Raw genomic sequence first — 45751 nt, 5'->3', positions numbered from 1 at the left:
ACGAGGAGGTGGCGATCCCGGAACTGACCGCGGCATAATCAACTCAGCTAGATCTCGCACGGTGTCCAGAAACTCCACCACTCAGCGGGACGTCACCGCACAAGGCGGAGATCTCCGAGCGACGTCTCGCACGCGAGGATCCTCAGAAGGTCGCTGAAGCTCGGGCGCGCTACCGCGAGAACTATGTACGCAAGGCTCCGTCAGAGTGGAAGGCCTCGCCTGAACAGCGGGAGGCGTACCGCCGCGCGAGCCGGGACCAGCGCCGGCTGGATCGTCGGCTCGCGGCGGCGGGCCTTCCCTCCCGGCAGCTGCACAGAGTGCCGGTGGCCGAGGTGCGTGCGAATGTTCGCGCGGCCGATGCGTTCTTCTCAGAACCGCGGCCCCTTCTTGTTCGGAAGGCGATCGCACGCGAGGAGTTCGGCACGCCCGCCGCCTGGTTGCGATCGCTCGCAGTGGAGCTCGCGACCATTCGGAACCGTCCCGAGATCCTCGAGGCAGGTCGTCGGTACCTGGCGAGGCACGGTGAGCGGCTTCGATCGGAGGTCAGGATGGACTCGGTGGCGCGGCACGTACGGGGGCTCCCTCCGCTCGACGAGGACCGCGAGGTGCTAGCTCGCCTGACGGCCGCGCTGCAGGTCGCCAGTCCTGGTCTCGGCCGTGGCGGCCGGCCGTATACGTTCGTCCCGCCTCGTGCGCGTGTCCGGGACGCGCACGAGCACGGCGAGGCACACAGCGATCTCGGTCGCTAGTCGCGTCGACGCGGCGACGTCTCCGTTACGTAGGTGAGGTACCGGTTCCAGAGTTCGGTTGCGGCCTCGTCGCCGGTGGCGAACTCGCCCATCGGCTCCTCGACGTCCTTCGTGAAGGTGGCGTAGTAGACGGTTGTCCAGAGCATGTTGCGCATGACGTCCCGCGCTTCAATGCGACCGTAGATGTCGCCCCAGCGCCCGTTCCGGCAAACCCAGCGATCAGGGAACGCGTTGAGGCGTGCGTGGAACGCGCTCGGCGTCGTCGGCCTGGCAGCTGGAGTGTTCATCGCGCGACGTCGTTCGACGTCCCGGTCGATGTGATCGGCATATCGGCTGTTGCTGCCCACGGCTACTCCCCTACGGGTGTTGCAGCCGGCCCTGCGCGAAGATCCCGCTCTCTGCGGTCGTCGTAGATTCTACGGATCACCGACTGACGTCGGTTGGTTCAGCCTCCGTGCTGAGCCAGCTCTCGTCACCCTCGAGCTGAACGCTGATCTGCTGCCAGCGGCGAGCGGCGAGCTCCCGTGCGGCAGTTCGCGCGGGCTCAGGCCCAGTCTCAGTCATGCGCCGAGGGTACAGCCCGCTGCGCCTAGAAGGGCCGGAGCATCCACAGTACGGCCATCGCTGCCGCCAGGTACACAGCGCCTGCGATCGCGATCGCGAGTCGGGGCGGCCGCTGCGGCAACAGCCGCCTATGCGCGGCGACAGCGAGGGCCGTGAGCATCCCAGCCACGACGATGCCCCCAGCGATCCCAACGATCATCACTACTCCCCCAGACGAAAGGTGGGCCGGAGTCTCCTCCGGCCCACCTCAGTGTCGATCACTCAGGACGGTCGCCAGGCGCGTCGTCGCTCGAGGAGCTCGAGCGGGTCAGCGTGGCAGTGGCGTACTTGAGGCTCGCGCCGAGTTCGTCGATCTCCAGCTCGATGCTGGTGCGCTTCTCGCCTTCCTTGGTCTCGTAGCTGCTCTGCTGCAGTCTGCCGTAGGCCACGACGCGCGCACCCTTAGTGAGGCTCGCGGCCGCGTGCTCCGCGTCCGCCCGCCAGATGGTCGCCCTCATGAACGTTGTTTCGCCGTCCTCCCACTGCTTCGTCGAGGCGTCGAACACCCGCGGCGTCGACGCAATGGTGAGGTTGGCGACCGCTACGCCGCTCTGCGTGTAGCGCAGCTCGGGGTCTGCGGTGAGGTTGCCGCGGACGGTGATGAAGATCTCTCCGGCCATTTCGTATTCTCCTTCAGTTTCGATGGTGATGGTTGTCGCTCGAGGTTTCGAGGACCGGGGACCTGTCCCGCATTTCGGTTTGGTGGGACATTTCCGATACGCAGCGCTGATGGCGCGAACGGCGGAGACCATAAGTGGGTCCCCGACCGGAGGCGAAAGTTTGGGAGGAAGTGAGCGAAGCGCCGAGCGAAGTTTCGACGCAGGTCGGGCACGACGTGCCACGTTGGTCGCAGCCGAGAGCGCCGTAGCCTCGGGGATCGGCAATGTCCCAGTGGTTGACTATGGCTCGAATCGTGCCCACGGTGAGAGAATACGCTATTGATCGTTGCTGTAAAGCATCCAATTGGGGGGGAACGCTTGGACCAGGATGGGGAGACCTGGCGCACCGGACTGGAGCCCGGTGCGCGGCTGCAGGCCCTTCGGCTGCAGCTCGTCGAGGCCGCACTCTGCGGCTCGAGCGCGGCCGCAGAAGAGGACCCAGGCCGCGGCCGTGCAGTCTGGGCGGAGCTCGCCTCCATCGCCGGGAGCCGGCGAGCGTTCGCCGGCGCAGCCAGCGAGTCCCTCGTGAGGGCGTGGGAGCTGATCAATCAGGCACCACGGATGGTGATGGAGGACGCGATGCACACGGACGTGCACGACTTCGCGGTGCAGCTGCGCCGCCGCCTGGTGCTCGAGCATGGTGTAGACCCGCACAACCCGAGCGAGCTTGCCCCTCTGGGTTGGCAACTCACCGACGACTACGACGGACCGATCTCGCTCGCGGGCGGAAAGCGGGTCCCGCTCGACGTGTACGCACCGATCACTCCCCCACCAGCGCTGGGCTCGGTCGAGCTGGGCAGACTGGGCTTCGCCGTCGCGCCCTCAGGTACCGCCGCAAGCACCGCCAGCGTGCCACCGCGGCATCGTGCCGAGCCCTCCGAGCGGCGGTCGGAGCCGGAGCTGGGCCGCTAGCGGTCCAGTTCTCTTGGCGGCTCAGGAGCGTCGCGGGGCCCCGCCCGCCGCTGCGGTTGCTGCCGTGCGGTGACCGCCGCTCTCGGGGACAGAGGATTGCCGGCACGCGCAACGCTGGCGGCGTGAGACGCAGGTCCTCCCGGCGCCGTCACGTCACGCTCAACGACGATGCGATCGAAGACCTGCCACATAGACCGCATGACGAGCGGCCCGCCGGGGTGTGGGCCGCGGCCGGGCTTGATTGAGTCTCGCGAAGCCTCGTTCCACTCGCGCTGTTCTACGGCGTCGAAGTCGAGCTGGAACTTGCTCTTTTCTGCGACATGCTCAAGGAAGATCCTGCTGGCTCTCCCATTGCCTTCACGGCTCGGGTGCAGGAAGTTCAACCAGGTCGCCGTATCCGCGATCGCCTCTACGAATCCCTCTCGGTCAAGTTCCGCCCACGCGATCCCCTGAATGTGTTCGGTCAGTCCGGCGGCGCCGGCCTCGATCTGTTTCGGGCCGATGAACCATCGTGCCTGCTCGCGCTCGTCAACCTTCTTGGCGGTCGTGACAGTCCTGATCTCTCCAGCCCAGTCCCACACGTCTTGGAAGAGGGCCTTGTGAATCGCGAGGTAGTGGGACAGGTCGTAGGTGCGCGGGATCTCGATGAGGCCTGCCCGCACCTGGTCGGCTCGCCTTCGCGCGAGGAACCGCTCGGCCTCGAGCGCACGCTCGTCCCGCAAGTCGAGCTTGTTGCGGAGGATGTCGGTACCCGGGTACAGGTACGCCGCCCATTCCTCTTCCTCGGGCATGCTACGTCGACGCCGTGACGTGCAGTCGATCCAGCACGGCTGCGAGGTACTGCTCGTCGCTCATGTTCTCGGTGGCGTTGCGCACGAGCAGCTCGACGTCGGCTCGGTGGATGTCGCCATGCTCAAGGCGATCATCCGTGAGCGCCGCAGCAACGCTCGCGCGCCGATTCGCCGGCAGCGCTGCGAACAGGTCGGGGTACTCCCGCTCGAAGCGTGTGGGCGTTGGCATACACCCATTGTGCCGCCTGATCGACCGAAACGGGCCGGATTGCCTCCGGCCCGTTCGAGCGTGCCCTACTGGCAGCTGTCGCATTGGAGAAGATCCATCGGGTCCACAGGGACGTCATAGCCGCCGATGGTGTCGCTTTCGTTATCCACTTTGTCCTCCCGGTTGTGGTCTTGGATGACCGGCGATCGGCGCACGGCGGGTCGCGGCCCTGGGGACGTGGAATAGCGGAGCGTAGCGAGCATATGCCGCGAAAGCCCCTGAGGGCCGCGACCCGGTGTGGGCCAGCCTGGGAGATCCGAGAGCACACCCGGCGAGGCGCCGGATGACATGCCACCACGGTGGCCTGAACGTACTGGGGGCCTGCGGCCCGCTCTCTGGTTCGCGGGGCACGCCCCGCTCGGCAACTTCGTTGCCATTCGGCCTGGCGAGTGTGCGCACCATTCCCCTCTCCGCAACCGCTGTCGCGAACTTCTGCTCGGCGCTGCGCTTATTTCCTCGCACAAGTGCCCGCCCGCGGCCGCCGCACGCGGCTCTGCGGATTCACTCCTGGCGCTGCAGTTCGGCGTGTGCCGAAAGGCAATTAGTTGAAGGAGGAGCAATGGAACGCGACGACACAGTGAGGGTTGGCGAGTACGCCGTGCCCGTGGACCCGATGGAGGATCTGCAGTGCGACAGCTGCCAGTAGCCGCGCCGGGTACGCAGACGGAAGAACCACTCTTCCTCACGCCGGCTGAGGCGGCGGCCGCGCTCGAGGTGAGCGAGGATGTGCTGCGGATGCAGCGTGAGTCAGGGCAGGGACCTAGGTACGTGGCGATCACGGCCCGCTCGGTGCTGTACTTCCGCGTCGAGGTTGAGGGGTTCCGGGCCCGCCGCTCGTTCGCGTAGCGGGGGCCCCACGGGTAGCGGCGGCCAGTCGGGAGAGACGGCTGGCGCGCCGCTACCCGCCGTTCAGCGGGTCAGCCACAGGCGGTAGGCGGTGGCGACCAGTGCGCTTCTGGAGGGAGCTCCGACGTCCTGTGCGAGGGCGTCGAGGCTTGCTCGCTGGGCGTCGTCGAGCCGCAGTTGGACCTGGATGCCGGCGGTCCCTCGCGGGCGCCGGCGCCGGGCTGGCATGAGTTCGCCCTTCGGCTGGTCGTTGTCGACCGCGAAAGCGTCGCGCAGTCGCTCCCGTCCGACCTGGTCGAGCGCCGTGACGAGCAGGTCGTCGTAGTTGGGCGCCGCACCGGCGGTGCTCTGTCGGAGCTTCTCGGCCCGGATCAGCTCGAGCAGGTCTCCTTCGATGTAGACGCCGGTGTTGCGCACGTTCACGCCTGCAGCCGACGTCGTCGCTTGGGCGCGCACAACCGTGCGCTGCGAGGTTGGCGCGTCGACCGAGGGCGACACGCGCTGTGGTGCGGCAGGCTCGGCTCTGCGCCGTTCTGTCGTCTTCGGCGCGATCTTTGTGACCTCCGGTGCCGGCGCGTCCCCTTGGGGCCGCGTGGAAGGCTGGAGAAGGCCGCTGAGGCCCGTCGCACGCTCGCTGCCGGCGCCTTTGAAGGCATCGGAGAGATTCGGTCGGTCGATGGTCATGCGGCCTCCCCCGCTTCGAGTTCTTGGATTCGAACGAGCAGTTCGCGAGTAAGAGCCTCGTAGTCCTCGGCGAGCCCGGCGCTGTTGGTCGAGTACAGGCCGCCAGCGGTCTGCTTGGCGACCATCTCGCGCCGTTCGGCCTCGCCGGGGATCCCGCGCGCAAGCTGGAGCACCTTCAGGCGCGCCGCCTTGTCGTCGACGGCGGCCGCTTCAAGCTCGTGGACGAGCAGACCGCGTCGACGGGAGTCGGCAGCTGCGCTGTCGAGGTGACGGATGCGGGTCTCGAAGACGGGTGCAGCATCGCCAAGGATCTGCTGCAGCGCGTCGCGCACGTCGCGCTCGAGGCGGGTTGTACGCGAGGCGATGGCGAAGAGGATGATGCCAGCCAGGCGCAGACGGGGGTTGCGCTCGCGCACGGCGATGAAGCGCTCGGCGATGCGGCTCACACCGTCGATCGAGGCTTCGTCCATGCGGGTCGGGATTGCCACGGCGCTGGAGATTCCCAGCGCCCCCTCGACGATGATGCGGTCGCCGGGCGGGGTGTCGATAAGGATGAGGTCGTAGTCGCCCGCGATCGGCGCGAGCTTCTCCTCGAGCTTGTCCGCGAGGTCTCCTCGTGTGGCGTTGCCGGAGAACAGCCGAGAGACGTCTCCGAGGTCTGGGCCGCCCGGCACCACGTCGAGCCGCTCGCGCACTCCACGACGCACCGGCAGTGCGTCGTCGAAGGCCAGTGCCTTGAGCAGTTCGGTGCCGGGGTCAGGCTCGAATCCGAGATCTCGCGCCGTGTTGCCTTGCTGGTCGAGATCAACGATGAGCACGCGGTACCCTGCGGCGGCGGCGAGGCCGCCGACGTTGCTGGTGATCGATGTCTTGCCCACTCCGCCCTTGCCCTGCGCGAATGCGACGGATCGTCTGATGGTCATGGTTGCTCCCTAGCGTGACGGCTGGGCCGTCGTCGTGTTTGGCATCGTATGTTCGCTGTGGCGCGCTGTCCGGTTGGATGGATCGCGTGTTGATAAGTAGCGGCCTCAGCGGGACGCACAACGGGTGATCTAGCGCTATCGCCCGGTGACGTTCCAATAGGAAGTATGGCGTGAGTTATGGCATTACGCAAGGCAGGAGCACGGGCGTGTTCTCCTGTGGTAGGAGCTGGTGGTGCTCCTACCGCACGCCGCGTATGACAGCGTGCGGTAGGGCGCGTGGTGGTGCTGGCGGCGAGTCGTGTTGGATGGACTGCAAGGGGCCCGGCTTGCTAGCGCGTTGCCGGGCCCCTTGTTCGGGCTAGTCGTCCGCGGACTCGCCGTCCAGCTCGTCCACGTCGTTCACCTCGAGCGCGGTGCCCTCGTCGTCGCCGACGTCGTAGCCCGCGCCGATACGTTCGACGGGCGAGAGGGCGTAGCCCCATGTCTCCAGCTGCAGCAGGTAGCTCTTCCCCTCAGCGTCCGGCGATCGCCACGTGTTGCGGCTCGTGCCGCTCTCGTACGCGCCGAGCACGATGGCGAGGGTGACGAGACCCGCCTTCTGCGGCTGGTCGGCCACCAGGTCGGCCAGGACGGACTTGCCGTAGCCGCGGTAGCTCGTGTCGAGTCCGAGCAACTCCGCTGCGGTGGTCGTTCCACGCTCGAGGAGCGCGCGGCCGTGCTGGGCGAGGCTGGTCGCGATGAAGGGTCCACAGTCCTTCGGGAGTGACTTCCGGGCCAAGAATTGGGTCAGCCAGCGAACTCGCACCACCGTGCCTGCATCCCACTCGCGGTTTCGGCGGATCAGCAGCTTCCGCGCGGCCTTCTGTTCTTCGGTCATCGGTCCGCTACCAGGGTTGCGGCCCTCGTACCGGTCGCGGTACCCGTAGGCGGCCGCGTCGACCATGTACTCGCTCTCAACGATGCCGTTCCAGCTGATACTGACCGCGACCCTGACGTCCGGTTCGCCGGTCGCGGTCACCGGCAGGGACTCGTCTCGCACGAGGTTCCGCAGCAGCTGCACGCTCGTGTCAGGCGCAAGCTCGTCACGCCGGAGGATGGCTCGCCCTTCCGCCTCCAGTTCCTTCTCCCGCCCGCGGATCGTCTCACGTCGTTCCCGTGCCGACCGCGCATTCTCGAGGTAGTGATCGAAGCGCTCGGGGTCGTCCACCGCGGCCTCCAGGAGCTCGGCGTGAACGTCGGGCTCGTCGGCGAACTCGAGGCTCGCCGCCAGGTGGAGAAGGTCAATGTTCGTGCCGAACTCGTCCGCGACCTTAAGGGCGGTCTCGTTCGTGCCTACCTCGACGGCAGCCTTGACCTCGTCCTTGCTGCGACCGAGTTGCTTGGCAACCTTCGGGATCGTCAGCCCTTCGAGCGTCAGCTGAGTCCAGGCGCGGATTCGCTCGCTGTTGGTGAGCGCGGTGCGTTCGTCGTTCTCGATCAGCTGCTCGATGATCCTGGTGGCCTCGGCGGTGTCGAGTTTGGTGAGGAATACCGGCAGCGGCTGGCCTGTGGCGCGCGCGGCAAGGGTGCGGCGTCGACCGGCACGAACGTGCACGGCCCCAGAGTCGTCCGTGTAGCCGAGCACGGGGGTCAGGATCCCGTGTTCGCGGACGGAGTTGACGAACGTGGGATCGAGGTCGCCACCCTCGCGGATGTTCGGGTCGAGGATCGCCTGGTTCGCGTCGACGTAGGTCAGTGTTGCGGTTGCGGTGGTGTCTGTCATGGTTCTCTCCTTCGGGATGCCCCGGCCCGTTGAGGGCCGGGGCGGGCTGGTCAGTGGATGAGGGTCGAGGTCTGGATGCTGGCGATCACGAGGTCGACGCGCTGGGCATCGGTGATGCAGCTCATGCCGCCGGCCTCATCGCTGCGCGCGGTGAACACTCCGCAGCCGTAGATGGGGGCGTCGTAGCCGAATCGTGCGGCGATCGCCGTCAGTGGGGCGTTCACGCGGTCGGTGTCTGCACCTGCGGCGTCGAGCCAGAGCACGAGACCGGCGTCAAGGTTGACCGCCAGCAGGGTGCTGCAGCCGATGTGATCTTCAATGGAGGCCGATCCCGGGTCGGTGTCGATCGTGATCAGCGTCAAGTTCCCTGCGTGGTCGGTGAGGATCCCGTGTGGCATAAGTTCTCTCCTTCTCTGCCAACTGTTCTTTTTGCCTGTCTGGCAGGAGCGAACCGGCGCAGCGGTGGGGGAGGGGGCAACTGACCGTGGAATACCGGACTGAGCGCAGCGAGGGAGGATATGCCGCGAAAGCGGTTGCCACCGGAGGAGCCGATGTGCAGGCTCGTGGAGCCAGACAGGCAAAACGCAGTTCAAACACTCCGCCGCCAACGCCGGGCCGTGCAGCGGTGTTCTACGCTGCTGCGCGCTTCCAGCGCGACTCAGGTTGGAGGATGCCCGCGGCGACGTGCACGGCGCAGCCGTGTGAGCGCCCGCCTGGCTGCTGAGGCGATGGTGCAGGCTGACGCGATCGCGCCGAGTACGGCACCGAGGATCTCGATGGTTTCCATGTCGAGGGTGGATAGGTGCCCCCGGTGCCTCGGATCGGACAGCGCCGCTCGAGATTGTTATGCGGCGTCGACGTCGGCTGCGATCGGTGCGGGTCTGAGGATGCCTTCGCGCACGAGCGCCGCTGCTGTGGGGTGATCGAATCGACCAGGGCCGCGGCTGGGGTATCTGGGGTAGTCGGGGCGGTCGTTCTGATCGAAGAGGACGACGCCTGTTGGCGCTCGGCGGCCGCGTCGACGTTTGTGCGGTCGACGCATCCACGTCAGCTCCGCTTGCCACCATGCCCACGTGGCTCTCTCGACGTCGTATCGAGCTGCCCTCTGCTCGAGGTAGCCGTCGACCTCAAGCAGCTGCGCCACCTGGTCGCGGCGGTCGTCGTCGGGGCGGTTCCATCCGGTCGACGACGTTCTCGAGCTGAGCGTGTACCAGGCCAGCCGGCGCAGTGCTCGTCGAGTCTCACGGGGGGAGATCCCGCTGAGGGCGGTGAGCTCGGCGGGGGAGCGGGAGACGTCAGGGGAGAGCGCTGCGTAGGTTCGTCCAGCTGTGCGACCTAGAGAGCGCGGGGCAGCGAACGTGTCGTGCGCGAGGGTGTGCAGAGATCCCGCGAGCTGATTAATCCACCAGGTGCGTGCGTCGCTGCCGGCGCTCGGGGAGGGGCGCGTGGCCGCTTGTGACCACTTAGAGTCCTCTGCTCCTGTGGAGAACCGATGCGAGAGGCGATAGGTCGCGCCGTGCACGCCTTCGGCGGCGTCGACGCGCACCAGCCAGCCGCTCTCGACGTCGTGGGGATCTTCGGGAGCACTCAGGGCGATCAGGGCCAGGCGGCACGCCTCGCGGCCGTAGCCGGTGTCCTGGGCCAGGCGGCGCACGTCGACCTCGACGACGCTGCGGGCGGCTTGCACGAGGTACAGGCACACGGCGCGCAGTACGGCGCGGTGGCTGTAGCGGCCGCGGGCGGCGCGAGCGCTACGGGAGAGGCCGTCCATGCCCCAGAGGCCGGGCATGGCTTCTGCGCGGCTCTCAGCGGCGCGTACAGCCTGTGTGACGGCGATCGCGCGTGCTTGGAAGTCGGCGTCTTGGTTGTCGCCGGCGATCGGGTTGGCGGCGACGTAGTAGACGGTGCGCTCCCAGTCGGCCGCGAGGCGGCGCAGGGCGACGTTGTGCGGCACGGCGGCACGTCCGCCGGCGGTGGGGCGGCTGCGGGCGTGCTCGAGGGCGGGGGAGTGCTCGAGTAGCGCGGCGACGTCGGCGTAGCGCCACCGGGCGCGCGCGAGGCCGGCGAGGACAGCGGCCTGCGTGGTGGAGCTGTCGGCCGCGGTGGCCTCGTTCATGAGTGCGCGGATGCGGGCGCTGGGATCTCGGCGCCGACCGATCAGGTGCGGGTGGCCGTGCTCGTCGCGGCTCATGCCGCGGACGATGCTCACGGGCGCTGCGGGCATGGCCGCTCCCGCGTCGACCAGGAAGGCGCGTAGGAGGGCCAGCTGGTCGACGGTGGTGGCGGCGCGCTGCAGCGTCTCGATCGACCCGTGGGTGATCGTGGATGAGCCGCCGTCGCGGTGCGGGGCGCCTGGTGGGCGCACGCATCCGGTGTCGGGGTTGCTGAGGGGGCTCTTGTCGAGCGAGGCGAGCAGGCTGCCGGCGAGATCCGCGAGCTCGCGGATCAGCTGCGGGTCGGTGGCCTCGTCGAGGGCGATCCAGACGTGGCGGCCGCCGCTGGGGCCCGACACGGCGACCACGTGGGCGATGTTGAGCTCATCGAGCCAGAGGCTCAGCCTGCCGGCGTCGTGGGCGGCGTTGCCGGCCTTGGCGTCGAGGTCGAAGCAGAGGAACAGGTAGCCGTCGCGGCTGGCGAGGTACATCGCCCACGGCCCGCCGGGGCGATCGCCGTCGATCGGTGCTGTGCTCGAGTAGGTGTTGCTGTAGCCGGTGCTGTCCTGCTCGAGCACGGCCACGCGCACGCGATCGCGGGGGCTGAGCTGGCGCGTCAGCGTCCAGCTGGCCGCCGCGCGCTCGGATTCTGTTGCAGGAGAATCGCCCAATAAAGGGACCTCTATCCCGCGGGTATGCGTTACTATCGCTACATCACCTCCTCAGAGGACGTAGAAGGACCCCCGGTCCTTCCGGGCTTCTGGTTGTGTTACCTAGCTCGAACCTCGCGACGCCAATCACAGAGGGTTTGAGCTGAGACTTGGGAAGGCCGCCGAGAGGCGGCCTTCATCTCTTAAGCGGCTGTCGTGGTGGCCTCCTCGATGCCGTCGAGTGTGGGGGAGAGCACAGGCAGACTGCCGTGCTCGGCTTCGAGGGCGGCTACAAGCCGCTCGACGTAGAGGGACAGCGATAGCTGGCCGGAGGCGGCGCGGGCCGCGTCAAGCTTGGCGTCCGTCTCCGGCGATAGCCGAATCTCAGTCCGCACGATCGGGAGGCCCACGCGCGGGCGCCGGTTTCTCTTGATCCCTGCGTTGCTCGTCATGCAGGAATCCTCGTGACTTAACGCCAGCGTTAACGGTAGGCGCGCGGTGTGTCGTGGGATGAGGATCAGTTCCATGTCACACCTACGTTGCGGAGGAACGGGATCGGGTCAACCCGCACCCCGTCGACGCTGATCTCGAGGTGCAGGTGCGGCCCCGTGCACACACCGGAGCAGCCGACTTCACCAATGTTCTGGCCAGCAGTGACGCGCTGGCCAGCGGCGACGAACACCCCGTCGCCGTACATGTGTGCGTAGGTGCTGACGATGCCGCCGCCGTGGTCGATGACGATCCAGTTACCGTAGCTGCCGTTGGGCCCTGCAGCGGAGACGATGCCGCCGCGAAGGGCGTAGATCGGCGTGCCGGTGGAGGCCTCGACGTCGGCGCCGCTGTGGAAGGGCTTGCTGCAGTATCCGTTCGTGCAGATCGACTCACGAGGCCCGTAGCCATCGCCGAGCCTTCCGTCGACGGGCTTGGCCCACCCCTGCGTGTTGACCTCGCCCGCAGGCCCGCCCGTGCAGGAGGGCTGGGTGCCGCCGAACGCGGTGATCAAGGTCACCGCGTGCTGGTAGGCGCCCTCAAATGCGTAGGGGTCTGCGGTGCGAAGCACGCTGTTGACAGCGAGGGTGGGAAGCATGTCCTCCCATCCGTCGGTCGAGGCCAGCTCGCGGTAGAAGGTCAGGCTTGCGATGGTGACGTTGCGACGGTTCTCGGCCGAGCCCCAGGGCGCGGCATCAGGCGCCTTGAACACGCCGAGACCCGCAGGGTCACCATCGAGGTTGATGAGGTCCGATTGTCCGATCGCGGCGGCGAGAGCAAGGGTCTGAGCCTGGATCGTGACGCCGAGGTTGGCGCCAGCGTTGACGACGGCGGCGGCGTTCTGCAGCTGCTCGCCTTGGAACTGGCCTACTTGATCTGGGAGGGCACCGGCGTTGACGCTGATCCCGGTTGCGCCGCAGGGTGGCGACGATAGGAGCACAACGAAGGCGATGATGCCGGCGATGAAGACGGCCGGAATTGCGAGGATCCCCGCGAGGTACTTCACCGTGGGTCCTTGGGCGTGATGCGTTCCGCGCGCCACGGCTCGTCGGCGCCGAGCTGCTGCAGGAGCACGGTGTAGCCGCCTGCCTCCGTGGGGATCTCCACGGTGGCCAGGAAGGCGGCCGAGGTGTCTGTGACAACGGCCGGGCCGATGATGTGGTCCGCGGGGATGTTCTCGGGCGCCACGCTTCGATAGGCGATCGCCGCGGCGGGGGTGAGCAGCGGGCTGAGTGCCGCCCACCAGGCGACAGGGTCACCGCCGTCGAGGAAGGCCTCGAGCGCGTGGGCGGCGGCGACGGCTGCTGCCGCTTCGGATGTGGGACCAGGCTCGCTCGGCAGGGGCATCAAGGGCTCTTCCCCGAGATGTTCCTCGTGAGCTCCGTTGGTGGGTGCGACCTGCCCGGTCAGGCCGCACCCGCCGAGCGTGAGCACCAGCAAGATACCCCCAGTTATGGGCAGCGTGCCCATCGTTCCCCCAGTCCGTCGCATACGCTATTGAGGATTTGTCTCGTGTGGGGGCTGGTTGGAGGTGGATTCGAGGAGCCTGACGAGCTCGTGCTTGTAGAGAATCCAGCTACCCTCCAGCTGCGTGCCCACCCCCGGCAAGTAGCCTGCGCCAAGCCATCGCCAAGCGGTCTGCTTGGTCTTGCCGAGGATCGTTGCCAGTTCCGGCACCGTGAGTTCTTCCGGGAAACGCTGGAGAAATTCGAGCGGCACGGTGTAGCGCTCGTCGGGGTTCTCAACGCGATGCTGCAGCACCTCGCGGAACACGATCCACGAACCTGCGACGCGATGTGCGGGGATCTTCCCCTCCTGAAGCCAGCGCCAGATGGTGGGCTCCTTGCGCCGCAGGATACGCGCGAGGTCGCGCACGGAGAGCACATCGGGCTGTGCAGCCCAATATTCCTCGTCAACCACGAGGAGCTCCGCGACGGTCATGGCGAGAGAATACAACACTCATAGTGAGGACAAGACAGGAAACGATAGAAAACCGTATTAGAGTGGGCATTGTCACTGCTTTCGGGGATGGCGGCTGGTAACTGCATTATCCCGAGCGACAGGGGGGGAGTCGCGGAAGACGGTGACGAATGACCGGGGAGGGGCCCGCGCCCCTCCCCGGTCGCCAAGACCCGAACTGGGTACAAAGCCCGGCGTCACGATCTCGGAATCTCCGACGTGGTTCCAGGTGTACATGTCATCGAGAGGACTAGCGAATGCTGATTAATCGAGTGCGCCGCGGGGGGCGGCGCGATGCGACCCGCCCGCACGGCGCGGCCCCGGAGTCCAGTAGTGGAGGCGTACGCACGCGCTGGCAGCGCGTGATCGGCGTCCTGGCCGCGCTGGTCCTTGGGCTTGGCGGGGCCGTTGTCGTGGCTGGACCGGCACAGGCCGCGGAGTACGGCTATGGGCAGTGGCTTGGTGGCTACTGGCACGGGAGCTACTACGAGCCCGGCTCGGGCTTCATCTACTGCCTCGACATGGACCGGGAAGACCCGGGAGGCGTGACAACGACCTTCACGGGACAGCAGACGTTCATCCCCGCCGCCGGCGGGGTGACCAACCTGTCCGGCAACTTGCTTGCCGGCATCAACTGGTTGATCTCCACCCACGGCCAGACGGCGGACAATGCGACCGCTCGCGCCGTCCATGACGCCATCTGGGCGGTGACCTCGGGCTACAACCCGAACACGGCTCTCGGGCAGCAGTTCAGGAGCCAGGTGCTGGCCTATGTGGCCCCACCAGCAACCGCGACCGGCTCGATTCAGATGACGTTCCAGGTGGATGGCAACAACAACTACTTGGGCACGCTGAGGATCTCGGCGATGAGCCACAGCCCAGCGTCAGGGATCATCACGCTCACGAACGGCGTGTTCACCGACACCGGCACGACCACCGCGCCGGCTCGTTCTCTGTCGGTCAGACGTTCCCGATCCGCGGCGTACCACCGACGCAGGATGGTGCGACCTACAAGATCGGTGCGAGCGCTGACCTGACCGCGAGCACCGGGGGAGGCTACGCCGCACAGTTGGGGGTCTGGGCGCGCGGGAACTACCAACGCCTCGGCGGCGCTGGTGGCCAGGTGTCGGGCACGGTGCGCATCCAGGGCACCGCCCTCGACCCGATGGATCGGTCCACGGCGTTCTTCCCGACCGTCGCGACCACGGTGGTCACTGAGGCCCTCGCCCCCGGCGACACGTTCAAGGACCAGCTGACGTTCGGGCTCGGCGACAACGGTGAGGGCGTGGTCAACGAGTGGCCGCAGGGCGCGACGGGCTTGTACTACCCAGTCGTCGCGAACTGCACCGTGTACGGGCCGTTCACCGATCGACCTGTGCAGTCCACCACGGTGCCGGCAGGCGCGCCCGTGGCTGGAACCTTCTCGGCGACCACCACGACGGCGGACGGCCCCACGGTGCCGTATGCCGTGGAGACCAGCGAGACGATGGACGAAGCAGGGTTCTACACCGCAGTCTGCTCGATCGACTACGCAGAGCAGGCCCTGTTCACTCAGAACTTCCTCGTCGAGGACTACTACTTCCAGGATGACTTCGGCCAGCTGGTTGAGACCTCGATCGTGCCGTTCTCCGTCGAGGTCTCGACCCAGCTCTCGACGGCGGAGGCGACGGTTGGCGCGGCGGGCCTGACCGATGCGATCACGCCGCGCCTGACGGGCGGCGCGTGGTTGCGCGACGGCGGCACTCGCGTGCCTGTCGAGGTCACAGGAACCTGGTACTGGTCCGCGACGGAGCCGGTTCAGTCTGCATCCGCCCCCTCCGGCGCTGAGGTCCTTCAGGTGACGTCGACGACGTTGGCCGGGCCGAGCGTCCCGGTGGTGGCGCCTGCGCCACAGATGCCCTATCGCAGCGGGTGGGTGACCGTCCAGTGGTGCGTACAGCCCAGCGTGTATGTGCAGGCAGCTTGTGACGACTACGGCGTCCCGGCCGAGACCGTGCGGCTGTTCGGTCCGGAGTTCTCCACGAGCGCGCCAGAGGAAGCCGCACCCAGCGACGACATCAGCGACACGGCGATCGTCACCGGGCCGGTGCCGACGGCGGGCGTGAACCTCGCCTATGCGGCTTACCACCAGGCGGATGCCGACGCGGTCGCGGTCTGCGACGCGGCGAACCTGGTGTTCGAGACCAGCCCCGTGGTGATCACGGATCCTGGCAGTTACGACAGCGAGCCGCTGCGTATCGGTCTCGAGCACGTGGGTGCGATCGCGTGGGTACTCACGGTGACCGCGGTCGACACCGGTGATGTGCTGTTCGTGGGGGAGTGCGGTGACCCAGCCGAGGTCACGCGTGTCGCGCTCCCGACCGTCGTGACGGAGGCGATCAAGGGCGGGAGCGTTGGCGGCACGATCGCGGATGTCGCGATCGTGGAGGGCCCGATCCCCACGAATGGCGTGGAGCTGAGCTTCGCCGGGTACCTCCAGCCGGATGTTGACTCGGAGATCTGCGACGCGAGCACCCTGGTGTTCGAGTCGGAGGAGCTTCTGCTGATCAGCCAGCCGGGCGAGTACGAAAGCGAACAGTTCGACGTGCTCGAGGAGCACGTCGGCACGGTCCTGTGGAGCGAGACTGCCACGATCCGTGACGATGAGGGGGCGATCGTCTGGCAGCACGTGGGCGAGTGCGGATTGGCGAACGAGACGACATTCGTGCTCGACGTGAGCACGGAAGCGACTGTTCGCATCACCGCCGGCGAGGCCGCGCAGGATGTCGCCCACGTAGCTGGGCCGATCCCCGACGTGCAGGAGACTGGTCTGCGGACGGAGCTGGTCTTCGAGGCATTCGCGCAGGGCGGTTCCACGACCTGCGCGGCCGAGGACCTGGTGTTCACCACTGCGGCCGACCCGATCGTGGTCACCGACGAGGGTTCCTTCGAGTCACCGTGGAGCACGTTCGACCAGTCGGGCGAGGTCTATTGGGTGGCGAGCGTTCGGTTCATCGACGAGGACACCGATGAACCTGCGCTCGCGCATGTGGGTGAGTGTGGCGATCCGAGCGAGATCACCGTCGTGGAGCTGGCGTTCACAGGCGTGGCCGTGACGGCGGGCCTCTGGGTGGGCCTGTTCATCCTGCTCACCGGTGGCGTGCTGTTCGCCGTCAGCCGTCGACGGAAGGTCGATACGGCGGCCTGATGCACCACGAGAAAGCCCCCGCAGCTGTTGGCTGCGGGGGCTTTCTCGTGCGCGGGGAGCTAGCAGAGGTAGAACTGGATGTACGTGCCCATGTTCTCGTACGTCCAGGGCTGGTCGATGCTCGAGACGCTGGTGCCGCCGGGGCCGGGATCGTGGGTGTAGTACGGCGCCCACATCACGCACGAGCCTGGATCGACGTACGCACCATTGGTCTGCACGTACCGGGTCTGATCGACGACGGGCTCCGGCTCCGGCTCTGGCGCCGGCGCCGGCGGGGCCGGGGCCGGGGGAGCGGCTTCGCCGCCTCCGCCGCCTCCGCCCGTTTCGCCGCCCCCATCGCCACCTTCCGGGACGGGCGCTGGGTCAGCTGGACCCGACGTCGGGGACGGGGTGGACGTGGGCGTCCGGGTGGGTGTTGCTGTCGGCGTGGCGCGCAACGTGGGGCTGCTCGCGGCGTCCGGCGGGCCGCTCGGGCTTTGGCCAGCGATGGCCGCCGCGGTGATGCCCCCGAGGAGCAGAACTCCGCCGAGTCCTGCCGCGATCACAAGCTGTCGCCGCGAGACACGCCGCGGTGCTGGTGCTGGTTCGTTCTGCGTCATAAATCCCCCTTGGGTCAATGTTACTGATGACTGTTCCTCACTCGAATGATAGATTACGATACTGATGAATGCGAAACAGAACCGTCTAGGGCTGCAAGGATAGTTGCGGCGAACGAACGTCCAGGGGGATCGAGTGACGCACGCACAAGAGGTCGGGGAAGGCACCGTGGCGGAGTTTCGGTGCCCGCACTGCTCGACCGCGCAGCTCCCGCGTCGTTTCTGTGTCAGCTGCGGCCGCGAGCTCGGCGCGGTCGGTGCACGAGCGGTGCAGCTGCCGGCACTCGAGCACGCGGCGGAGGTTGCCGCGGTCGCACCGCCGACCGGTGTCGCCGCACCGCGGCGCCGCCTCTCGCGCGTCGGCCCGAGTGGTGGCGCCTCGACTCTGCACTGGGTTGGCGTGCACGGCGGCGCCGGCGAGACGACCCTCGCTGCTGTCGTTCCTGGCTCGGTCGCAGCCGGACACGGGTGGCCCCTGCGGACCCTGTCGCCGGTGGAGGCGCTTCTGCCGATCCCGGTGATTCTCGTGGCACGTTCCCACTGGACAGGCTTGGTCGCCGCTCAGAATGCCCTGCGCGAGTGGGCTGCCGGCGAGATCGCCCCACTACGGATGCTCGGCCTCGCGATCGTCGCCGATTCGCCGGTCAAGCAGCCGAAGCCGCTGCGCGATCTTGAGAGGCTCGTCGCTGGTGGCTCCCCGGCCACATGGCGCATCCCGTACGTAGCGGAGCTCCGGATTGGCCAACGGATCAGCCACGACAACCTGGATCCCGCACTCGAGCGATTTCGGCGCACGATCTCGTCCATCACCAACAACCTGTAAGGAAGCCACTATGCGTTACCTCTTCGCCCTTGTCCCGAGCATCGACGTCCCGCCGCCCGCCGCGCCACCCGGGGCGGAGAACATCCTGCTCATCGTGAGTTGGATCTTCTGGGCCGCGGCAATCGCCGGCATCATCGGCCTCATCGTGCTGGGTGGCACTATGGCGCTGGCCAACCAGCAGGGCCGCGGCGCTCCGGAGTTCGCCGGCCGTCTCGGCATGGTGGCAGTCGGTATCGTGCTCATTGGCGCTGCAGGCGGCATCGTCACCCTCCTGCTGGGTGTCTGAGCATGTCTGAGACAGCACCCGGGGCAGGACGCAGCATTTGGACGCGCCCGCTGACGATCGCGTCGGTCGTGCTGCTCATCCTGGTAGTTGCAGCAGGGATAGGGGTTGCGATCACTGCCGGTGCCGGCGGAGAGCCCGTATCCACCGCCACGCCCGGAACCCCGGCTTCGTCGTCGAGCGATAGTGCCTGCGATCTTCCTGCTGGCGATCAGTCGGTGCCTACGACCGAGGCGCCCGAAGCCGAGTGGGAGCTCGTCGACCGTATCGCGGCGCCCACAGCAGCCGGAATCGGACCGGGAGTGATCGCAGATGACGGCCTGCGGAGCTGTTTTGCACATTCACCTCTCGGCGCGCTCTTTGCTGCGACGAACTACTACGCGCAGGGTTCATCCCCGGAGCTCGCCCTCCGCAATGCGGAGGAGCATGTCGCGCCGGGAGCCGGAAGAGACGCCGTAGTTGCGGCCATCCGCAGCTCGGCCGCCAACGGCACGATCGGCGGGAACCCGGACGTGAGTGTTCAGTTCGCGGGCTTCCAATTCCTCGAGTATGAACCTGGCCGTGCTGTCATCGACATTGCTGGCCGGAATTCAAACGGGGGCGTTGCGTCGTTCGTGACCGAGCTGGTTTGGGTTGACGGTGACTGGAAGCTGGTCGTCCAGGACAACGGCCAGCCCGCGGTCCCCTCGCGACAGATTCCGAATCTCGCGGGGTACGTGAGCTGGAGCGGGGCATGAGCCCCGACAGCGGTTGCGACCCATTCGACTTCGGATGCGGGATTGGGGAGGTCATTGGCGGTATCGCCAATGACCAGCTCACGCAGGCCGCTCAGGAGGTCGCTGAGTCGTTCGGCAAGATCATGGCCTCCCTAGGCACCTTCTGGATCTACATCCCAACACCAAACCTCGCGGGCGGCGTTGGGTCCAACTCCGACGTCGTGCTACTCGTGCAGAACAGTCTCGTTTTCTTCGTCGCGATCGCTGCGCTCGTCTCGCTGATCATCGGCGGAGCACGCATTGCGATCACTCAGCGTGCGGAGGGCCTGCGGAAGGTGGCGTCCGGGATCTTCACGCTGGTGCTTGTGACGGCCGCCGGCGTGCCAGTTCTTAGCCTTCTGATCATTGCGGGCGATGAGTTCTCTATCTGGATCGTGAATCGAGCTACCGGCGGCACCGATTTTGGCACCAACCTCGGCATGGCCACAGCCCTCACGAGCCTGCTCGTCCCGGGCGGCCCGATCTTGGTGATCATCCTCGGCGTCATAGCCATTGTCGTTTCCTTGACGCAGGTCGTCCTGATCCTTGTGCGCATGGTGATGCTCGTAGTTCTGGCGGGAATGCTGCCGGTTGCTGGGTCCTTTGCTGCGACGAATGCGGGTGCGGACTCTCTCAAGCGCTACATCGGCTGGATCGTCGCTTTCTTGCTGTATAAGCCTGTCGCCGCTGTGATCTATGCGACTGCATTCGCCCTGATCTCGAACGGTGTGTTTCAGTACGACTCGAACACCCTCGATACGACAGGCCAGGCGACGATGAATGTGCTCGCTGGACTGCTTCTTATGATCCTTGCCGTGGCGGCGATCGGTGCTCTTATGCGATTTGCCGCACCGGCGGTGTCGGCCATAGGTGGGAGCGCAGCCGGTGGAGCCGTCGCCGCGGGCGTAGCTGCTGCCGCGAGCGGCGCAGTCTCGGTCATGGGTATGCGAAGCCTCGGAGGAGGACAGTCGGGCAACGCGGGTGCGACTGGTGGATCCGGGCCCTCGGGCGCGGGTGCGTCCCGCGCTCCGGGTGCCGGGGGCGTCGGGGCTGCGCCCGCGGCGGGCAGCGGCGCAGGTGCAGCTGCCTCGAGCGGCGGCGGCGCAGCCGCAGGCGCGAGCGCGGGCGCCGCCGGGGGGCCTGTCGGTGCTGGGGCCGGCCTCGCAGCGGGCGCAGCGCTTCAGGGCGTCTCGTCGGCGGCCAGCGCCACTCGAGCAGCGGCCGACGATGCTGTTGGCGGAGGCCCCGATGGCAGCAACTGAGTCGGCGAAGCTGCGCACCTACGGCAACTGGCGAGAGCCTCGGACGGCGGGGATCGGCAGCCTGGACTTCGGTACGACGATGGCCCTGCTTGGCGGCATGATCGTCCTGGTTGTGCTGCTCATGGCGACGAATATCTGGATCGCTCTCGCGGGCGCCGCGCTGCTCGCCCTCATTCTGTTTTCGGTCACACGCAAGGACAAGCACGGAAGGTCACTCATGAGCAGGGCGCAGGCCAGACTGGCATTCCGTCGAGGGCACCGGGCGAAGACGAACGTCTACCGCTCAGGTCCGCTGGGCTTCACTCCGTGGGGGAAGAACCAGCTGCCGGGACTGCTTGCGCAGACGGTACTCACGGAGCACCGCGATTCGTGGGATCGACCGTTTGGGCTCATCCATTTGCCCTCGAAGAATCACTTCACGGTGGTCTTCCAGGGTGACCCGGACGGGGCATCCCTGGTCGACCAGAGCCAGGTCGACCTGTGGGTCGCACACTGGGGGCAATGGCTGAACGCCCTTGGCAACGAGCCAGGCGCGGTCGCCGCCTCGGTGACGGTCGAGACGGCGCCTGATTTCGGGGCGCGGCTGCGTCGCGAGGTGGAGAGCACGATCTCGCCGACGGCGCCGGCACTCGCGCGGTCTGTGATGAGTCAGATTGTGGAGGAGTATCCCCGTGGGTCTGCCACGGTGCGTGCCTTTATCGCTGTCACCTTCCGCGGCCAGATGCGTGAGGGCGGACAGCGCCGTACGACGGAGGACGTCGCCCACGATCTGGCGAGCCGGATCGGCCTGATGAGCCAGCAGCTTTCAGGCACCGGCGCGGGTGCAGTACGCCCACTCTCCGCGCTCGAGCTGTGCGAGGTCGCTCGTGTCGCCTATGACCCGGCCGTCGCCGGGACGTTTGCCGATGCGCGCGCGAAGGGCGAATCTGTGTCGCTTGACTGGTCCGACGTCGGACCAGTCGGCGCCGACGCCGGGTGGAACTTCTATCGACACGATTCGGGGTACTCGAGGACCTGGCAGATGTCCCAAGCACCTCGAGGGGAGGTGTACTCCAACGTGCTGCAGCGGCTGCTTGAGCCTCACTCGTCCGTGGATAGGAAGCGGGTCACGCTTCTCTACCGTCCCGTGGAGCCCGGCCGCGCAGCCGAGCTGGTCGAGCGCGATCGAGCCCAGGCACAGGCGCGCACGCAGTCGGCCATGGTCCCGTCAATGCGATCGCTGACGGAGCATGCGCAGGCCGTCGCGACGGCGCAGGAGGAGGCGCGCGGCGCTGGACTGGTGAACTTCGGGATGGTGGTGACCGCCACGGTGCTCGATGAGGCGCGGATGCCGGATGCGGCCGCTGCGATCGAGAACCTGGCAGCGAGCGCTCGGCTGTTCCTTCGACCGATGAGCGGGTCGCAGGACTCGGGCTTCGCGGCCGCACTCCCGTTCGGCCTGGTACTCAGCGACTACATGCTGACCCCCAGCGCAGTACTGAAGGGCATGTGATGGCCTGGCCGTTCTCAAGACCGAAGGTGTCGGCGGCAACGTCGGCACGGCCGGTCAGGCCAGGTAGCCGAGGCTGGCTTGGTCCTGGACGTGGGGCGCAGACGCAGCTGCAGCCTGCACCTGAGTGGCGAGGCTCGACGGTCCAGGTGTGCGGCCTCTTTCCGTTCGCCGCGGGCGCCGGCGCGCCGGTGATTGGGGTGCCGCTCGGGCTACACCTGGTGACCGGCGCCGCCGTGAGCTGCGACCCGATCTCGTGGTTCACGAGAGCGAACATCATCTCGAATCCTTCAGCGTTCGTGTTGGGTCTACCTGGCCTGGGCAAGAGTTCACTCGTGCGCCGGATGATGCTGGGTCTCTCCTACCAGGGCGTGATCCCGCTCGTGCTGGGCGACACGAAACCTGACCATGTCGACCTGATTCGCGAGCTCGATGGTCAGGTGATCACCCTCGGCCCGGGCCGTGGGCATCTGAACATCCTCGACCCGGGCGAGGCACGAGCCGCTGCCGGCAGTCTGCGAGCGGCAGGGTACGACGAGCTCGCGGACCGTCTGATGGCCGAGGCCGGGGATCTCCGGCTGACGATGGTGGCGTCCCTGATCACCATCGCCCGCCGTGAGCCACCGACCGATCGGGAGGAGGCGATCGTCGAGCGCGCGCTGCAGCTCCTCGATGAGCGCGACATCAACGCCACCCCTGTTCTCGGTGATCTGCTCGAGGTGATTAGGTCGGCGCCGGAAGAGCTGCAGATGATCGCAGTGTCGCGCGGCCGCACCGACCGGTACCAGGAGATTACGGAAGGTCTTGAGGCGACGCTCGGCGGGCTGATCGGCTCGAGTCGCTTCGGGAGCATGTTCTCGAAGCCGACGAGCGTGTCGATGCAGCGCGATCGCCCCGTCGTCTTCGACGTGTCCGGCATCGGGGAGAACAACCAGGAGTTGCAGGCCGCCACGCTGCTCGCGTGCTGGTCCTACGGGTTCGGGACGGTCCGCGTCGCCGAAGCGCTGGCTGAAGCAGGGCTGGAGCCCAGCAGGCACTATCTGGTGGTGATGGACGAGATCTGGAAGAGCCTCCGTGTCGGCCACGGCCTCGTTCAGCGGATCGACGCGCTCACGCGCCTGAACCGGCAGCGCGGCGTGGGGCAGGTCATGATCACCCACACGGTGAGTGACCTCGAGCTCGCGAATGCGCACGAGACTGCGATGGCCAAGGGGTTCATCGAGCGCTCTGCGATTGTCATCTGTGGCGGTCTGCCGGATGCCGAGATGGGCAAGCTGCAGCAGGTCGTGCGTTACTCGCAGGCCGAGCAGGATCTCGTCGTGTCGTGGAAGACCCCGCCGGGCTGGGATACGGATGGGGGCGTCGCGCAGCCACCGGGCATGGGCAAGTTCCTGATCAAGGTCGGTGGCCGCCCCGGCATCCCAGTTCAGGTGGTGCTCACGCAGTCCGAGCTGGCGGTCAACGACACGAACAAGCGATGGTCCGAGAAGGCGGCAACGCCGCAGAGGCCCGTGCGCCGACTGCACGCGGTCGTCAACGAGTAGGAGCCCCAGTGAGTGCACCGTCCCGCCGAAGCAGCCTCGACAGCAGCGCTCAGACCTGGCTGCTGTTGGGTCTGGCCGCGGGCGCCGCGGCGATCGCGGGCAGCATCGTTGTCGCGTTCCGCCTCGGCTATGGTCTCGCGGGAATGCCGCTGCCGGCAGGGAACTGGGGTGCTGTGCTCCGAGGGCTCCTATCGGGCACCGTTGCTTGGCCCCTGCAGTCGTGGATCGTCCTGGCGTCGCTTCTCGTGGTGCTCGCCGCGGTGGCGACAGTGATCGTGCGCCTGGTGCGTCGCGGCGGGCACCAGCGTATCGATCGCGCTGCGCGGTACATGGGTCAAGGTCGGGAGATCCTCGACGTGACGCGCAGAGGTGCGGCCGCGAAAGCCGCACGCCTGGGAATCGAGGGGTCACCGGGGGTGCTCGTGGGAAGGACCGTCGCCGGCGGCGTGGACCTCATGACGAGCTGGGAGGACGTGGGGGTCTGCATTGCTGGCCCGCGCACTGGCAAGACGACGTCGCAGGTCATTCCCGCGATCGCAGATGCGCCGGGAGCAGTCGTGACGACATCGAACAAGCGGGACGTCGTTGACGCCACCCGTGCGCTGCGCGCGAAGGTCGGCCAGGTGTGGGTCTTTGACCCGCAGGGCATCGTGGACGAGCCCGCGACCTGGTGGTGGAACCCCTTGAGCTTCGTCACGAACGAGGTGAAGGCGGCGCAGCTGGCAAAGCTGCTCTCCGACGCTTCTCGCGACCGCTCCTCACGGCGCGATGCGTTCTTCGACGGCAGCGCGGAGACGCTGCTCGCAGGATTCCTGCTCGCGGCCGCGCTCGAGCGGCGACCCTTCGGGCAGGTGTACATGTGGCTTACCGACGTCAACGACGACGAGCCTGCGTATCTCCTGGCCAAGCATGGCCAGGAGAAGCCCTCCGCGAGCGTGCGCCAGATCGTCTCGGCTCCGGAGAAGCAGAAAGGCGGCATTTACGGCACAGCCCAGCAGATCATGGCCTTCATGATCAACGACGAGGCGATGCGCTGGGTCGAGCCTGCCGAGCTCGGGTCGCGGCCAGAGTTCTCGCCGGCAGAGTTCGTGCGATCGACCGGGACGCTCTACTCGCTCTCGAAGGAAGGTGGCGGCTCGACCGGCCCGCTGGTCACCGCCCTCACGGTGGCGGTGACGGAGGCCGCCGAGGACTACGCCAAGACGCAGCCTGGTGGTCGCCTTGCCCGCCCGATGCTCCTGGTGCTCGATGAGGCGGCGAACATCTGCCGATGGAACAACCTGCCCGACCTGTACTCGCACTATGGGTCGCGTGGGATCTCGATCATCACGATCCTGCAGTCGTGGTCACAGGGCGTCGAGGTATGGGGACGAGACGGCATGCAGAAGCTGTGGACTGCGGCCAACGCCAAGCTCTACCTCGGCGGCGTCGACGAGGAGCAGTTCTTGGCCGCCCTCTCTCAGCTCGTGGGCGAGTTCGAGGTGAGTGCGCGGTCGACGAGCCGCAGCTCCCAGGGGGTGACCAACTCGTTCCAGGCGCGCCGTGAGCGCATCCTGGATGTCTCGGACCTCCGCGCGATGCCGCGCGGCCGCGCCCTCCTGCTCTACTCGGGCACCCCTGCGATTCTCGTGCGTACGGTGCCGTGGATGAACGGTCCGCACGCCGGTGCAATCCGCGCCGCGATCGCCGGCGCGACGTCGCCGGCTCTCGAGCGGACGGCGCTGCCGGCATGAGCGAGGCGGACTGGGGGGAGGAACTGAACCCGTCGACGGGCGAGCTTGACGCACCGACGCCGGAGAACCCGGAGGGCGCACCCGAGTTGCGGTTCGCGACGCTCCCCGACTTCGTGGAGCAGTACCTGGTCCTGATCTATCAGCGAGATCTCGACATCGCGTCGAACCGGTGGTGCACGAAGTGGTGGTACCACGCTGAGGCGATCGCGCGCCTTGAGGCGATGTGGCGGGCCTGGGAGCTCCTGCGCCTCGACCCGGGCGAGGGAGGCTCGAACTGGTGGCTTTCGCACGCCGATCCGCACATGCGGGTCCTGCTCTCGGAGAACGGCCCGTTCCGGCACTGCCGCAAAGGTCTTCACGCTGAGGACGGGCGGTTGAGCCCTCTGCCCGTTGAAGTCGTGCCAGACGACCTTCGATCGGCGTTCGGCTGACGAAAAGGCCCCGGCGCGGTGTGCGCCGGGGCCTTTCTCTGCCCGCGATCAGCGACTGACGCTGCGCTCCTGCGCCACGTCAGTGCCGACCCGGCGAGGGCGACGTGCCTTACGGCCGGCGTCGACGGTCGCGGCACGCGGCGGGTAGGCCTGACCTTTGTCCGACGTGGTCTTCGCCTGCCTCACTTCCTCGTCCGCGTCCGCCAGGAGCCGCGCGGCCGCCAGCTCGTGTGCGACCGCATCGCCCTGCAGGGCGTCGGCACGATCGCGCAGCTGATCCTCCCTGGCCTCGTCTGCAGGGATGTCGTCGACGTAGCCGGCGTCACGCGAGCTCTGCAGGGCATCCGCCTCGAGCAGCAGTTCGACCGCTTCTCGTTCTAGCCGCTTCTGCTGGGAGATCTCGTGCTCGGCCGCGCCGTGCAAGGCCAGGATGCGCTGCAGGTGCTCCCGTACCTGGTCCGGTCGCGCCCCGGTGTTAGCCATGTCGAGATCCCACCGGCTCTGGACCTCGCGCTCGATGTGCTGTGCCTTCCGCTCCATCTCCGGGTCGATGGCCCGCCACGACGTGGCGGTCTGCCACGCAGCAGTGATGTCGGCCGCGTCTGCGCCCGACCACCACTCGGGCCGGTCGACCACTGCGAGCTCGGCGCGTGCCGCCAGGCGCTCGCTGTCGAGCCGGTTCTGCAGTTCGCGAGCCTCCTGGGCGCTGCGAGCCTCCGCGTGACGCAGCTGGTTCTCACGCAGTCGCGCGACCTGGTCACCGATGCGCGACGCCGCCATAAGGCCGGTCCGCAGCGCGTTGCTGATCTCTTCGTCCACCCCGTCTTGTTCAGCCATCTCTCTCCCCTTGTTCTCGTTCTCGATCAGCGATCGAGGTCTGCCGCGCGGTCCGGCGAGAAGCCCTCGTCCGGTCGGCGAGTCGGTGTGCTTGGCGGCGCCGCGTGCGGCCGCGCGGATCCGCTCTCGAAGCGTCGAACCTCGTCGACGGCGAGCCCAGCTGCTGTGGTCGGCGGCGCCGCCGGCGCCGGCATGGTGGCGGTCACCGCAGCAAGCTGCGTACGAATGACTGTGGCCATCTGAGCGGCACGACGTGCGTCGCCTCGAGCCGCGATCACGTCGTGCATGGCCTGCGCCACCCGAGCCAGCTCGCGGATCAGCATCAGCTGCGCCGTCACGCTGTCCGGTCTGAGCGCCGAGGCAGCGATGAGTAGCGCGGTCGAACCCGCGTTCACGAGTCGCGTCGGCCGCGGACGCACCTGGTGCGCACGGATCTGCGCGCTGCGCGCAAGCTCATCGGAGACTCGAGCGAGCGGCCCAGGCCCGTCGACCTCGACTCGCTGGGACCAGGCCGCGAACACGCCAGCAGATTCTCGAGCGACGACCGCCCACGTCGCCGTGTCATCCATCGGCACCCCGCGCAGCTGCTCGCGCAGCTCGCGCACGTCGCTCGCGTACTGCTTCCACAGCTCCGGATCCGGCTCACGAGCCTCCCCGCCCGGCGCCGCCGGCGGCTGGCCGTTGTACGCTGCCCGCCACTCGGCGATGGCCGCGGTGCTGCCCTCCACCGTGTCAGGCCAGTCCGCGCGAAGGCGCGGGAGGGTCAGGTCGCGCGCGAGCTTTCCCCCGCCGAACCACACCGGCTTTGCGGCCGCGGCACGCGGCCGCAAAGCCACGGAGTAGCCGGCGACAACGTCGGTGGTGCCCTGCGCGAAACGTGGGCGGATGAGCAGTCCTGCTCGCCGAGCTCGTCGAACGAACTCGGCCTCGTCAGCCGACGTCGCTGCGGCCGCGCGTACCATCCGAGCGAGCGCCACCGAGTCGGGCTCCACATGTCCTCGAGCGCGGGACCCGGCGTCGACCGCCGGATCGACGCCGCGCGTGCCAAGGCCCGCCGCGCGATCGCCAGTGATGGCGAGGCCGTGCTCCTCCTCGAGCTCACGGCAGACGCGTTGTGCTCGATCGAAGTCGTTGTGCACGCTCGCTTTCGTCCCGTCTGCACGAACGAGCGACACCGCGATGTGCACGTGGTCATTGCCGTTCTTCGAGAGCCCGTGACGGACTGCAACCCACCGGCACTCGGCCTTCCCGCTCTCCGCCGTGAAGCCCATCCGATCTACGAACTGTGTTGCGATGGTCTGCCATTGCTCGTCGCTGAGCTGACCCTCGTCAGCGCTCAGCGACAGCGAGCAGTGCCACACGTGGGCTGGTCGACGCTCCTCGAGCAGCACGCCGCTGCCGGCGTCGACGGTGCGCTTCAGAACGGTGACCTCAGTGCCCATGAGGCGCCGCGACTCGTCCAGCTCGTTGGCCATCACAAGAGCGTCCTCGTGGCTTAGCTCCCGCCCACCCCACGTCATCAGCAGGTCCGCGTCGCCGGCGACGATGTGCGGGTTCGAGTGCTCGTTCGCCCGCCCCTCGCCCACGAGGTAGGACATCAGCCCACCGAACCGATCACCCCGCGTGATGTTCGGAATCACGACCGCGCCAGGCCCTCGATGATCGCGTTGATCTGCGGTCGCAGATTCGCGTAGTCGAGAGCGACGTCGCTTGCCCAGGCAGGAACGTGGCCTTCGCCGTTCGTGTACCGCGCCACCTGGTTCGTGTTGTTCGCGATCGACGCAAGCAGTCGGCGAAGCTCCGACAGCTCGAAACCCAGCTGCCGCCGCTCCGTCACCGTCTCACCGCTGCCCGTGAGCGTCCGCTCGAGCAGCAGGCGCGGCACGCTGACGCCAAGCTCGTCCGCGGCCGCACGCAGTGCGTCAGCTTCCTCAGGCGTCGCCTTCACACGGAAGTCGATGCTCCGGCCGCCGGCGACATTCGCTCGTCGACGTCGCCCGAACAGGCTCGCTCGAGTGTCACCCGACATCTCGTGCCCCCTCCCGGCCCAGCGCAGCGACCCCGCTCCTGGGCGGGGACCATACGGCCAGTATGCCGATGCTCGACGCGAAAGTCGAGCATCCAAGCCCACTTAGGTCCCCTAAGTGTATAGCTTGCTCCGCACTCGGCCCCCGGAGGGCCGTGGCGGTGCACTGTCTCAGCAGCCATGCGGCACTGGGCGCTGCCTCCGGCAGCCAGCACCTCTCCGGACGCGTCGGGCGCGACGCCGTGAGTCGTTCCCGCGGCGTGCGTTGGATCCTCCCTGCCCCCCTTTGCCGAGGAGGCTAGTGCCGACCACCACGGCGTCAAGGGCGCTGGCGCGTCGCTGCGCGATGCCGCAAAGCGGCACCCTTGACCCCGCGCCGCTCGACACCGTTGAGCAAGGACGGGGGGCAGGGAGGGAAGGACGGTGAGGGTGGTAGCCCGAGCGGGCCGTGGGAGGTTCCGTTACCTCTCGGCCACGGGCGAACGCTCGCCGTCGACGGAGGCGGGCCGGCCGACGGTCGTGCCTGCCTCCGCGCTCGTGGCAGCAGGCGCCGGCGTCGCAAACCCCATCGACGCGATCGCCGTCGCTGCGGTGGCGGCCTCAACCTCAGCTGAACCGCGTTGCTGTAGCGCCTGCATCTCCGCCAGCTCAGCATTCACAGAGGCGGCCCGGACACGCGCCGCCTCGAGCTCCCTGGCGTGCTTGAAGGGCTCTTGCAGTCGCTCGTCAGCCTCCGCCACCTCGCCAGCCAGGACGAGGTTGTCGCGCTCAAGCTCGGCGATCACGCGAGGGATGCCCGCAGCACGATTCTCGAGCTGACGGATCACTCCGATCCCGCCCTCGAGGAACTCCGACCGAGACAGCATCACCCGCGACCGCGGCACCCCAGACAGGCTCAACGCGACGAAGGGCTGGACCCCAAAACCAGGGTCCGGGGTCACCTCGACTTCGAAGCCGCCGATCGTCCCGAGCGTGCCGAGCGAATGGTGCGCCGCGTTCGGCAGGTACCGCAGCCCCGAGCGTGCGGTCCAGTCCGCGACCGCTGCGGCCGCTTCCGAGCGTGCGTCGTACTGGCGCCCGTCGACGGTCATCCGGAAGGCATCCCCAGTGGTGTCGACTGCGCGCGTCAGCGCCGCGTGCAGCTGCTCGATGTCTCGGACGTTCACCTCGATCTTGGCCGCGGCCGCGGTGCGAGTGTGACCGAGGTTGACCAGGTTGCGTTCGTGCGCTCGTTGCAGCCGTTCGAGGCGGGAGAGGTCGTTGTCGGCGTTCGCCTTCTCCAGCAACAACGGGTTCCCTGACGAGAGCGCCTTCGCCTCAGCGGCGCTGAGCGCCGTGTCACCGATGTCCTCCATCTCTCGCACGTCGAGTCGGCCACGCATGATCTGCGAGATGAAGCGCGCCTTCCTCTCGATGGTCTGCCACATGTAGCCGGCGAATGAGCGTTCGACGACGTAGCGGTAGATCCCCATCTCCGCGTTCTGATTACCCTGCCGGATGCCGCGGCCATCGCGCTGCTCGACGTCGGCAGGCCGCCACGGCACGTCGGCGTGATGGATCGCGGTGATGCGCGCCTGGACGTTCGTGCCTTGCCCCATCTTCTGTGTCGAGCCGACGAGCACGCTCACGTGTCCGGCTCGGGCGCTGGCGAACAGCCGCGCCTTCTCGACGTCGTTGCGCGCGTCGTGGATGAACCGGATCGCGGTCGCCGGCATCCCTCGCTCGACGAGCTCCAGCTTCAGCTGCTCGTACACGTTCCAGCGTTCACCGGGAGTGCCGAGGTCCGAGAACACAAGCTGAAGCCCACCACGGACAGGCGAGGGTTCCCCGGTGATCACGTCGACGTAGGTGTCGTCTCGGGTTGCCTTCCACTCGTTGATGATCCGGTCGGCCAGTGCGTCCAGCAGCGTCACACCGCTCGGCTCGGTGTGAGGGTCGACCAGCCGCATGTCGACCGAGGCCTTCCGGCCGTCGGTGGACACCTTGAGCATGTTGTCTTCCTCGGGCCTCACCGACCGGTTGGCGATCGCCTCGGCCCGTTGGCCAATGGCGTCGATGTAGGTCTCCAGTTCCGGTGTCGGCTGCAGCACGATCGTCTCGGCCGCGCGCTGACCGTCAGCGCGCCGGCGCAGCAGAGGCACCGGCAGCTGTAGGTCCTCCGCGGTCTTCACGTCCGCGAAGACGTGCCACATTCGCAGCATCTCAGGGACGTTCTGGAACTTCGCGAACCGGGTCTTCAGCCGGAAGTTGCCGTTACCTGTCGGGGCCATCTCCATGTCGGTGACGGTCTGGCCGAACGTCGCCGCCCAGGCGTCGAAGCTGCCGATGCCGGCCTCCTCGAGGATGTCTGGCCGCATGTAGCGCTGCATCACGTACGCCTCGGTGATCGAGTTGGCCAGCGGCGTCGCCGTCGCGCCGATGAGTACCCGCCCGCCATGGCGGGCACGAAGGTACTCGAGTTTCATGTGCAAGTCGGAGGCTCGCTGGCTCCCGGCGATCTGTGCGTCTGGGATCTTCGAGGCCGTTGCCAGATTCTTGAAGTCGTGCATCTCGTCGACGACGAGATAGTCGATCCCGGTGGCCTCGAACGAGATACCGGGATCCCTGGCCTTGTCCAGGAGTCGCTTCTGTCGCTCCTCCATCGCCAGCGCCGCGCGCTCGATTCGCTTGACGCTCATCGCATCCTCGCGCTTCGCATCCTCCAGCGCTGCACGGAGCTGCTCGACCTGACGGTCGATGTACTCACGCTCGGCATCCGGGCTGAGCGGGATTCGCTCGAACGCCGTGCGGGTCATGATGATCGCATCCCAGTCGTTGGCCGCGGCCCGCGCGACGAAGAGCCGACGCTTGTCGCCGGCAAGATCATCGGTCGACGCTGCGAGGATCCGTGCCTGCGGGTAGATCTGCAACCACTCCCGACCGAACTGCTCGAGCATGTGGTTCGGCACAACGACCGCGGGCTTGCGGATGAGACCCATCCGAACCTGCTCCATCGTCGCCATCACCATCTCGGCGGTCTTGCCGGCGCCGACGACATGGAAGAGTCCGGCGCTTGGCTCGGCGATCGCGCGAGCGACCGCGTCACGCTGGTGCGGCAGCGGGCGGAAGTTCGCCGCCATCCCCGGGAGAGTGAGATAGTCGCCGGCGCCGCGGTAGTCGCGCAACGCTATCGAGTTGAACCGTCGGTTGTACTCGTCCGTCAGGCGAGCTGCCCGCTCGGGCTCCTCCCACACCCATTCGGCGAACCGCTCCTGCAGCGCGGTGGCCTTCTCCTGAGCGGCGGTCGTCTCGAGAGGGTTCAGAACTCGGGACTTCTTGCCGAGCTCTTCGTACTCGTCGTAGACGGTGAGCGGACGCTGCTCCATGACTGCGGCCGCGATATCGGTCGCAGGTCGGCGCTGTGTGCCCCACTCGCTGGTCGCCTTGATCGACTGCCGGTTTCCACGGACTTCCCACTCGCCGGGCAGCGGGTTCTCGACGCGCACGCTCCGGTCCGCGAGTAGCTCCTGGAGGAACTGCTGGTGGGTGGCAGCGTCGATCCAGACGGCGCCGAGCTTGGCTGCGATGTCGTCCGAGCCGAGCGTGCGCGGCTGCACGCCGCGCAGCGCGTCGACGTTGACCTGGTACCGCTCGTCAGATGCAGCTGCGGCGACCGCCGCGTCGAGCTTCTTGCGCACATCGCCGCTGAGATACTCGGCGGCATGGACCGCCTGGTCCGTCGCGGGGTCATCGTAGACGAGCGTGCCGAGCTGGTTCCGGGCCTCGCCGGCGTCGACGCCGAGGAGATGCCCGATCAGCTCGAGGTCGATACGGCCAGTGCGATCGAGACTGAGCGCGATCGCCTCAGCGGGCGTCTCGGCGCCTCGCGCCGGCGGTCGCTGAACGACGACGCGCTGGTTGAGGATCGCGGCGGGAGTTGAGGTCTGCGTTTCCTCATCGAATCGCTCGAGTGCCATCACGAGCGGCCCGAACGGATCCTGCCGCAATAGCGCGATCGCCTTCGGTGTGAGCCGTGCCATACGCGGCTCACCCGTTTCCTCGTCGACGCGACCGGTCGGGCGCAGCGTGAACCGGTTGAGGGGGCCATAGGTCAGCTGGTAGCCGGTGTACCGCTCGCGCAGCGCGGCGCGTGCGGCGAGCGTGTCGTCCGTGTCAGTAATGGTGTTCGCTTCCGCCTCGAGGAGCGCGGTCGCAGCATCGCGCAGCTCGAGCAGGGCTCGGAGCTCGCGAGCGTGGGTGCGCGGTACCTCGAGCGGTTGGTGCCCGCCGGCGTACACGACCGTGAAGGTGTTGCCCGGGTGGACGGCGATCGAGCCGTCCCATTCCTTCGGCGACGCCGGCACCCATGCCGCGCGCTTGGCCTCCGAAGCGGCGCTACGCGGGGTCATAGTCTTGCCCGCCGCGATCGCCTCGGCGGTGATGGTCTCGAGCACGTCGCGCAGCTGCTTGGGCGTGTGCTCGAGATCTCCGCGCACGTGCAGGGTCTCCTGGCCGAACATGCCGCCGCCGATGGACATACTGCCGAGCACGTGCGCGGGCCGCCAGGTGAAGTAGCTGTTGATCTTCGCGGGCGTCCCGTCGACGTCGACGGCGCTGACGGTCTCCCAAGCGACGTCGGCCGGTGCAGCACCGGGCTCGCGTCGACGGAAGATCAGGAGGTCGGTGACGACCTCCGTTCCGGCCGCGCGGCGGTGTGCTCCACTTGGCAGCCGCACCGCGCCCAGGAGGTCAGCCATTTGGTTCATCTCGCGCCGTGCGGCAGGGTTCTGCTGGTCCAGCGTGTAGTGACTGGTCAACACCGCGACGAGGCCGCCCGGCCGGGTGAGGGCGAGGGACTTGATGATGAAGTGGTTGTGGATCGAGTGCCCGCCGGCGTTGTGCGCTGGGTCGTGCAGGGCGACGGCGGCGAATGGGACGTTTCCCACGGCAGCATCGAAGTAGTCGTCGGGGATCCTCGTGTCTGCGAAGGACTCGGCCCGGATCTCTGCGTGAGGGTAGATCGCGGCCGCGATCGCCGCGGTGGTGCTGTCCAGTTCGACGCCGATCATGCGTGCGCTCTCCGGCGCGAGCCCAATGAAGGTGCCGGCGCCGGCACCGGGCTCGAGAACGGTGCCGCCGTAGAAGCCGAGTTGCTCGAGCGCAGACCAAACCTCTCGCACGTAGGCGGGATCCGTGTAGTGCGCGTTGATCGTGGTACGCCTTGCCTCGGCATACTGCTGCTCGGTGAGCAGGGAGCGCAGCTCCTCACGCTCCGTCGCCCAGTTCGCCTTGTCGTCATCGAAGACGTCGGGCAGGGCGCCCCAGCTTGACCACCTAGCCAGCACCTGACGTTCGTCGCTGCTGGCGCTGCGGCCTGCGGCCGCGAGCTCGCGCGAGAGTCGGATGGCCTCGACGTTCGCGGTGAACCGCGCCTTCTGCCCGGACGGTGCCAGGTCCTCCTGGCTGACGGGGATGAAGCGATCTACAGGGTCAGGTCGCGCTGGAAGCGCGCCTCCTGGCTCTGCCGCAGGATCTCCGAACGCTCCGCCAAATAGGTCCAAGGGTTCGATGACTTCGCGAGCTCCTCCAGGAACTCGATCGGCAGCATCCACTGCTGGCTCAGTGCTTCGAGCTGATCCTGGAAGGGCCTCTCCCCCTGCAGTTCCCAGGCCCACTCCGCTAGCGAGTCCTCGCTCGGCTGCTGCGCCTCCCACTCCGCTCGCTGCTCGTCCGGGCTCAGTTCCGTGGTCGGCCACGGAACGTCCGCCATCGCCAACTCCTCTGCCGCCTTCGTCGCGGCCCTCAGTCGGCCCACCTTCTGCAGGTACGGCTCGTCCACTGGGTCCGGGCCGGCCAGCTTGGGCACCAGTTCGTTCACCGTCGTCAGCACCTGGTCTCCCAGCTCCGAGAAGAAGCTCTGCTGATCCTCGATCGCCGCCAGGCTCGACGGTGCCGTCCGCGTCCAGCGGTCCCTGATCTGCAGCCCGTACTTGTTCATGGTCGTCCCCGGCTCCTTGCGCGGTAGATAGATGATCATCGTCGCCCCTCCCCCGCTCGATCAACACCTGCTCGGTCGGCGATGCCGGCTCCGCGATCGCTTCGGCGAGCACCTGGTCGGCTTCGGCTTCGCCGAACCCCCAGATGTCTAGCTCCACCTGGTCTGCCGGCTGTGAACGGCGGCCCTGTCGCGGTGCCATGAATTCCCCCTCTGATCAGGCGTTTTGCCTGATTCGAGGTTAACAGCAATGCAAACGCATTAAAAGGCCTGAACGGCACTTTCTGCGCCAATCTGGGCCCCTTTCCCTGGCTCGCCGACACCTCAGCCGCCCTTCGAGACACCGGCGCTCACCGGGGCGCCTGCCGATTCTGTCCGGGCGCGCTTAGCGCGCTCGATGGAACGATAGATCGCGGCTCGAGAAACGTTGAAGCTCTCGGCGATGGACGCGACCGACTCCTTGTCCTCATACCTCCGCAGGACGTGCCGGTCCTGCGCGCCGGTGAGCTTCGGCTGCTTCCCCTTCAGCCGGCCCTTGCTGCGCGCGATCGCCATGCCCTCTCGGGTCCGAGCGCGAAGGATCTCGCGCTCGAACTCGGCGAAGACGCCGAGCACCTGGAAGACCATCTTGCCGATCGGGTCGAGAGGGTCGTACACGGTGTGGCCGTGCTGCAGCGTCACCCCTGTCGCTTGGAGCTCGTCGGCGATCGCCAGAAGGTCTGACAGCGATCGGGCGAGCCGGTCGAGCTTGGTCACCACCAGGCGGTCGCCCCGCCGACATGCGGCCATCGCCACGGTGAGGCCTCCGCGCGAGCGGTTGGCGCCCGTCCGCCCGTGGTCGAAGTAGATGCGGTCCGGGTCGCACCCGAGGGAGAGGAGCTCTCGATACTGCGCCTCGTTGTCCTGAGCGTCGGTGCTGACGCGCGCGTAGCCGATGAGCATGACTACTCCCCGTCTGCGTCGTCAAGCTCACCGGCGTCGACCATGCGTCGCAGCGCGGCTGCCCGCCCGCGCGAACGAGCGATGTTCTCTGCGCTGTAGATGTTGTCGATCTCGTCCACGTGCCCTCCGTTCGTATGAGCGTGCTTCAACGAGAATAGCCCACGAGGGCGAGTGCGGCGACGGATGCCCCCGGAAGTTCGCGGTCGCGATCGCCGTTCGGGACGCCTCGTATAGCGATCCCCATACGAACACCACGGTCCGCGTGCTCGCCGCTCGAATGACGCTGCCGCACGCTACGGTGGTCGGAAAGGGGAGCGGGGGACACCAATGGCCGATCTGAGTACCAGCCACGCTGATGAACTGATCAAGCGGGTGGCGGCCGAGCTGCCCTTCAGAGTCAACCTCGAGGCGGACATGGGCGGTACGTTCGGTCTGCAGATTGATCTGGGCACTCGAGGTGGGCAGGACGATCCGCCGGACACCGCTGGGATCGACCCCGGACCCGGCGCTAGATGGTGGATTGACGTTGAAGGCGGCCGGGAGTCGATCGTCTCGTCGCTCGGCGCCGACGCCGACCCCTCTGCCGTCGCAGAGTGGGTCGCGGCCGAGGCCCGAAAGGCTGGCTCTCCCGCCGCGGCCTCCCCGGCCGCGATCGCCGGCATGGGGTTCGCCAGCCCCGCTGCGGCGGCGCCGACTGCGCGCACGAGCTCGCGACCCGCGCACGCGGCGCCGGAGCTCGCCGCCGCACCTGAACTCGGCAGGTAGCTTCCGCGCCGGTGCTAGAAGAGGGTCGGCTGCGTCGGGGCAGGTTCACGCCATTCTGGCCAGCCGATCAGCGGGGCAAGCAGGTACTCGCGGGCGATGTGCCATTCGTCGGCCTGGTGCCCCGACGGGCGCCTGCACCGCGCTCCCTTGGCACCACACTGTGGGCAGATGGGGTACTCGACCTCGATCAGCTCGCCGGTCACGCGGTGCACGAACGTTCCCTTCCTCACCACAGCATCCCGTCTGCGTCGACATGCTCGAGCACGCACCAGTTGTCGTCGACGTAGGAGTAGTGATCACGATCGCGCTCACGCCCTGGCTCGGCAAGCACCCACGCCCATGTGGCTGGTGGCAGCGGTTTCCCTGACAACTCGTGGATGCCCTGCACTGCAGGTCCGGCTGCGATGACGCGCATCACGCGCCGCTCTCCGTACAGCACGCCACCGTCGATGCGCTCCTGCAGCGTTGCATCCCATCGTGGGTGAACCGGCGAGTACATCTGTTGCCAGACGAGATCCCCAGCCTCGAACGTCCCCGTGAGCCTGCTCATAGTTCTCTCCTTCCTGCGCGCCCCCGCAGCAGCGCAGCGGGGGCGCGCAGTGGCTTAGAGGCTGTCGTCCTGGTCGATAGCCCGGACCAGCTGAGCTAGCACCGCACTCGCCTCGTCCTCGCCCGCCTCCCGCGCGGCCGCGAGGATCTCGTGCAGCTTCGCGTACTGGTTGGTCTCGTCGGGTGTCGCTGCCGTGTGAGCCAGTAGCCGCAGCGCGAGGCGTCGCAGGGCGCGGACGTCGCCCTGGATCACATAGCTGCTTGAGCCGTTGTCTAGCTCGATCGCCACGGTGGTGTTGCTCGTCCCGTAGGCGTCCTGAATGTCGAAGGGCTGCGCCACCCGGATCACGAGATCCTTGGCGGCGGCCCATTCGGTCGTCTGAGTCATGATCGTCTCCCCCGCTTGCTTAGCGCCGCGCCAGTGGCATGCCGGTGTCGATGAAGAACTGGCTGCCATCGCTCTGCGCCGCCTCGAAGGTGCCGTCGCTCTCGATCGTGCCGATCTCGCCGTCGTTGACGACGATGCGCAGTCGGTTGGCCAGCGCACTGTCGATGTTGAGGACGAGCGTGTCGGCGTCGACCGCGGAGGGGTGAACGAACAGGGTCAACTCGGTGGTGCCCTCGTCGTTGTCGAAGTCGACCGCGCCCGAGTTGTGGTGGTGCACGTGCGGTTCATACATCTCCCCGGTGTCGAACACGGTGAGGGTGGGGTTCGCGACCCGTGCGGCCATTGCCCTCTCGCTGTCGAACGGTGCTTTGGTGGTCATAGTTCTCTCCTTCTCTGCCAACCGTTTTTCTTGCCTTCCTGGCGCGGGGATCGAGACTGAGCGGAGGGAGCGGAGTGCGACCATGAGCGGTTGCTAAGCGGAGGGCGTAGCCCGCAGTCTGCAAATAGCGAGGGGGCGGCGCGCAGCTCACGGAGGGAAGTACGATCGGCCGGCCAGGACAGGCAAGTCGTCGACGGCGTAGCCGTTGGTGTGTTCTATGCTGACGGCTCGACGGGACGCCGGCCCGTCGAGTCAATTCAGGGGGTTGGTGTGGCCACTACAGATCAGGTTGTCGAGGTTCTGCAGCGGGTCGGCTTCGCGGCGGTGACCTACTACTCGGAGATCGGCGTCGACGATCCCGAGTACAACCTCGCCGGGCAGGCAGCCTGGTGTCTCGAGTCGTTGCCGTCGACGGATCGTGGCACGCTCGAGGATCTCGTTGCCCGAACGATCGTCGAACCACGGGAGTATCGCGAAGCGCTCGTGGCCGCGCTCAGCGCGGTCGAGGTGCTCGATGAGCAGCCCGGCTGACGGCGACAAGCGCGAACAACGGCTGCGCCGGCGCCGCGAGCTTCGCCCGCGCTACGAGGAGACCGAGCGGGCCTGGCGTGCAGCGAACGCCGACCGGGTGCGCGCATACCGGCGCCGTTGGATTGAGAACAACGCCGTCCGCCAGCGTGAGGCGTCACGTGTGTGGAACCGTCGCGCGTACGCCGCGAGGATGCGCGATGTCGCCCGTCGACGCAACGCCGTCGATCGCGCGCGGCGGTGGGCTGAGCAGAATCCCGAGAAGGTGAAGGCTGCGAAGATTCGCTATCGCCTCGCATCACCGGAGAAGGTGAAGGAGTCGAGCCGCCGCTACTACGAGCAGCACAAGGGGTGACGTCCCATGGGGTGGATGCTCCTATTGCTGTCAAGCGGCCAGTGGCGGGCTGATCTGCTCCAGGACGGCTGTCGCTCGGGCCTCGAGTTCAGGGTCGGCGCGAGTGCCGATCTCGAGTCGTCGGAGCCGCTGGTAGGGGACGCTGAGAGTGGCGGCGAGAACGCTGATCGGGATGCCTTTCGCTTGTCGGCGTGCTCGGAGTTCGCGCCCGACGGGATTGTCGGTGGCGGGATTGAGCAGAGCGGCATAGATCTCGTTCGCGACGTGTCGTTTGAGGCAGCGCATGATGTCACGGTCGGTGAGTTGCTCCGAACGACGCCTCTCGAAATAGGCCATCGTCCGAGGCTCGCGATGTCGCATGCGCAACAGCACAATCCGGTGCAGCGCGGCGTTCGCGTGCCGGTTCCCGCCGCGAGAGAGTCGATGCCGTGTGCGTTGTCCGGAGGAGGCGGGGATCGGGGCGACACCGGCGAGAGCGGCGAAGCTGGCGCGGGTTCCGAGCCGCTCGGGGTTGTCGCCCGCGGCGACCAGGAGCGTCGCTGCGGTGACAGGACCGACTCCGCTCAGGGACAGCAGCGTGGGGTTGACCTGCCGGACGAGCATCTCCAACTGTTGTTTGAATCGGCCTGACTTTCGTTCCTATCGGGAGCCTTGTCCGGCAGGTGCCGGTTGGGCTGATTCCAGGTCAGCGTAGTACGCGTCCTCGACCTCGATCGGGGTGCGCATGTCGAGCTCGCCGTGGAGGCGCTGGTTGTTCCACCACCAGACGTACTCGAGGGTCGCCAGCTCGACCTGCTCGACGGTCCGCCAGGGTCCGCGCTGGCGGATCAGCTCGGTCTTGTAGAGGTTGTTGACCGCCTCGGCCATGGCGTTGTCGAAGCTGTCGCCGACGGTTCCGGTCGAGGGCACGGCTCCGAGCTCGACGACGCGGTCGGTGTAGACCATCGCCATATAGTTCGAGCCGTGGTCCGAGTGGTGGGTCAGCCCGGTGAGGTCGCCGCCGGCTCCCCAGGCCTGACTCGTGCCATCTTTCCTCGACTTGGTTCCCGGACGGCCTGAGATCTTTGATTTTCCGGGGATCTCGCGCTGCCTTAGTGCCCGCCTGGCGCACTAAACCGGGGTTCTAGACTCGTGTTGCGTGGGCCTGTTCATCCGGAAGGTGCGCACCGCGTCGGGCGCGACAGCGGTGCAGATCGCGTCGAAGCAGTACGGCGTGCAGAAGATCGTCGAGCACATCGGCTCCGCTCACACGCCCGAGGATCTCGAGTTCCTCCTCGAGGTCGCCCGCACGAAGATCCAGGCCGGGCAGCTCGCGTTCGATCTGGACCGGCTCGCGCCGCAGAAGGTGACCGCGACACCGGAGATCGTCGGCTCCCAGGCCCGTGTCCTCTGGGATGTTCTCGAGCACGCTTACCGCGAGGTCGGGTTCGACTCGGTCGGGACCGACAGCTTCAAGCGTCTCGTGCTGGCGCGGATCATCGAGCCGACCAGCAAGGCTGACACGATCCGGGTGCTCGCGGAGATCGGTGTGAAGTCGCCGTCGTTGCGCACGATCTGGCGGACCCTCGCGCGTTGCGTCGAGGAGGACTGGCGATCGCAGCTCGCGGACGCGGCGCTGCGGAAGGTGACGGCGGCCGGGGCGCTGCAGGTGGTGATGTATGACGTGACCACGCTGTATTTCGAGGCGGAGCACGAGGACGCGCTCCGCAAGGTCGGGATGAGCAAGGAGCGGCGCGTCGATCCGCAGATCCTCGTCGGCCTGCTGGTCGATCAGGTGGGGTTCCCGCTGGAGGTCCATGCGTTCGAGGGCAACCGGGGCGAGACCACGACGCTGCTGCCCGTGCTGAACGGGTTCCGGAAGCGTTACGGGAACAGTGATGTCGTGGTCGTCGCCGACGCGGGCATGCTCTCGGCGAGCAACCTGAACGCGCTCGAGGACGCCGGCTTCGATTTCATCGTCGCTTCCCGGACGGGGTCGGCGCCGAAAGACCTCGCCGAGCACTACGAGAGTGTCGGGAACCTGTTCGAGGACGGGCAGATCATCGAGACGATCCGCCCGATGGGGAAGGGAGCGTATCGTCGGGACCGGCGGGTGGTCTGGCAGTACTCCCGCAAGCGCGAGAAGCGCGACAATGTCACGTTGAACAAGCAGATCGACCGGGCCGAGCAGATCGCGGGCGGCCAGCGGGCGCCGAAGAAGGACAGGTTCGTCACCCTCGGTGAGCGCGGCACCCGGCCGGGCGTGAACTGGCCGTGGTCGAGAAGGCCCGCTCGTATCTCGGGTTGAAGGGCTACGTCACCTCGATCAGCACCGACAAGCTCACCGGCGCCGAGGTGGTGGCCGCGTATCACGATCTGTTCCGTGTCGAGGCGTCGTTCCGGATGGCGAAGAGCGACCTCAAGGCGCGGCCGATGTTCCATCACGAGCGGGACTCGATCGAGGCGCACCTCACGATCGTGTTCGCCGCTCTCGCGGTCACCCGGCACGTCACGGAGAAATCGGACTACTCGATCAAGCGGATCGTCCGAGCGCTGCGCCCGGTCCGGGACGCGGTGATCTCGCTACGCGGGCAGCGCATCACGGCCACGACCCCGCTGGAAGGCGAGGCCGCCGATATCGCCGAGAAACTCCTGCCGAACGCGGCGCACTAAAGTGGCACGACTCAGGTCATATTGTCGACCCTGCCCGCCTGCTCGGTGAAGCCCTGACCGATTCGTCCCCGGATCTGATGCGCAGCCTGCTGCAGTCCACGATCAACGCGCTGCTGTCCGCCGACGCGGATGCCGTGGTCGGCGCCGAGTGGGGTAAGCCCTCCCCGGACCGTGCCGCGCAGCGCAACGGCTACCGCCACCGCGACCTCGACACCCGCGTCGGCACGATCGACGGCGCGATCCCGAAGCTCCGGCAGGGCACCTACTTCCCCGAATGGCTCCTCGAGCGCCGCAAACGGGCCGAGACCGCGCTGATCACGGTCGTCGCGGACTGCTATCTCGCGGGCGTCTCGACGCGTCGGATGGACAAGCTGGTGAAGACTCTCGGGATCCACTCCCTGTCGAAGTCGCAGGTCTCGCGGATGGCGGCCGACCTCGACGAGCACGTCGACCAGTTCCGCCACCGCCCCCTGGACGATGCGGGCCCGTTCACGTTCGTCGCCGCCGATGCGCTGACGATGAAGGTCCGTGAGGGTGGCCGCGTGATCAATGCGGTCGTGCTGGTCGCGACCGGCGTGAACGCCGACGGGCGCCGCGAAGTGCTCGGCCTGCGGGTCGCAACGTCGGAGACCGGCGCTGCCTGGAACAGCTTCTTCGCCGACCTCGTCGCCCGCGGCCTCAGAGGCGTCCGCCTGGTCACCTCCGACGCCCACCAGGGCCTCGTGGAGGCCATCGCGGCGAACCTGCCCGGCGCGGTCTGGCAGCGATGCAGAACCCATTACGCGGCGAATCTGATGTCGGTGACGCCGAAGAGCATGTGGCCGGCGGTGAAGGCGATGCTGCACTCCGTCTATGACCAGCCCGACGCCGAGGCGGTGAACGCCCAGTTCGACCGGCTGCTGGACTACGTCGACGGAAAACTCCCCGCCGCGCACGAGCACCTCGACAACGCGAGAGCGGACATCCTCGCGTTCACCGGGTTCCCCGACGGGCTCTGGCAGCAGATCTGGTCCAACAACCCCAACGAGCGATTGAACCGCGAGATCCGCCGCCGCACCGACTCCGTCGGGATCTTCCCCAACCGTGACGCGATCATCCGCGTCGTCGGCGCGGTCCTCGCCGAACAGACCGACGAATGGGCCGAAGGACGCCGCTACCTCGGCCTCGACATCCTCGCCAAGTCCCGCCTCACCCTCGTCCCCGACACCGGAACGGAGGCGACCACCGACACCGTCCTCGAGCTCAGCGCCTAACCGAAATCAACAGCAGAAGGATCACCGACCGCTACACCACGTCCCGGGGCTTGAACGGGACGGCCGGAAGAGCCTAAGCTCGACATGAGAGGGCTCTCATCGCGCCGGGACGTGCAAAAGGCATGTCGCACACACCCCGGACCCGACGAGGTCAGGTGGTCGGCTCTCACGGGCCGACGACGCCGCGCCCGGCGACCGAGACGAGAGAAGGCACGAATTTGCTCATTGCTGAGAACGCGGGTCTGGTCATCGACTGGACCCAGATGCCCACTTACAACACAATCATGTCCCTCGCGGCGGGAGCGGGACTGATCCTGCTCGTGCTGCTCGGGCGCAGCCTGCACCGCGACACGATGTTCCGCTCCACGGGCTGGGCGCTGGCGTTCGGCGTACTCGGCGCGCTCCTGACGATCACCGGCGCGCACATGACGCTCACGTGGCCGTTCGCGAAGTACTTCCCCTTCGACAACATCATCTTCGGCGAGACCAGCCTCGGGTTCGGCGTCCTCCTCCTCGCCGCGGCGCTGTTCCTCTGGAAGCGCGGCTCCCGGCTCGAGTCGGCGGAGGATCGCCCCGCCGAGGCCGCCGCCACGGCCCAGCCGCTCGGCATCTTCATCTTCGGCCTGGGGCTGTCGCTGTTCGCGATCGCCGCGGCCGGCCTGGTGTTCCAGCTGTTCGCGGCTCCGCCCGAGGAGCCCATCTCCGGAGCCTTCTCGCAGTGGCCCTGGGTGGAGACGACATTCATGTCCGGGTTGTTCGCCCTCGTCGGCGTGGGTGCCGTACTGTTCCCGTTCACCCTGCGCAGCTTCTCTGCATCCCGCCCGCTGACCGCCGTCACCAAGATCGTCGGCATCACGTGGGGGCTGGCCGGCCTGGCGTTCGGGCTGTTCGGCGCCCTGAACTTCTTCACGCACATCGGTCTGATCGTCAACACGATGGGCTGACGGTGCCCGTCAGGGCACGCCGATACCTCCGTCGCACCACCACCTGCGCGACGCGCAGCACCGGATACAGCACACGCCACGCCGCGCGCGGGCTCGGCGCGGTGAGCGACCGGATCGTCAGCAGAACATCGTCCCCGTCGCGGTGGACGATGGACGCCTCTTCGCCGGCGATCGGATGCCCGGGGAGCGCGCGGTAGGAGAAGCCGACGCGATCCGGCTCGCGTACGACCGTCACCACCTCGACCGGTTCGCGCACGGTGACGAAAGGCAGCCGCGCCGTCACCACGAGACGCTCTCCGTCGGCGACCTCGCGGGCGTTCTCGACGCGGCAGCGGTGCGGCGAAATGCGGTGCGGGAGACGCTCCTCTTGCGCGATCCGAAACTCGTGCATTACCGTTGCCTAAATCGATTTAGGCTGCGCCCGCAGGCACACCAGGTCGATGTGCGGTCATTCGCCGGACGCTCCGAAGCTCGACGAGAAACTGCCGGACGCCGCCCCCAAACCAGCGGGCCACACCTGGATGCCGCCCAGCGTTGTCGAGCAGCCGCTCAACGTGCTGAAACGCAGTGAGCAGAGCCGGCCGGCTCGCTACTCCCACTCGCAGTTCGAAGCGAGCATCCGCCGAGCCATGCTTGGCCGTAGAGATGCGAACGAGCGAAGCGCGTTCATCGCTGAGTGGGTTCTGCAACCACTCAAGGGTCAGCGTCTTGTCCGCAGCGCCCAACTTGGGGCCGGTGTGCTCGACGCACTTCGCCGCATCGATGACGTCGCCTACCTGCGCTGGGCAGTCGTCTTCAAGAGGCTCGATACCGTAGCGGACCTCGTAGATGAAGCGCGGGCGCTCGTCCTGCACCCATCCTCGCCTCTCAAATTCGAGCAACCACGGCCTACTCCAATCGACCGAGCAGCGCCGCCTGTGTAAGCCGCACGCCGTTAAGCGACACATGCAGGCGCGGTGACCTGTGGCGTCGCCGTCGGGGGTTCCTCCAGCTAGAGGTGGAGCGGCCGGATGGGGGCGAAGACCAGCGAGGGGTCGGCGAGCCACTGGTCGCGCGGCACCATGTCGACGTAGAGCTCGATGTCGTGGCCGTCGGGATCGGCGATGTAGAGCGAGTGGGTCACGGTGTGGTCGGAGGCGCCGAGGACTGGAACGCCATGCCGGTCGAGGTGGCGGACCACCTCGCGAAGCTCCTCGTCGCTCTCACCCACCTTGAGGCCGAAGTGGTACATCCCGACGCGGCGGCCCGGCGGCATGGGCGCGGCGGAGGACCCCACCTCGATCAGCAGCAGCTCGTGGTGTGTGCGGCCCGAGCTGAAAGCGGCGGCGGGCACGGGCAGCGGGACGTCTCCGCGCACCTCGTCCCATTCGAGTACCTCTCGGTAGAAGCGCCGGGACCGATCGAGGTCCCGGACGTAGAGGACCAGATGGCCGAGTTCGTGCACGCGCATCGGTGGTGACTCCTTCTCGATGATCCTTGTGACGCGGGGGCAAGGGGACCGGTCTCGGATGCTCAGCCGCGGCCGCTCGACGTGGCGCCGCGCGCGTAGTCGTAGCAGGTTCGGACCAGGTGAGCGACGACGTCGGCTTCGTCATCGTCGCGCGGGGCGTAGAGCATGACGGTGCCCGCGGGGATCAGACCGCGCGCGGCGACCGGATGCTGCTCCGCCCACCCGGCGTTGATGGCCTGGCGGGCGTCCTCCGGCGGCAGGGCCACGTGCAGGGAGTGGTCCGGAGCCGGATGCAGGTGGGCGAACTCCGTGCCGATCATGAATGCCTCCGGCGGCCCGACCGCCTGGCCCGGGGGCAGGGTGAGGGCGCGGGCTCCGGGCACGGAGATTAGGCTGTCGGCCCAGACGACGCCGGGCAGGTCGGCGAGCAACGCCTCGAGCCGCCGGAGCGGCCGGTCGTCGCTGGGCTGCTGCTCTAGCTGCATGTGCGGATTGGTCGGCGTGGTCCCCGGCCGACCCCCGCTACGCCGCGGGAGGGAGGCTGCCTCTCCGATCATGGCGCCTCGAATAGCGGTCCGAGGACGACCAGGCCGAGGTCGTCCCCGAGCTGGGCGAACAGTCCGAACATCACCAGCGCCGCACCGGCCAGCGCAATGTCCTTGAGGAACTGCGTCTGCTCGGTCATCCGGGCCGTGGCGTCGGTCTCGGCCCAGAACCCGTGCATGAGGAATGCGGTGGGCACCAGGAATGCGGCCAGCAGCAACGCACCTAGATCCGGCCACACCCCGACGGCGACCATGAGCGCGCCGACCACGATCAGCACGCCGCTGGCGAGCACGAGGACCCCCGCGGCGGGGACCTTCTTGCTGGCCGCGTATCCGGTCATCATCTGGCGTTGGGTGATGTGCGCGACCCCTGAGCCCAGGAACAGCAGGGCGAACAGAATCCGACCGATGAGCACGACGACATCCATACTTGGTTCCTGACACTGACGGAGAATACTTACCTTTCGTAAGGTCAAGAGATAGCAGGCGTTAGGGGTAGGGGTCAAGTCCCGTGGCGTGGATGCTCCTATTGCTGTCAAGCGGCCAGTGGTGGGCTGATTCGTTCCAGGACGGCGGTCGCTCGAGCTTCGAGGTCGGGGTCGGCGCGGGTGCC

General features: G+C 67.6%; 47 protein-coding genes and 3 pseudogenes. 18 read left to right on the top strand and 32 right to left on the bottom strand.

Annotated elements, in window-relative coordinates; genetic code table 11:
• Positions 1–745: 745 nt before the first annotated feature.
• From PYV02_RS14855 to PYV02_RS14845, 3 genes and pseudogenes are all read right to left on the bottom strand, one after another.
• Positions 746–1096, bottom strand: coding sequence for a hypothetical protein (locus PYV02_RS14855; protein ID WP_275759846.1), 351 nt, complete (start codon positions 1094–1096; stop codon positions 746–748).
• A gap of 76 nt (positions 1097–1172) precedes the next feature.
• Positions 1173–1313 carry a hypothetical protein gene (locus PYV02_RS14850; protein WP_275759845.1) on the bottom strand — a complete coding sequence of 47 codons (141 nt, stop codon included), beginning with the start codon at positions 1311–1313 and terminating at the stop codon, positions 1173–1175.
• 287 nt (positions 1314–1600) lie between these two features.
• Positions 1601–1972, bottom strand: a pseudogene (locus tag PYV02_RS14845) (single-stranded DNA-binding protein); the annotation flags it as partial.
• A 357-nt stretch (positions 1973–2329) separates the two neighbouring features.
• Between PYV02_RS14845 and PYV02_RS14840 the strand changes: the two are divergent.
• Positions 2330–2923 carry a hypothetical protein gene (locus tag PYV02_RS14840; protein ID WP_275759844.1) on the top strand — a complete coding sequence of 198 codons (594 nt, stop codon included), beginning with the start codon at positions 2330–2332 and terminating at the stop codon, positions 2921–2923.
• Here the strand turns inward: PYV02_RS14840 and PYV02_RS14835 are convergent.
• Positions 2920–3714, bottom strand: coding sequence for a Fic/DOC family protein (locus PYV02_RS14835; RefSeq protein WP_275759843.1), 795 nt, complete (start codon positions 3712–3714; stop codon positions 2920–2922). The two genes, PYV02_RS14840 and PYV02_RS14835, sit on opposite strands and share 4 nt — an antisense overlap.
• Before the next feature lies 1 nt (position 3715).
• Positions 3716–3943, bottom strand: coding sequence for a hypothetical protein (locus PYV02_RS14830; protein WP_275759842.1), 228 nt, complete (start codon positions 3941–3943; stop codon positions 3716–3718).
• Between the two features lie 666 nt (positions 3944–4609).
• Between PYV02_RS14830 and PYV02_RS14825 the strand changes: the two genes are divergently transcribed.
• The gene (locus PYV02_RS14825) at positions 4610–4828 is read left to right on the top strand and encodes a helix-turn-helix transcriptional regulator (protein ID WP_275759841.1); all 219 of its coding nucleotides are present in this window, start codon (positions 4610–4612) and stop codon (positions 4826–4828) included.
• 63 nt (positions 4829–4891) lie between these two features.
• On the opposite strand, the gene PYV02_RS14820 is transcribed toward PYV02_RS14825, so the two are convergent.
• From PYV02_RS14820 to PYV02_RS14780, 9 genes are all read right to left on the bottom strand, one after another.
• The gene (locus tag PYV02_RS14820) at positions 4892–5512 is read right to left on the bottom strand and encodes a hypothetical protein (protein WP_275759840.1); all 621 of its coding nucleotides are present in this window, start codon (positions 5510–5512) and stop codon (positions 4892–4894) included.
• On the bottom strand, positions 5509–6435 hold the full coding sequence (locus PYV02_RS14815) for a ParA family protein (RefSeq protein WP_275759839.1): 927 nt from the start codon (positions 6433–6435) through the stop codon (positions 5509–5511). Before PYV02_RS14815 ends, PYV02_RS14820 begins: the two co-directional genes overlap by 4 nt.
• A gap of 358 nt (positions 6436–6793) precedes the next feature.
• Complete coding sequence (locus PYV02_RS14810; RefSeq protein WP_275759838.1) at positions 6794–8197, bottom strand: ParB/RepB/Spo0J family partition protein; 1404 nt, start codon at positions 8195–8197, stop codon at positions 6794–6796.
• A 50-nt stretch (positions 8198–8247) separates the two neighbouring features.
• Complete coding sequence (locus PYV02_RS14805; RefSeq protein WP_275759837.1) at positions 8248–8595, bottom strand: hypothetical protein; 348 nt, start codon at positions 8593–8595, stop codon at positions 8248–8250.
• A 446-nt stretch (positions 8596–9041) separates the two neighbouring features.
• Entirely contained in the window at positions 9042–11021 is a 1980-nt protein-coding gene (locus PYV02_RS14800) for a hypothetical protein (RefSeq protein ID WP_275759835.1), read from the bottom strand.
• A 182-nt stretch (positions 11022–11203) separates the two neighbouring features.
• A complete protein-coding gene (locus PYV02_RS14795) occupies positions 11204–11452 on the bottom strand; it encodes a hypothetical protein (RefSeq protein ID WP_275759833.1) in 249 nt (82 codons plus the stop codon).
• 65 nt (positions 11453–11517) lie between these two features.
• Positions 11518–12495 (bottom strand): M23 family metallopeptidase, encoded by a 978-nt coding sequence (locus PYV02_RS14790; RefSeq protein ID WP_275759832.1) that lies wholly within the window; start codon positions 12493–12495, stop codon positions 11518–11520.
• Positions 12492–12836, bottom strand: a complete 345-nt coding sequence (locus PYV02_RS14785) for a hypothetical protein (RefSeq protein ID WP_275759830.1) — start codon at positions 12834–12836, stop codon at positions 12492–12494. Before PYV02_RS14785 ends, PYV02_RS14790 begins: the two co-directional genes overlap by 4 nt.
• A gap of 147 nt (positions 12837–12983) precedes the next feature.
• A complete protein-coding gene (locus PYV02_RS14780; protein ID WP_275759829.1) occupies positions 12984–13430 on the bottom strand; it encodes a helix-turn-helix domain-containing protein in 447 nt (148 codons plus the stop codon).
• A 380-nt stretch (positions 13431–13810) separates the two neighbouring features.
• Between PYV02_RS14780 and PYV02_RS14775 the strand changes: the two genes are divergently transcribed.
• Both PYV02_RS14775 and PYV02_RS14770 read left to right on the top strand, forming a co-directional pair.
• Positions 13811–14485: a hypothetical protein gene (locus tag PYV02_RS14775; protein WP_275759828.1), complete on the top strand. Its 675-nt coding sequence runs from the start codon at positions 13811–13813 to the stop codon at positions 14483–14485.
• A 32-nt stretch (positions 14486–14517) separates the two neighbouring features.
• The gene (locus PYV02_RS14770; RefSeq protein WP_275759827.1) at positions 14518–16635 is read left to right on the top strand and encodes a hypothetical protein; all 2118 of its coding nucleotides are present in this window, start codon (positions 14518–14520) and stop codon (positions 16633–16635) included.
• Between the two features lie 59 nt (positions 16636–16694).
• Here the strand turns inward: PYV02_RS14770 and PYV02_RS14765 are convergent, their stop codons facing one another.
• Positions 16695–16853 (bottom strand): hypothetical protein, encoded by a 159-nt coding sequence (locus PYV02_RS14765; protein WP_275759826.1) that lies wholly within the window; start codon positions 16851–16853, stop codon positions 16695–16697.
• A gap of 514 nt (positions 16854–17367) precedes the next feature.
• Between PYV02_RS14765 and PYV02_RS15365 the strand changes: the two genes are divergently transcribed.
• From PYV02_RS15365 to PYV02_RS14725, 8 genes are read left to right on the top strand one after another with little or no spacing between them, the layout of a single operon-like run.
• Positions 17368–18054: a DUF6668 family protein gene (locus PYV02_RS15365; protein ID WP_338056627.1), complete on the top strand. Its 687-nt coding sequence runs from the start codon at positions 17368–17370 to the stop codon at positions 18052–18054.
• A 10-nt stretch (positions 18055–18064) separates the two neighbouring features.
• On the top strand, positions 18065–18340 hold the full coding sequence (locus PYV02_RS14755) for a hypothetical protein (RefSeq protein WP_275759824.1): 276 nt from the start codon (positions 18065–18067) through the stop codon (positions 18338–18340).
• 2 nt (positions 18341–18342) lie between these two features.
• Complete coding sequence (locus tag PYV02_RS14750) at positions 18343–19074, top strand: DUF8175 domain-containg protein (protein WP_275759823.1); 732 nt, start codon at positions 18343–18345, stop codon at positions 19072–19074.
• Entirely contained in the window at positions 19071–20354 is a 1284-nt protein-coding gene (locus PYV02_RS14745) for a TrbL/VirB6 family protein (protein WP_275759822.1), read from the top strand. Before PYV02_RS14750 ends, PYV02_RS14745 begins: the two co-directional genes overlap by 4 nt.
• Positions 20341–21846: an SCO6880 family protein gene (locus PYV02_RS14740; protein WP_275759821.1), complete on the top strand. Its 1506-nt coding sequence runs from the start codon at positions 20341–20343 to the stop codon at positions 21844–21846. Before PYV02_RS14745 ends, PYV02_RS14740 begins: the two co-directional genes overlap by 14 nt.
• The gene (locus PYV02_RS14735) at positions 21846–23387 is read left to right on the top strand and encodes a P-loop NTPase family protein (protein WP_275759820.1); all 1542 of its coding nucleotides are present in this window, start codon (positions 21846–21848) and stop codon (positions 23385–23387) included. Before PYV02_RS14740 ends, PYV02_RS14735 begins: the two co-directional genes overlap by 1 nt.
• 8 nt (positions 23388–23395) lie before the next feature.
• Positions 23396–25120 carry a type IV secretory system conjugative DNA transfer family protein gene (locus PYV02_RS14730; RefSeq protein WP_275759819.1) on the top strand — a complete coding sequence of 575 codons (1725 nt, stop codon included), beginning with the start codon at positions 23396–23398 and terminating at the stop codon, positions 25118–25120.
• Complete coding sequence (locus PYV02_RS14725; RefSeq protein ID WP_275759818.1) at positions 25117–25551, top strand: DUF4913 domain-containing protein; 435 nt, start codon at positions 25117–25119, stop codon at positions 25549–25551. The genes PYV02_RS14730 and PYV02_RS14725 overlap by 4 nt, the downstream gene beginning before the upstream one ends.
• Positions 25552–25599: 48 nt before the next feature.
• Here PYV02_RS14725 and PYV02_RS14720 read toward each other — a convergent pair whose 3' ends face one another.
• The 6 genes from PYV02_RS14720 to PYV02_RS14695 form a co-directional block, all read right to left on the bottom strand.
• Complete coding sequence (locus PYV02_RS14720) at positions 25600–26388, bottom strand: hypothetical protein (protein WP_275759817.1); 789 nt, start codon at positions 26386–26388, stop codon at positions 25600–25602.
• Between the two features lie 26 nt (positions 26389–26414).
• Positions 26415–27986 carry a relaxase/mobilization nuclease domain-containing protein gene (locus tag PYV02_RS14715; RefSeq protein ID WP_275759816.1) on the bottom strand — a complete coding sequence of 524 codons (1572 nt, stop codon included), beginning with the start codon at positions 27984–27986 and terminating at the stop codon, positions 26415–26417.
• Between the two features lie 38 nt (positions 27987–28024).
• A complete protein-coding gene (locus tag PYV02_RS14710; RefSeq protein WP_275759815.1) occupies positions 28025–28417 on the bottom strand; it encodes a plasmid mobilization protein in 393 nt (130 codons plus the stop codon).
• Between the two features lie 458 nt (positions 28418–28875).
• Positions 28876–33738 carry a helicase gene (locus PYV02_RS14705; protein WP_275759814.1) on the bottom strand — a complete coding sequence of 1621 codons (4863 nt, stop codon included), beginning with the start codon at positions 33736–33738 and terminating at the stop codon, positions 28876–28878.
• Positions 33739–33875: 137 nt separating this feature from the next.
• A complete protein-coding gene (locus tag PYV02_RS14700) occupies positions 33876–34430 on the bottom strand; it encodes a hypothetical protein (RefSeq protein ID WP_275759813.1) in 555 nt (184 codons plus the stop codon).
• A gap of 282 nt (positions 34431–34712) precedes the next feature.
• Complete coding sequence (locus tag PYV02_RS14695; protein ID WP_275759812.1) at positions 34713–35330, bottom strand: recombinase family protein; 618 nt, start codon at positions 35328–35330, stop codon at positions 34713–34715.
• A gap of 327 nt (positions 35331–35657) precedes the next feature.
• Here PYV02_RS14695 and PYV02_RS14690 point away from each other — a divergent pair, with 327 nt between their 5' ends.
• Positions 35658–36095 (top strand): hypothetical protein, encoded by a 438-nt coding sequence (locus tag PYV02_RS14690; protein WP_275759811.1) that lies wholly within the window; start codon positions 35658–35660, stop codon positions 36093–36095.
• A gap of 226 nt (positions 36096–36321) precedes the next feature.
• Here PYV02_RS14690 and PYV02_RS14685 read toward each other — a convergent pair whose 3' ends face one another.
• From PYV02_RS14685 to PYV02_RS14675, 3 genes are read right to left on the bottom strand one after another with little or no spacing between them, the layout of a single operon-like run.
• Positions 36322–36645: a hypothetical protein gene (locus PYV02_RS14685; RefSeq protein ID WP_275759810.1), complete on the bottom strand. Its 324-nt coding sequence runs from the start codon at positions 36643–36645 to the stop codon at positions 36322–36324.
• 54 nt (positions 36646–36699) lie between these two features.
• The gene (locus tag PYV02_RS14680) at positions 36700–37032 is read right to left on the bottom strand and encodes a hypothetical protein (RefSeq protein WP_275759809.1); all 333 of its coding nucleotides are present in this window, start codon (positions 37030–37032) and stop codon (positions 36700–36702) included.
• Positions 37033–37051: 19 nt separating this feature from the next.
• Entirely contained in the window at positions 37052–37411 is a 360-nt protein-coding gene (locus tag PYV02_RS14675) for a hypothetical protein (protein WP_275759808.1), read from the bottom strand.
• 270 nt (positions 37412–37681) lie between these two features.
• Between PYV02_RS14675 and PYV02_RS14670 the strand changes: the two genes are divergently transcribed.
• Together PYV02_RS14670 and PYV02_RS14665 are read left to right on the top strand one after the other, a co-directional pair.
• Positions 37682–37942 carry a hypothetical protein gene (locus tag PYV02_RS14670; protein WP_275759807.1) on the top strand — a complete coding sequence of 87 codons (261 nt, stop codon included), beginning with the start codon at positions 37682–37684 and terminating at the stop codon, positions 37940–37942.
• The gene (locus tag PYV02_RS14665; RefSeq protein ID WP_275759806.1) at positions 37926–38294 is read left to right on the top strand and encodes a hypothetical protein; all 369 of its coding nucleotides are present in this window, start codon (positions 37926–37928) and stop codon (positions 38292–38294) included. Before PYV02_RS14670 ends, PYV02_RS14665 begins: the two co-directional genes overlap by 17 nt.
• 30 nt (positions 38295–38324) lie before the next feature.
• On the opposite strand, the gene PYV02_RS14660 is transcribed toward PYV02_RS14665, so the two are convergent.
• The 3 genes and pseudogenes from PYV02_RS14660 to PYV02_RS14655 form a co-directional block, all read right to left on the bottom strand.
• The gene (locus tag PYV02_RS14660; RefSeq protein ID WP_275759805.1) at positions 38325–38630 is read right to left on the bottom strand and encodes a hypothetical protein; all 306 of its coding nucleotides are present in this window, start codon (positions 38628–38630) and stop codon (positions 38325–38327) included.
• Positions 38631–38897: pseudogene (locus tag PYV02_RS15420) on the bottom strand (transposase); the annotation flags it as partial.
• Between the two features lie 36 nt (positions 38898–38933).
• The gene (locus tag PYV02_RS14655; RefSeq protein WP_420833643.1) at positions 38934–39239 is read right to left on the bottom strand and encodes an integrase core domain-containing protein; all 306 of its coding nucleotides are present in this window, start codon (positions 39237–39239) and stop codon (positions 38934–38936) included.
• Between the two features lie 193 nt (positions 39240–39432).
• Here PYV02_RS14655 and PYV02_RS14650 point away from each other — a divergent pair.
• The 3 genes and pseudogenes from PYV02_RS14650 to PYV02_RS14635 all read left to right on the top strand — a co-directional run bounded on the left by PYV02_RS14650 (position 39433) and on the right by PYV02_RS14635 (position 43143).
• Positions 39433–40946: pseudogene (locus tag PYV02_RS14650) on the top strand (IS1634 family transposase).
• 20 nt (positions 40947–40966) lie between these two features.
• Positions 40967–42199: an IS256 family transposase gene (locus tag PYV02_RS14640; RefSeq protein WP_275759848.1), complete on the top strand. Its 1233-nt coding sequence runs from the start codon at positions 40967–40969 to the stop codon at positions 42197–42199.
• Positions 42200–42462: 263 nt separating this feature from the next.
• On the top strand, positions 42463–43143 hold the full coding sequence (locus tag PYV02_RS14635; protein WP_275759847.1) for a DUF981 family protein: 681 nt from the start codon (positions 42463–42465) through the stop codon (positions 43141–43143).
• On the opposite strand, the gene PYV02_RS14630 is transcribed toward PYV02_RS14635, so the two are convergent.
• The 5 genes from PYV02_RS14630 to PYV02_RS14610 all read right to left on the bottom strand — a co-directional run bounded on the left by PYV02_RS14630 (position 43127) and on the right by PYV02_RS14610 (position 45566).
• Complete coding sequence (locus PYV02_RS14630) at positions 43127–43534, bottom strand: DUF1990 family protein (protein ID WP_275759802.1); 408 nt, start codon at positions 43532–43534, stop codon at positions 43127–43129. The genes PYV02_RS14635 and PYV02_RS14630 overlap by 17 nt on opposite strands.
• 19 nt (positions 43535–43553) lie before the next feature.
• Entirely contained in the window at positions 43554–43997 is a 444-nt protein-coding gene (locus tag PYV02_RS14625) for a hypothetical protein (RefSeq protein WP_275759801.1), read from the bottom strand.
• 137 nt (positions 43998–44134) lie between these two features.
• Positions 44135–44593 (bottom strand): VOC family protein, encoded by a 459-nt coding sequence (locus tag PYV02_RS14620; protein ID WP_275759800.1) that lies wholly within the window; start codon positions 44591–44593, stop codon positions 44135–44137.
• 62 nt (positions 44594–44655) lie between these two features.
• Positions 44656–45078, bottom strand: coding sequence for a luciferase domain-containing protein (locus PYV02_RS14615; protein ID WP_275759799.1), 423 nt, complete (start codon positions 45076–45078; stop codon positions 44656–44658).
• Between the two features lie 68 nt (positions 45079–45146).
• Complete coding sequence (locus PYV02_RS14610; RefSeq protein WP_275759798.1) at positions 45147–45566, bottom strand: DoxX family protein; 420 nt, start codon at positions 45564–45566, stop codon at positions 45147–45149.
• Positions 45567–45751: the final 185 nt, after the last annotated feature.

The sequence above is a fragment of the Antiquaquibacter metalliresistens genome, from assembly GCF_029211225.1.
Taxonomy (GTDB): domain Bacteria; phylum Actinomycetota; class Actinomycetes; order Actinomycetales; family Microbacteriaceae; genus Rhodoglobus; species Rhodoglobus metalliresistens.
The sequence above is the reverse complement of the archived record's forward strand: the minus strand, read 5'-3'. Positions and strand labels throughout refer to the sequence as shown.

What these genes read in the sequence shown, in the direction of transcription:
- PYV02_RS14850 (WP_275759845.1), bottom strand. Translation starts at nt 1,313, where the DNA reads ATGACTGAGACTGGGCCTGAGCCCGCGCGAACTGCCGCACGGGAGCTC.
- PYV02_RS14835 (WP_275759843.1), bottom strand. Translation starts at nt 3,714, where the DNA reads ATGCCCGAGGAAGAGGAATGGGCGGCGTACCTGTACCCGGGTACCGAC.
- PYV02_RS14830 (WP_275759842.1), bottom strand. Translation starts at nt 3,943, where the DNA reads ATGCCAACGCCCACACGCTTCGAGCGGGAGTACCCCGACCTGTTCGCA.
- PYV02_RS14820 (WP_275759840.1), bottom strand. Translation starts at nt 5,512, where the DNA reads ATGACCATCGACCGACCGAATCTCTCCGATGCCTTCAAAGGCGCCGGC.
- PYV02_RS14815 (WP_275759839.1), bottom strand. Translation starts at nt 6,435, where the DNA reads ATGACCATCAGACGATCCGTCGCATTCGCGCAGGGCAAGGGCGGAGTG.
- PYV02_RS14810 (WP_275759838.1), bottom strand. Translation starts at nt 8,197, where the DNA reads ATGACAGACACCACCGCAACCGCAACACTGACCTACGTCGACGCGAAC.
- PYV02_RS14805 (WP_275759837.1), bottom strand. Translation starts at nt 8,595, where the DNA reads ATGCCACACGGGATCCTCACCGACCACGCAGGGAACTTGACGCTGATC.
- PYV02_RS14795 (WP_275759833.1), bottom strand. Translation starts at nt 11,452, where the DNA reads ATGACGAGCAACGCAGGGATCAAGAGAAACCGGCGCCCGCGCGTGGGC.
- PYV02_RS14785 (WP_275759830.1), bottom strand. Translation starts at nt 12,836, where the DNA reads ATGCCCCTGCCGAGCGAGCCTGGTCCCACATCCGAAGCGGCAGCAGCC.
- PYV02_RS14780 (WP_275759829.1), bottom strand. Translation starts at nt 13,430, where the DNA reads ATGACCGTCGCGGAGCTCCTCGTGGTTGACGAGGAATATTGGGCTGCA.
- PYV02_RS14755 (WP_275759824.1), top strand. Translation starts at nt 18,065, where the DNA reads ATGCGTTACCTCTTCGCCCTTGTCCCGAGCATCGACGTCCCGCCGCCC.
- PYV02_RS14750 (WP_275759823.1), top strand. Translation starts at nt 18,343, where the DNA reads ATGTCTGAGACAGCACCCGGGGCAGGACGCAGCATTTGGACGCGCCCG.
- PYV02_RS14745 (WP_275759822.1), top strand. Translation starts at nt 19,071, where the DNA reads ATGAGCCCCGACAGCGGTTGCGACCCATTCGACTTCGGATGCGGGATT.
- PYV02_RS14740 (WP_275759821.1), top strand. Translation starts at nt 20,341, where the DNA reads ATGGCAGCAACTGAGTCGGCGAAGCTGCGCACCTACGGCAACTGGCGA.
- PYV02_RS14735 (WP_275759820.1), top strand. Translation starts at nt 21,846, where the DNA reads ATGGCCTGGCCGTTCTCAAGACCGAAGGTGTCGGCGGCAACGTCGGCA.
- PYV02_RS14725 (WP_275759818.1), top strand. Translation starts at nt 25,117, where the DNA reads ATGAGCGAGGCGGACTGGGGGGAGGAACTGAACCCGTCGACGGGCGAG.
- PYV02_RS14720 (WP_275759817.1), bottom strand. Translation starts at nt 26,388, where the DNA reads ATGGCTGAACAAGACGGGGTGGACGAAGAGATCAGCAACGCGCTGCGG.
- PYV02_RS14715 (WP_275759816.1), bottom strand. Translation starts at nt 27,986, where the DNA reads ATGTCCTACCTCGTGGGCGAGGGGCGGGCGAACGAGCACTCGAACCCG.
- PYV02_RS14710 (WP_275759815.1), bottom strand. Translation starts at nt 28,417, where the DNA reads ATGTCGGGTGACACTCGAGCGAGCCTGTTCGGGCGACGTCGACGAGCG.
- PYV02_RS14700 (WP_275759813.1), bottom strand. Translation starts at nt 34,430, where the DNA reads ATGATCATCTATCTACCGCGCAAGGAGCCGGGGACGACCATGAACAAG.
- PYV02_RS14695 (WP_275759812.1), bottom strand. Translation starts at nt 35,330, where the DNA reads ATGCTCATCGGCTACGCGCGCGTCAGCACCGACGCTCAGGACAACGAG.
- PYV02_RS14690 (WP_275759811.1), top strand. Translation starts at nt 35,658, where the DNA reads ATGGCCGATCTGAGTACCAGCCACGCTGATGAACTGATCAAGCGGGTG.
- PYV02_RS14685 (WP_275759810.1), bottom strand. Translation starts at nt 36,645, where the DNA reads ATGAGCAGGCTCACGGGGACGTTCGAGGCTGGGGATCTCGTCTGGCAA.
- PYV02_RS14680 (WP_275759809.1), bottom strand. Translation starts at nt 37,032, where the DNA reads ATGACTCAGACGACCGAATGGGCCGCCGCCAAGGATCTCGTGATCCGG.
- PYV02_RS14675 (WP_275759808.1), bottom strand. Translation starts at nt 37,411, where the DNA reads ATGACCACCAAAGCACCGTTCGACAGCGAGAGGGCAATGGCCGCACGG.
- PYV02_RS14665 (WP_275759806.1), top strand. Translation starts at nt 37,926, where the DNA reads ATGAGCAGCCCGGCTGACGGCGACAAGCGCGAACAACGGCTGCGCCGG.
- PYV02_RS14660 (WP_275759805.1), bottom strand. Translation starts at nt 38,630, where the DNA reads ATGGCCTATTTCGAGAGGCGTCGTTCGGAGCAACTCACCGACCGTGAC.
- PYV02_RS14655 (WP_420833643.1), bottom strand. Translation starts at nt 39,239, where the DNA reads ATGGTCTACACCGACCGCGTCGTCGAGCTCGGAGCCGTGCCCTCGACC.
- PYV02_RS14635 (WP_275759847.1), top strand. Translation starts at nt 42,463, where the DNA reads ATGCCCACTTACAACACAATCATGTCCCTCGCGGCGGGAGCGGGACTG.
- PYV02_RS14630 (WP_275759802.1), bottom strand. Translation starts at nt 43,534, where the DNA reads ATGCACGAGTTTCGGATCGCGCAAGAGGAGCGTCTCCCGCACCGCATT.
- PYV02_RS14620 (WP_275759800.1), bottom strand. Translation starts at nt 44,593, where the DNA reads ATGCGCGTGCACGAACTCGGCCATCTGGTCCTCTACGTCCGGGACCTC.
- PYV02_RS14615 (WP_275759799.1), bottom strand. Translation starts at nt 45,078, where the DNA reads ATGCAGCTAGAGCAGCAGCCCAGCGACGACCGGCCGCTCCGGCGGCTC.
- PYV02_RS14610 (WP_275759798.1), bottom strand. Translation starts at nt 45,566, where the DNA reads ATGGATGTCGTCGTGCTCATCGGTCGGATTCTGTTCGCCCTGCTGTTC.